The organism is Pedobacter immunditicola (assembly GCF_037482985.1).
In the GTDB taxonomy this organism is placed as follows: domain Bacteria; phylum Bacteroidota; class Bacteroidia; order Sphingobacteriales; family Sphingobacteriaceae; genus Pedobacter; species Pedobacter immunditicola.
The window spans coordinates 229,788-287,458 of record NZ_JBBHKC010000005.1 but is presented as its reverse complement, the minus strand read 5'-3'; the positions used below and the strand labels follow the sequence as shown (position 1 = coordinate 287,458).

47 protein-coding genes and 5 tRNA genes (2 of these 52 cut by a window edge) are annotated in these 57,671 nt (G+C 40.4%); 16 read left to right on the top strand and 36 right to left on the bottom strand.

Annotation, left to right across the window (positions count from 1 at the left end; all coding sequences use genetic code 11):
- Positions 1-2,030, bottom strand: the 5' portion of a protein-coding gene (gene dnaE / locus WG905_RS10720; RefSeq protein ID WP_339591710.1) for a DNA polymerase III subunit alpha. Its footprint begins 2,404 nt before the window's first position; the window shows 2,030 of its 4,434 coding nt (coding positions 1-2,030); its start codon is at positions 2,028-2,030; its stop codon lies off the left edge, out of view.
- Positions 2,031-2,079: 49 nt separating this feature from the next.
- Positions 2,080-2,562: a lipocalin family protein gene (locus WG905_RS10715; RefSeq protein WP_339591709.1), complete on the bottom strand. Its 483-nt coding sequence runs from the start codon at positions 2,560-2,562 to the stop codon at positions 2,080-2,082.
- 230 nt (positions 2,563-2,792) lie between these two features.
- Between WG905_RS10715 and mdh the strand changes: the two genes are divergently transcribed.
- Positions 2,793-3,731 (top strand): malate dehydrogenase, encoded by a 939-nt coding sequence (gene mdh / locus WG905_RS10710; RefSeq protein ID WP_339591708.1) that lies wholly within the window; start codon positions 2,793-2,795, stop codon positions 3,729-3,731.
- 3 nt (positions 3,732-3,734) lie between these two features.
- A complete protein-coding gene (locus tag WG905_RS10705; RefSeq protein ID WP_339591707.1) occupies positions 3,735-4,172 on the top strand; it encodes an aspartyl protease family protein in 438 nt (145 codons plus the stop codon).
- Between the two features lie 154 nt (positions 4,173-4,326).
- On the opposite strand, the gene gyrB is transcribed toward WG905_RS10705, so the two are convergent.
- The gene (gyrB, locus tag WG905_RS10700; RefSeq protein ID WP_339591706.1) at positions 4,327-6,285 is read right to left on the bottom strand and encodes a DNA topoisomerase (ATP-hydrolyzing) subunit B; all 1,959 of its coding nucleotides are present in this window, start codon (positions 6,283-6,285) and stop codon (positions 4,327-4,329) included.
- 349 nt (positions 6,286-6,634) lie between these two features.
- On the opposite strand from gyrB, the gene WG905_RS10695 reads away from it, so the two are divergent.
- Both WG905_RS10695 and WG905_RS10690 read left to right on the top strand, forming a co-directional pair.
- Positions 6,635-7,234: an OmpH/Skp family outer membrane protein gene (locus WG905_RS10695; protein ID WP_339591705.1), complete on the top strand. Its 600-nt coding sequence runs from the start codon at positions 6,635-6,637 to the stop codon at positions 7,232-7,234.
- Between the two features lie 78 nt (positions 7,235-7,312).
- Positions 7,313-7,798, top strand: a complete 486-nt coding sequence (locus WG905_RS10690) for a nucleoside deaminase (protein WP_339591704.1) — start codon at positions 7,313-7,315, stop codon at positions 7,796-7,798.
- A 20-nt stretch (positions 7,799-7,818) separates the two neighbouring features.
- Here WG905_RS10690 and WG905_RS10685 read toward each other — a convergent pair whose 3' ends face one another.
- Complete coding sequence (locus WG905_RS10685; RefSeq protein WP_339591703.1) at positions 7,819-8,214, bottom strand: RNA-binding S4 domain-containing protein; 396 nt, start codon at positions 8,212-8,214, stop codon at positions 7,819-7,821.
- A gap of 75 nt (positions 8,215-8,289) precedes the next feature.
- Between WG905_RS10685 and WG905_RS10680 the strand changes: the two genes are divergently transcribed.
- The 6 genes from WG905_RS10680 to miaA all read left to right on the top strand — a co-directional run bounded on the left by WG905_RS10680 (position 8,290) and on the right by miaA (position 13,903).
- The gene (locus WG905_RS10680) at positions 8,290-9,108 is read left to right on the top strand and encodes a 2,3,4,5-tetrahydropyridine-2,6-dicarboxylate N-succinyltransferase (protein ID WP_339591702.1); all 819 of its coding nucleotides are present in this window, start codon (positions 8,290-8,292) and stop codon (positions 9,106-9,108) included.
- Positions 9,108-10,241 carry a glycosyltransferase family 4 protein gene (locus WG905_RS10675; protein WP_339591701.1) on the top strand — a complete coding sequence of 378 codons (1,134 nt, stop codon included), beginning with the start codon at positions 9,108-9,110 and terminating at the stop codon, positions 10,239-10,241. The genes WG905_RS10680 and WG905_RS10675 overlap by 1 nt, the downstream gene beginning before the upstream one ends.
- On the top strand, positions 10,241-10,807 hold the full coding sequence (locus tag WG905_RS10670; RefSeq protein ID WP_339591836.1) for an L-threonylcarbamoyladenylate synthase: 567 nt from the start codon (positions 10,241-10,243) through the stop codon (positions 10,805-10,807). The genes WG905_RS10675 and WG905_RS10670 overlap by 1 nt, the downstream gene beginning before the upstream one ends.
- A 67-nt stretch (positions 10,808-10,874) precedes the next feature.
- Positions 10,875-12,278, top strand: coding sequence for a CCA tRNA nucleotidyltransferase (locus tag WG905_RS10665; RefSeq protein WP_339591700.1), 1,404 nt, complete (start codon positions 10,875-10,877; stop codon positions 12,276-12,278).
- A 56-nt stretch (positions 12,279-12,334) separates the two neighbouring features.
- Entirely contained in the window at positions 12,335-12,988 is a 654-nt protein-coding gene (locus WG905_RS10660) for an IS1096 element passenger TnpR family protein (RefSeq protein WP_339591699.1), read from the top strand.
- A gap of 6 nt (positions 12,989-12,994) precedes the next feature.
- Positions 12,995-13,903: a tRNA (adenosine(37)-N6)-dimethylallyltransferase MiaA gene (gene miaA / locus WG905_RS10655; RefSeq protein WP_339591698.1), complete on the top strand. Its 909-nt coding sequence runs from the start codon at positions 12,995-12,997 to the stop codon at positions 13,901-13,903.
- On the opposite strand, the gene WG905_RS10650 is transcribed toward miaA, so the two are convergent.
- The 19 genes from WG905_RS10650 to WG905_RS10560 all read right to left on the bottom strand — a co-directional run bounded on the left by WG905_RS10650 (position 13,900) and on the right by WG905_RS10560 (position 30,603).
- Positions 13,900-14,214, bottom strand: a complete 315-nt coding sequence (locus tag WG905_RS10650) for a DUF3467 domain-containing protein (RefSeq protein WP_339591697.1) — start codon at positions 14,212-14,214, stop codon at positions 13,900-13,902. The two genes, miaA and WG905_RS10650, sit on opposite strands and share 4 nt — an antisense overlap.
- Before the next feature lie 117 nt (positions 14,215-14,331).
- Positions 14,332-18,621, bottom strand: coding sequence for a DNA-directed RNA polymerase subunit beta' (gene rpoC / locus WG905_RS10645; protein ID WP_339591696.1), 4,290 nt, complete (start codon positions 18,619-18,621; stop codon positions 14,332-14,334).
- A gap of 75 nt (positions 18,622-18,696) precedes the next feature.
- Positions 18,697-22,500, bottom strand: a complete 3,804-nt coding sequence (rpoB, locus tag WG905_RS10640) for a DNA-directed RNA polymerase subunit beta (protein ID WP_339591695.1) — start codon at positions 22,498-22,500, stop codon at positions 18,697-18,699.
- A 156-nt stretch (positions 22,501-22,656) separates the two neighbouring features.
- Entirely contained in the window at positions 22,657-23,031 is a 375-nt protein-coding gene (rplL, locus tag WG905_RS10635; protein WP_339591694.1) for a 50S ribosomal protein L7/L12, read from the bottom strand.
- A 63-nt stretch (positions 23,032-23,094) separates the two neighbouring features.
- On the bottom strand, positions 23,095-23,622 hold the full coding sequence (gene rplJ / locus WG905_RS10630) for a 50S ribosomal protein L10 (RefSeq protein WP_339591693.1): 528 nt from the start codon (positions 23,620-23,622) through the stop codon (positions 23,095-23,097).
- Positions 23,619-24,323 carry a 50S ribosomal protein L1 gene (gene rplA, locus WG905_RS10625; protein WP_339591692.1) on the bottom strand — a complete coding sequence of 235 codons (705 nt, stop codon included), beginning with the start codon at positions 24,321-24,323 and terminating at the stop codon, positions 23,619-23,621. The genes rplJ and rplA overlap by 4 nt, the downstream gene beginning before the upstream one ends.
- A gap of 23 nt (positions 24,324-24,346) precedes the next feature.
- Positions 24,347-24,790: a 50S ribosomal protein L11 gene (rplK, locus tag WG905_RS10620; protein WP_339591691.1), complete on the bottom strand. Its 444-nt coding sequence runs from the start codon at positions 24,788-24,790 to the stop codon at positions 24,347-24,349.
- A gap of 67 nt (positions 24,791-24,857) precedes the next feature.
- On the bottom strand, positions 24,858-25,400 hold the full coding sequence (gene nusG, locus WG905_RS10615; protein ID WP_339591690.1) for a transcription termination/antitermination protein NusG: 543 nt from the start codon (positions 25,398-25,400) through the stop codon (positions 24,858-24,860).
- A gap of 7 nt (positions 25,401-25,407) precedes the next feature.
- Entirely contained in the window at positions 25,408-25,602 is a 195-nt protein-coding gene (secE, locus tag WG905_RS10610) for a preprotein translocase subunit SecE (RefSeq protein WP_339591689.1), read from the bottom strand.
- Positions 25,603-25,615: 13 nt separating this feature from the next.
- Positions 25,616-25,686: transfer RNA gene (locus WG905_RS10605), tRNA-Trp, on the bottom strand.
- A 96-nt stretch (positions 25,687-25,782) separates the two neighbouring features.
- A complete protein-coding gene (gene tuf / locus WG905_RS10600) occupies positions 25,783-26,970 on the bottom strand; it encodes an elongation factor Tu (RefSeq protein WP_339591688.1) in 1,188 nt (395 codons plus the stop codon).
- Between the two features lie 120 nt (positions 26,971-27,090).
- Positions 27,091-27,162, bottom strand: a tRNA-Thr gene (locus tag WG905_RS10595).
- A gap of 50 nt (positions 27,163-27,212) precedes the next feature.
- A tRNA-Gly gene (locus WG905_RS10590) sits at positions 27,213-27,285 on the bottom strand.
- An 8-nt stretch (positions 27,286-27,293) separates the two neighbouring features.
- Positions 27,294-27,379, bottom strand: a tRNA-Tyr gene (locus tag WG905_RS10585).
- A gap of 38 nt (positions 27,380-27,417) precedes the next feature.
- Positions 27,418-27,490, bottom strand: a tRNA-Thr gene (locus tag WG905_RS10580).
- Positions 27,491-27,665: 175 nt separating this feature from the next.
- Positions 27,666-28,013, bottom strand: a complete 348-nt coding sequence (gene hpf, locus WG905_RS10575; RefSeq protein ID WP_339591687.1) for a ribosome hibernation-promoting factor, HPF/YfiA family — start codon at positions 28,011-28,013, stop codon at positions 27,666-27,668.
- A 14-nt stretch (positions 28,014-28,027) separates the two neighbouring features.
- Positions 28,028-28,912, bottom strand: a complete 885-nt coding sequence (locus WG905_RS10570; protein ID WP_339591686.1) for a tyrosine-type recombinase/integrase — start codon at positions 28,910-28,912, stop codon at positions 28,028-28,030.
- Positions 28,913-29,049: 137 nt separating this feature from the next.
- The gene (gene rpsU / locus WG905_RS10565) at positions 29,050-29,244 is read right to left on the bottom strand and encodes a 30S ribosomal protein S21 (protein ID WP_339591685.1); all 195 of its coding nucleotides are present in this window, start codon (positions 29,242-29,244) and stop codon (positions 29,050-29,052) included.
- A gap of 186 nt (positions 29,245-29,430) precedes the next feature.
- On the bottom strand, positions 29,431-30,603 hold the full coding sequence (locus WG905_RS10560; RefSeq protein WP_339591684.1) for an acyl-CoA dehydrogenase: 1,173 nt from the start codon (positions 30,601-30,603) through the stop codon (positions 29,431-29,433).
- A gap of 222 nt (positions 30,604-30,825) precedes the next feature.
- On the opposite strand from WG905_RS10560, the gene WG905_RS10555 reads away from it, so the two are divergent.
- Positions 30,826-32,367 (top strand): SulP family inorganic anion transporter, encoded by a 1,542-nt coding sequence (locus tag WG905_RS10555; RefSeq protein WP_339591683.1) that lies wholly within the window; start codon positions 30,826-30,828, stop codon positions 32,365-32,367.
- On the opposite strand, the gene WG905_RS10550 is transcribed toward WG905_RS10555, so the two are convergent.
- The gene (locus WG905_RS10550) at positions 32,350-33,009 is read right to left on the bottom strand and encodes a serine O-acetyltransferase (protein WP_339591682.1); all 660 of its coding nucleotides are present in this window, start codon (positions 33,007-33,009) and stop codon (positions 32,350-32,352) included. The genes WG905_RS10555 and WG905_RS10550 overlap by 18 nt on opposite strands.
- Before the next feature lie 290 nt (positions 33,010-33,299).
- Here WG905_RS10550 and WG905_RS10545 point away from each other — a divergent pair, with 290 nt between their 5' ends.
- From WG905_RS10545 to WG905_RS10535, 3 genes are all read left to right on the top strand, one after another.
- Complete coding sequence (locus WG905_RS10545) at positions 33,300-35,441, top strand: PAS domain-containing protein (RefSeq protein WP_339591681.1); 2,142 nt, start codon at positions 33,300-33,302, stop codon at positions 35,439-35,441.
- Positions 35,442-35,584: 143 nt separating this feature from the next.
- Positions 35,585-38,710, top strand: a complete 3,126-nt coding sequence (locus WG905_RS10540) for a SusC/RagA family TonB-linked outer membrane protein (RefSeq protein ID WP_339591680.1) — start codon at positions 35,585-35,587, stop codon at positions 38,708-38,710.
- 20 nt (positions 38,711-38,730) lie between these two features.
- Entirely contained in the window at positions 38,731-40,167 is a 1,437-nt protein-coding gene (locus WG905_RS10535) for a SusD/RagB family nutrient-binding outer membrane lipoprotein (RefSeq protein ID WP_339591679.1), read from the top strand.
- A gap of 218 nt (positions 40,168-40,385) precedes the next feature.
- Here WG905_RS10535 and WG905_RS10530 read toward each other — a convergent pair whose 3' ends face one another.
- Complete coding sequence (locus WG905_RS10530; RefSeq protein WP_339591678.1) at positions 40,386-40,913, bottom strand: adenine phosphoribosyltransferase; 528 nt, start codon at positions 40,911-40,913, stop codon at positions 40,386-40,388.
- Positions 40,910-41,854: a ComEA family DNA-binding protein gene (locus WG905_RS10525; RefSeq protein WP_339591677.1), complete on the bottom strand. Its 945-nt coding sequence runs from the start codon at positions 41,852-41,854 to the stop codon at positions 40,910-40,912. Before WG905_RS10525 ends, WG905_RS10530 begins: the two co-directional genes overlap by 4 nt.
- Before the next feature lie 73 nt (positions 41,855-41,927).
- Between WG905_RS10525 and WG905_RS10520 the strand changes: the two genes are divergently transcribed.
- Positions 41,928-43,679 (top strand): bifunctional lysophospholipid acyltransferase family protein/GNAT family N-acetyltransferase, encoded by a 1,752-nt coding sequence (locus tag WG905_RS10520; protein ID WP_339591676.1) that lies wholly within the window; start codon positions 41,928-41,930, stop codon positions 43,677-43,679.
- Positions 43,680-43,950: 271 nt separating this feature from the next.
- Here the strand turns inward: WG905_RS10520 and WG905_RS10515 are convergent, their stop codons facing one another.
- Positions 43,951-45,231, bottom strand: a complete 1,281-nt coding sequence (locus WG905_RS10515; protein ID WP_339591675.1) for a C40 family peptidase — start codon at positions 45,229-45,231, stop codon at positions 43,951-43,953.
- A gap of 278 nt (positions 45,232-45,509) precedes the next feature.
- Here WG905_RS10515 and WG905_RS10510 point away from each other — a divergent pair, with 278 nt between their 5' ends.
- The gene (locus WG905_RS10510; protein WP_339591674.1) at positions 45,510-46,724 is read left to right on the top strand and encodes a hypothetical protein; all 1,215 of its coding nucleotides are present in this window, start codon (positions 45,510-45,512) and stop codon (positions 46,722-46,724) included.
- A gap of 40 nt (positions 46,725-46,764) precedes the next feature.
- On the opposite strand, the gene WG905_RS10505 is transcribed toward WG905_RS10510, so the two are convergent.
- The 9 genes from WG905_RS10505 to rpsT all read right to left on the bottom strand — a co-directional run.
- The gene (locus WG905_RS10505) at positions 46,765-48,162 is read right to left on the bottom strand and encodes a hypothetical protein (protein ID WP_339591673.1); all 1,398 of its coding nucleotides are present in this window, start codon (positions 48,160-48,162) and stop codon (positions 46,765-46,767) included.
- Between the two features lie 182 nt (positions 48,163-48,344).
- Complete coding sequence (locus WG905_RS10500; RefSeq protein WP_339591672.1) at positions 48,345-51,143, bottom strand: TonB-dependent receptor; 2,799 nt, start codon at positions 51,141-51,143, stop codon at positions 48,345-48,347.
- A gap of 113 nt (positions 51,144-51,256) precedes the next feature.
- The gene (locus tag WG905_RS10495) at positions 51,257-51,757 is read right to left on the bottom strand and encodes an Mpo1 family 2-hydroxy fatty acid dioxygenase (protein ID WP_339591671.1); all 501 of its coding nucleotides are present in this window, start codon (positions 51,755-51,757) and stop codon (positions 51,257-51,259) included.
- Between the two features lie 89 nt (positions 51,758-51,846).
- Complete coding sequence (gene rny / locus WG905_RS10490) at positions 51,847-53,409, bottom strand: ribonuclease Y (RefSeq protein WP_339591670.1); 1,563 nt, start codon at positions 53,407-53,409, stop codon at positions 51,847-51,849.
- Positions 53,410-53,582: 173 nt separating this feature from the next.
- The gene (locus WG905_RS10485) at positions 53,583-53,873 is read right to left on the bottom strand and encodes a cell division protein ZapA (RefSeq protein ID WP_339591669.1); all 291 of its coding nucleotides are present in this window, start codon (positions 53,871-53,873) and stop codon (positions 53,583-53,585) included.
- 32 nt (positions 53,874-53,905) lie between these two features.
- Positions 53,906-54,196, bottom strand: coding sequence for a hypothetical protein (locus WG905_RS10480; RefSeq protein WP_339591668.1), 291 nt, complete (start codon positions 54,194-54,196; stop codon positions 53,906-53,908).
- Between the two features lie 39 nt (positions 54,197-54,235).
- A complete protein-coding gene (gene pheT, locus WG905_RS10475) occupies positions 54,236-56,635 on the bottom strand; it encodes a phenylalanine--tRNA ligase subunit beta (protein WP_339591667.1) in 2,400 nt (799 codons plus the stop codon).
- Between the two features lie 37 nt (positions 56,636-56,672).
- The gene (radC, locus tag WG905_RS10470) at positions 56,673-57,371 is read right to left on the bottom strand and encodes a RadC family protein (protein ID WP_339591666.1); all 699 of its coding nucleotides are present in this window, start codon (positions 57,369-57,371) and stop codon (positions 56,673-56,675) included.
- A 60-nt stretch (positions 57,372-57,431) separates the two neighbouring features.
- On the bottom strand, positions 57,432-57,671 hold the 3' portion of the coding sequence (rpsT, locus tag WG905_RS10465; protein ID WP_339591665.1) for a 30S ribosomal protein S20. Its footprint extends 15 nt past the window's final position; only the last 240 of its 255 coding nucleotides appear in the window; its start codon lies beyond the right edge, outside the window; it ends in the stop codon at positions 57,432-57,434.

Sequence of the window (57,671 nt, the reverse complement as noted above, 5' to 3'; positions counted from 1 at the left end):
TCAAAAAGCAAATCGTACTTAATGGGGTCGATATTGGTAATCCACAGGCAATAAGCTACCGCCGAACCAGCGGCAGATCCCCTGCCCGGACCAACGGATACATCAAGTCTACGCGCTTCCGCAATGAAATCCTGCACAATCAGGAAGTAACCCGGGTAACCGGTTTTTTCAATGGTTTGCAACTCAAAATCCAGTCGCTCCGCAATTTCCGGGGTAATCTCACCGTAACGCTTACGGGCACCCACATAAGCAAGGTGACGCAGGTATTTATTTTCACCCCTTTTGCCACCGTCCGTTTCATCTTCAGGCACCAGGAATTCTTCAGGGATACCGAACTTAGGTAATAAAACTTCTCTGGCTAATTTATAGATCTCTATTTTATCGACTATTTCCTGAATATTGAGGATCGCTTCGGGCAAATCGGCAAAGAGCGTTTTCATCTCTTTACCAGATTTGAAATAATATTCCTGGTTAGGAAGTCCGTAGCGGAAACCGCGGCCACGACCAATTGGTGTCGCCTGTTTCTCTCCGTCTTTTACACATAATAAAATATCATGTGCGTTGGCGTCCTTTTTATTAATGTAATAGGTATTATTGGTAGCGACAATTTTTACCTCATGTTTTCTGGCGAGGGCAACTAAAGTTTTGTTAACAATATTTTCATCCTCCTGGTTGTGACGCATCACCTCCACATAAAAATCAGCACCGAACTTCTCTTTCCACCAAATCAAAGCTTCTTCAGCCTGGTTTTCACCAACGTTTAACAGCTTACTGGAAATCTCCCCATACAAGTTGCCAGAAAGGACAAGGATATCCTCCTTGTATTGCTCAATGACATTCCTGTCAATGCGGGGCACATAATAAAATCCTTTTGTGTAAGCAATGGAGGACATCTTCGCCAGGTTATGGTAACCGACCTTAGTTTTAGCAAGGAGCACCATCTGGAAGCCATTGTCTTTGCGGCTTTTATCAAGGTGGTTTTCACACACGAAAAACTCACAACCCACAATAGGTTTAATAATTACTTCTGTGGGTGTTTCTCCCTGTTCTATGGCTGCTTTATTTTTCGCTTCGACCGCTTTGTTATGGTTAAGAATCTGGCTTACGAAATGAAAGGCACCCATCATATTGGCGTGGTCAGTCATGGCCACTGCAGGCATTTTATCTGCAGCTGCAGCTTTAATCAGCGCAGGGATATTGATAGTCGATTGCAATACTGAAAACTGGGTATGGTTATGCAGGTGCACAAATGTGGCATCCGCCAGCTCCAGTGTATTTTCTTTGAGTGTTTGTTTAGATATTTCACCACCTTCAGCTTTTTTAAGTCTTGCTCTGATGACCTCAGAAGCTTGCTTCAGGTTAATGTGCTTCAGTCCTGTTTTTTGAAACAGACCGGGATTAAATTCTTTAAAGGCTTTGATGTACTCAGGGCCCCTGCGTAATTGTTCAGGCTTATAACCGTCGATTTTTAACAGCTGCAGGAAACACCTGGTAGTGGCCTCCACATCGGCCGTAGCATTGTGGGCCTCGTTAAAAGGCTCACCAAATAAATATTGGTGCAGTTCGGTAAGAGTAGGAAGTTTGAATCTTCCGCCACGGCCCCCTGGCAGTTTCAGCAATTCTGCAGTAATTTCTGTACAGGTATCTAACACAGGGATTTCGGCAAGTTTGTTTTCAACGCCGAGGCGATAGAACTCACAGCCCATAATATTGAGGTCGAAACCAAGGTTCTGGCCCACTACAAACTCCGCTTTAGCTAAAGCAATATTGAATTTAGCCAGGACCTCTTCCAATGCGATGCCCTGCTCCTGTGCCAGCTCCGTAGATATCCCATGAATACGTTCAGCATCATATGGGATGTTGAAACCATCCGGGCGTATGAGATAATCCTGATTTTCTATCAGCCTGCCATACTCATCATGGAGTTGCCATGCAATTTGAATACATCGCGGCCAGTTAGCGGTATCAGTAATGGGCGCATTATAATTGCCTGGTAAACCAGTAGTCTCGGTGTCAAAAATCAAATACATATCAGGCGTAAAATTACAGAATTTTTAGCACCCAAGAGAGGAGTATTTTTTAATGAACAGGGGTTTTGTCTTTATGCTGAGGCTTATGTTCCTGGGAAACCAACCTTGCGGTATCATAACCTTTTGCTTTACAACGACTAATAATCTCATCGAGCAAATCTTTAGGTAAGGCTGGTTTTCTTGCCATAATAAAAAGGGATTTATGTTCAGGGTGGCCCACTACCACATAGGAGTAATCTTCAGGGAGTTCGATGATCCAATAATCTACTTTGAAAGGCCATATATACTGTGCTTTATACTCCGCATTACCTGTGCCCCGCACGGTGAACAGTTTTGAGCGCATGTATTTTTGTTTGTCTTCACCAACAACTTTGTAAGTAGTAAATACGGCATAGTAGCCGTCAGGATGTATGACGTAAGTCATTGTAGTTTGCCTCCAGTGCGTATCCATAAAAGTGGGTATGGAAAACAGGGAATACCACTTTCCTGCAAAGGATAGCACATCTACTTTTTCTACAGGCATATTATCCATGATCGGTTTTGTTAATTTACTATGAAGCAAATGTAAATTCTTTATCATAAAACCCGTGAGCAAACATAAAGTTTTAAAAAGCATTTTTTATAAAGGCCGAATTTTATACCTTGTTCAAATATTGAAAGCATTCAATAAATTAACTGATTTTGAAATTATCATCGGCTTACAACCAGGAACAATGATGATAGCTGATGATAGCTTCCTTAACGTTTAAAATAAACATACCCATGAAAATAACTGTTGTAGGAGCTGGAGCTGTTGGCGCAACTTGCGCTGATAATATTGCCAGAAAAGAATTAGCACAGGAACTTGTATTATTAGACATCAAAGAAGGCTTTGCTGAAGGTAAAGCGATAGACATGATGCAAACAGCCGCACTTCTGGGCTTTGATACAAAGATTACCGGCGTAACCAATGACTACAGCAAAACTGCAGGATCAGCAGTTGCAGTTATTACATCAGGTTTGCCTCGTAAACCGGGAATGACAAGGGAAGAACTTATCGGGATTAATGCGGGGATTGTTAAAGGTGTGGCCGAGAATATTTTGAAGTACTCTCCGGAGGCTATTATCATCGTGATCAGCAACCCTATGGATACCATGACTTACCTTGCACTGAAATCGCTGGGTATACCTAAAAACAGGATTATCGGCATGGGTGGTACGCTGGACAGTGCACGTTTCAAGTATTACTTAAGTGTTGCTTTAAATTGTAGCGCCAGCGACCTGCAGGGTTTTGTGATCGGCGGCCATGGCGATACCACCATGATCCCGTTAACGCGTTATGCTACTTACCAAAGTTTGCCGGTAACTTCCCTTTTGGATGAAGCTACCTTAAATAAAGTTGCTGCCGACACCATGGTGGGCGGTGCCACACTGACCGGCTTGATTGGAACTTCTGCCTGGTATGCTCCAGGTGCTGCAGGTGCTGCTTTAGTGGAAAGCATAGTCCGCGATGAAAAGAAATTATTCACTTGCTGCGTTGCGCTGGAAGGTGAATACGGACAAACGGACATTTGTTTGGGCGTACCCGTTATTGTGGGCAAAAATGGATGGGAATCTATAATTGATTATGAATTAAGTGATACCGAAGAAGCCGCATTTAACAAAAGTGCTGAAGCGGTTAGAAATATGAATAACGTATTGAGCGAGATGAAACTAATCTAAAACATGAGAACGATTACTGTTCCATTAAGGCTCATCAATTTACAGGACGACGGTTTCCACCTTTTGGTGGAAATTGTTGTTTTTGGAGAAACTCATCTTGCTGTTGTGGATACCGGGGCCTCGAGAACAGTATTTGACAATGCTATTCTGGATAAACACCTTACGGAGTTGGTCATTCATGAAGATCCGCATGAAGAAGAACACCAGGCAACAACTTTATTCAGCACTTCTAAAACAGTGCTGGCTACTTTCCCATTACTGAAGTTAGGAAAGCTGATCATCAGGGAATATACTGCCGTAGGGCTGGACCTTCAAAGTGTTAACCAAACCTATGAACATTTAGGGCATCCGGTAATTGCTGCGATTCTAGGCGGGGATATCCTCTTACAATACCATGCGGTGATCAATTATAAAACACTTACGCTGAAGCTTTATAAATAGGAATCAACCTGGTTGTTTCCTTACCGGTTATAACGGCATTTTATGTTGCTGCTTAAACCTTGAAGATGAGCTAAATCAATAACCATAAAAAAGCCGGATCATTTTGTCAATGATCCGGCTTTTTTGTTAAGAGAAAATAACTCAGGAATTTTGATTAAGCATCAATCTTAGCATATTTAGCATTTCTTTCAATGAATTCACGTCTTGGAGCCACCTCATCACCCATTAACATGGAGAAAGTGTGATCGCATTCCGCCGCATTATCAATAGTTGCCTGTAATAAAGTACGGTTTGCCGGATTTAAGGTAGTATCCCATAATTGCTCAGCGTTCATCTCACCCAGACCTTTGTAACGTTGAATGTGAACACTCTCTTCTTTACCGGCACCTTTTAATCGTTGAACTGCCTGATCGCGTTGCTGGTCATTCCAGCAATACTCCTGCTCTTTACCTTTTTTAACGAGGTATAAAGGCGGCGCAGCGATGTAAACATAACCTGCTTCAATTAAAGCTTTCATGTAACGGAAAAAGAAAGTTAAGATTAACGTGGTAATGTGTGAACCATCAATATCCGCATCCGTCATGATCACGATTTTATGGTAACGGAGTTTGGTAATGTTTAAGGCTTTATCATCTTCTGGAGTACCAATACTCACACCAAGTGCAGTAAACATATTCTTGATCTCGTCATTTTCGTAGATCTTATGTTCCATGGCTTTTTCCACGTTCAGGATCTTACCTTTTAAAGGAAGGATAGCCTGAAAATTACGATCACGGCCTTGTTTTGCCGTTCCACCCGCCGAATCTCCCTCGACAAGGTAAATTTCACATTTCTCAGGATCAGTATCAGAACAATCCGCAAGTTTTCCCGGAAGTCCTGAACCGCCCATAACGCTTTTGCGTTGGACCATTTCCCTTGCCTTACGGGCAGCGGCACGAGCGGTGGCAGCAAGAACAACTTTATTGATGATGATCTTGGCTTCTCTCGGATTTTCTTCGAGGTAATTGTTCAAAGCCTCGCCAACGGCAATATCAACTGCCCCCATCACTTCAGAGTTACCTAATTTAGTTTTAGTCTGACCTTCAAATTGTGGTTCCTGTACTTTAACGGAAATCACAGCGGTAAGGCCTTCACGGAAATCATCACCGGTAATTTCTATCTTCAAGTTTTTTAACAAACCAGATTTATCAGCATAAGCCTTTAAAGTCCGGGTTAAACCCCTTCTGAAACCAGCAATGTGAGTACCACCTTCATAAGTATTAATGTTATTCACATAGGAATGCACATTTTCCGAATAACTGTCGTTGTATTGCAAGGCCAGTTCTACAGGAATGCCATTTTTAATTCCTTCCACATAGATAGGCTCCTCGATTAACGAAGGGCGGTTACCATCCAGAAACTGAACGAATTCTTTTAAACCACCTTCAGAATAGAAAAGTTCTGTTTTATAGTCTCCGTTATCATCTTCATCACGCTCGTCGCTCAAGGTAAGCTTGATCCCTTTATTCAGGTAAGCAAGCTCTCTTAACCTTGCGGCTAAAGTATCATAACGGTATTCAGTTGTTTGTGTAAAGATGGTATCATCGGGAGTAAAGGTAACTATGGTACCCCTTTTGTCGGTGTCGCCTATACATTTTACTTCATATAAAGGCTTCCCGATATTATATTCCTGCACCCAGATTTTACCGTCACGGTGAACTTCAGCCTTAAGGTGTGTAGAAAGTGCGTTAACACAACTCACCCCCACCCCGTGTAAACCACCGGAAACCTTGTAAGTATCCTTGTCAAATTTACCACCGGCATGTAAAACAGTCATTACAATTTCCAGTGCTGATTTTTGTTCTTTAGTATTGATTCCTGTTGGAATACCACGACCATTATCCTCCACGCGGATGGAGTTGTCTTTTAAAATATAAACCTGAATTGTATCTGCGTGTCCAGCTAATGCCTCATCGATCGAGTTATCGACTACCTCATAAACCAAGTGGTGTAACCCTCTGGCTCCTGTATCTCCTATATACATTGAAGGGCGCTTCCGCACCGCTTCTAATCCTTCTAACACCTGTATATTATCTGCCGAATAATTTGACTTTAAATCGTGTTCTTCGCTCATATATGTTCTTAAAAAATTAAACACAAAAATAACCATTTAAGCGCAAAAAACGGCACGTGTGGATAACTATTTGACTTAAATACAGCATAAAGCCATGTAAAAATCACTCTTTTTTAGGATACTAAATTTGAAATTTTATATTTGCTAAAATTTACCATGTTAGAACTCCTTATTCAGCTATAATACCAGCGGGCTAAAAAGAAAATTAAATAATAATAGCTAATGTTAGCTTGGTCACTATAAAAAACAAATTCAAAAATAATGAAACCGTCATAAGCTTACAGCTTACAAGCAACCATGAAAAAGCTTATGATAGCTTCATCACCATTAAAAAACAAATTCAAAAATAATGAAAATCACGTCACTTAAATTAAGCGGTATCGCTACTGCAGTTGCTATAGTATCTGTTATGGCATCCTGCCAGAATAACGATAAAGCAACAACCACCACAACAAAAACTGAAACAGCTGCCGTATCCGCTAAAGAACAGATTGTGTATGTAAATTCTGACTCTTTACTAACTAAATACCAGTATTTCAAAGACCTTCAAGCTAAAATGGATGCCAAAGCGAAATCTGCACAGGCGGATATGGGTTCTAAAACACAAGCATTCCAAAGAGAGGTAACTGAATATCAGCAACAGCAAAACACCATGTCTGCTGACCAGAGAGCCACTACAGAACAAAGGTTAGCACGTAAGCAGCAGGAATTGCAAGCTTACCAACAAAATGCTGGTTCAGCTTTACAACGTGATCAGGCTACGGAGCAGGAGAAACTTTATGACAAAGTTGCTGATTACTTAAAAGCATATGCCAAGAAAAAAGGATTTAAAATGGTACTTACCTATTCAAAAGGCAATAGCGCCATATTATTTGCTGATGAATCATTAGATATTACCAGCGAAGTTATTACTGGCTTAAACCAGGATTATAAACCAGAAAAGAAATAAGTAAAAAACTTAAATTTATGCTATCTTAATGCTCCGTATATCGGGGCATTTTTTTTTTGCCCTTCATTCAGCATGCATATGGAAAACAAAAGCGCTTTACACGAGAAATTCATGCGTATCGCTATTGAATTATCAAAAAAAAATGTCCTGGAAAGCTTAGGTGGCCCCTTTGGGGCAGTGGTGGTTAAAAACAACGAAATAATTGCTCAAAGTGCCAATATGGTGCTGACAACAAATGACCCTACGGCGCATGCTGAAGTTTGTGCCATCAGATTTGCCTGTGCTAAATTGAACACACCTGATTTAACGGGCTGTGTAATTTATACAAGTTGTGAACCTTGCCCCATGTGCCTGAGCGCAATTTACTGGTCGCGAATTACCACCATTTACTACGCCAATACTAAGACAGATGCCAGCGCCATAGGTTTCGACGACCAGTTCATTTATGAGGAGCTAGAGAAGCCTAAAGCGGCCCGTAGCCTCCCTGTAATTCAGCTGATGAGGGATGAAGCTCAGCAGGCTTTCAAATTGTGGTCGCAAACTGCAATGAAATCAAACTGCTAACTGTTCTTTCAGCGCTAAGGTTACGTTTCAAAAAAATTATCTGTTAAATCATCAATCTCCCGCCTGTCACGTTTCGTTGGTCGACCTGCCCCCCGGTCTCTGGTAAGTACCGGCGCATGGAACACTGATTTAAAAGCATGGGTTTCTTCCAGGGGGGTGATGTCCTTATATTTGGTGACTGCGATTTTCGACTCCACCCTATTGTATAAAAGCTCAACTACCTCTATTACCTTTTTTTCAATACCCTTCGACACCTGGTAAACATCACCAGGCTTCACAATTGCGGAAGCTTTTATATTCTGGCCATTAAATTTAACACGACCAGCCTTGCAGGCTTCAGTAGCCAGCGTTCTGGTTTTAAAAAGCCGAATAGCCCACAAATATTTATCTATCCTTAATTTTTCCTGTTCTGCCATAAAAAATCAAAAATACGGAAGAAAACATCGCTCAATACATAAATTTCGTTTATTTTGTCAAAAATTAGAATAATCATGATAGCAGAATTGAAAAAGTTGGTTGAAGCCGCTTGGGAAGACAGAAGTTTGTTGGAATACTCACAATATTATGAAGCCATTGAAACGGTAATTATGCAGCTAGATAAAGGAGAGATCCGTGTTGCAGAACCGATTTTAAATACCTGGGCTATTAATGAATGGGTTAAAAAAGCGGTGATCCTCTATTTTCCGATCAGGCAAATGAAGGAAATTGAGGTTGGTCCCTTCGTTTACCATGATAAAATGAAGTTAAAAACCGATTACAAAGAGAAGGGTGTACGTGTTGTACCTAATGCTGTTGCAAGGTATGGTTCATTTTTAGCCAGGGGGGTTATTTTAATGCCGTCATATGTAAATATTGGTGCTTATGTTGATGAAGGTACCATGGTAGACACCTGGGCTACTGTGGGCTCCTGTGCGCAAATTGGAAAAAATGTGCATTTAAGTGGTGGTGTTGGTATTGGTGGAGTACTAGAACCTATTCAGGCTTCCCCTGTAATTATTGAAGATAATTGTTTTATTGGGTCAAGGGCAATTGTAGTTGAAGGTGTGCGTGTGGAACGCGAAGCGGTTTTAGGTGCTAATGTTGTATTAACTGCTTCTACTAAAATTTTTGATGTTACCGGCAGCACGCCAATTGAGTACAAAAGTATTATACCTGCACGCTCTGTAGTCATCCCCGGAAGCTACACTAAAAAATTCCCGGCAGGTGATTTTCAGGTGCCTTGTGCATTGATCATCGGACAACGTAAAGAATCAACAGATAAAAAAACATCCCTGAATGATGCATTGAGGGAAAATAATGTTGCTGTATAATGAACATTGGTTTTGATGGAAAGAGAGCGGCTAATAACCTAACTGGATTGGGTAATTATAGCCGCTCTTTGCTTGCGCAGTTGGCCAGGCTTTTCCATCAGAACCAATACTTTGTTTATACCCCTAAAATTAGCAAGAAACCGCAGATCACTGCTTTTTTTGATTCCCATAAACTTCAGCTCCGGCTGCCATCTCCAAATACCCTGAAATTTATGTGGCGGAGTTTCGGCATCAGGAAACAATTACTGCAGGATAAGATTGAGCTTTTTCATGGTTTAAGTCAGGAGATTCCTGTAGGCTTGCGTGCAGAAAATATTAAATCGGTAGTCACCATTCACGACTTAATTTATTTGCGCTATCCGCAGTATTACAAACCGATAGACCGTTACATTTACCATAAAAAAAGTGAATTCGCTTGTAAAAACAGCGACCGTATTGTGGCCATCAGTGAGCGGACTAAAAAAGACATCATGGAGTTTTATGGAATACCTGAAAAACGAATAGAAGTGATCTATCAAAGCTGTGATGACTCTTTTAAGATACTTCATACTCCGGAATCAAAAAAACAGGTCAAGGAATATTACGGTTTACCAGATAAGTACATCTTAAACGTGGGCACTATTGAGCCTAGAAAAAACCTGCTGCTGATCATTGAAGCTTTGCAAACCATCGACAGCAATTATAAATTAGTCATTGTAGGCAAACATCGTCCTTATGTGGAGAAGGTGAAAGCAGCCATAGCGCGTTTGAAGCTGGAAGACCGCATCATCTTTCTCGAGGGGGTCCCTTTTGAGGATTTGCCTTTGATTTATCAAATGGCAACTGTGTTTATTTACCCTTCCTTTTATGAAGGTTTTGGGATTCCGGTTATTGAGGCCCTATTTTCAAAAATCCCTGTTGTTGCAGCAACCGGGTCATGCCTGGAAGAAGCAGGGGGGCCAGACAGCATTTATGTTTCACCAACAGATGCCAATGCCCTGTCATTGCAGGTTAACAAGTTATTGTCAAATAAAGATTTGCAGCAAAAAATGCAGGAAAGTGGTTTGCAGTTTGTGCAGCAGTTTGATAATGAAATACTGGCAAAACAGATGATGGATTGTTATATGAATACATTAAATGGTAAATTTGAATGATGTTAAAAACAGAAATAGATAGTGCCATTAACGTACTCAAAAACGGTGGTGTGATTCTTTATCCTACTGATACCGTATGGGGCTTGGGCTGTGATGCTACAAATGAAGCTGCAGTGGATAAAATAAATGCCATAAAGGGCCGTACAGCGGATAAAAGCTTCATCATCTTGCTGGATGCAGATTCAAAACTGCAAAGTTATGTTAATGAAATCCCTGATGTGGCTTATGAGCTGATTGAATACGCTGAAAACCCTTTGACCATCATTTTTTCGGGCGCAAAGAACCTTGCTAAAAATGTAATCAATGCCGACGGCAGTGTTGGTGTAAGAATTGTAAAACATGACTTCTGTCAACAGTTGTTACAAAAGTTCCGCAAACCGATAACCTCCACATCTGCAAATATTTCTGGAGAACCTACTCCAGCTATTTTTGACGAGATAGATGATAAAATTAAGGATGCCGTTGATTATGTCGTAAATTGGGAACAGGAATTAACCACCCCTAAAAAGTCATCTACGCTAATGAAATTAGGTCCCAGTGGTCAATTTTCCTTCATTAGAAGGTAACTTTTACTACTTTTGCAGAAATACACCATCAAGGCCTGAATTGGATCGCAATAGGTGGATAACAATTATGAAAAAACACTTAGAACATCCGGTTTTCAATGCGCTTGCTGATATTGCCAGTCAAAATAATATCGAAGCATATATAATCGGCGGTTATGTACGTGATATTTTTCTGCAACGCCCCTCTAAAGATATCGATATAGTAGTTCTGGGCAATGGAATAGAATTTGCTGAGTTAGCTGGAAAGAAGTTGAAAACAAAAGTAGCTGTCTTTAAAAACTTCGGCACGGCAATGTTAAAATATCAGGATCTTGAAATTGAATTTGTTGGAGCCCGAAAAGAATCTTACAGATCGGATTCCAGGAAACCTATCGTAGAAAATGGCAGCATTGAAGATGACCAGCTCAGGAGGGATTTCACCATTAATGCCCTGGCCATTTCCTTAAACCAAGCAAATTATGGTGCACTGATAGATCCCTTTAACGGGCTGGCTGATCTGGAACAACAATTGATCAAAACACCGCTAAATCCGGAGATTACTTTCTCTGATGATCCCTTGCGAATGTTGCGTGCCATTCGTTTTGCAACGCAACTTAATTTCAACATTGATGAAGCGGCCATCGCAGCTATAAAAAAACAAAAGGAACGTGTCAGCATTCTTTCAAAAGAACGCATCACCGATGAGCTGAATAAAATTATCTTATCACCTGTACCTTCCATAGGTTTCAAATATTTATTTGATACCGGCCTGCTCAAACTTATTTTTCCACAAATGGCTCATCTTTACGGCGTGGAAGTCATTAATGGAAAAGGGCATAAAGATAATTTTTACCATACCCTGCAGGTTTTAGATAACATATCTTTGTATACAGCTGATTTATGGCTGCGCTGGGCAGCGATTTTGCATGACATTGCCAAACCTGCCACCAAACGTTTTGAAGAAGGTCATGGCTGGACTTTTCATGGCCATGAGGATAAAGGTGCAAGGATGGTGCCCCAGATATTTGCACAGCTGAAACTACCCTTAAACGATAAGATGAAATTTGTGCAAAAACTAGTGCAATTACATTTGAGGCCCATTGTATTGGCTCAGGAAGTGGTGACAGATTCGGCAGTGAGAAGATTGTTATTTGACGCCGGTGATGACATTGAAAGTTTAATGCTATTATGCAATGCAGACGTCACCACTAAAAATGAATATAAGGTAAAAAAATACCGTAATAATTTTGAACTTGTAAAGCAGAAGCTTAAAGACGTTGAAGAGCGTGATAAAGTGAGAAACTGGCAGCCGCCTGTTACAGGTAATGATATAATGAATATGTTTGGACTTACTGCGGGTAAAGAAGTAGGTTTACTCAAGAACGCCATCAGGGAGGCAATCCTCGAAGGTGAAATCACCAACTCCTACGAGGAAGCGGTACAATTTATGCTTAAGAAAGCAAAAGAATATGGGCTAAGCCCTGTTCAATAGTGACATATCACATAATGTTGTTTAGTTGTTAATTATTATAAGAAATAAAGGCTCAGATGGCAATTTATAGATTTAGAGTAAGTTTTGAAGATTATGATGAAGTTGTTAGGGAAATCGATATCAAGTCTACACAAAGATTTGAGGATTTACACAAAGCAATTCATCGCTCTACCGGATATGATCCAGAGAAGTCCTCTTCTTTTTACGTAAGTACTGATCACTGGATCAAGGGGGAAGAAATTGCCTACCTTCCAAACCAGCGTAAAATCGACAGAGGTGTAAGCTTAATGGAAAATGTAAAGTTGAGCAGTCTGATTGAAGACCCTCACCAAAAATTCTATTACATCTACAACTTCGACCGGCCATTTGACTTCCATGTGGAGCTGATCAAGATCATTCTAGAAACTGACCCGAATATCCAGTACCCCTACGTGGTGAAGAGCATCGGAGAAGCGCCTAAAATCTTTGACAAGAACAATCCTGAAGCGCTTGCGGCCGCTGCGGCACCTGTTGTTAGCGAGTTTGACTTTCTTAATGAGCTTGACGTTGTTCCTGAAGACACCGAAGAACTAGAGGCTATGGGTGGCACTGGCATCAACGAAAAGGAACAGTCTGATGACGAGGAAGAGAATCACGATGAAGATGTATTTACTGACGACGATGATTTTGAGGACGAAGGATACGGCGGTGGCAAGGAAGATGATTACTAATACCTAATGAAGGGGCAGCGTAAAAATCTTATTGTTGTCGTTGGGCCAACAGCGATTGGCAAAACCACATTGGCCATTAAACTGGCTAATCACTTTTCCACGGAAATTATTTCTGCAGATTCCAGGCAATTCTTCCGGGAGATGGAAATTGGTACGGCCAAGCCATCAACAGCTGAGTTGGCCGCTGCCCCACACCACTTTATTAATTCACATAGCATCAACACCTTTTTCAGTACGGGTGATTTTGAAATAGAGGCCTTAAAGCTAACCGAGGAACTCTTTAAAAGTCATGATCAGCTGGTGATGGTCGGAGGATCCGGACTATACATCAATGCGGTTTGTAATGGCATGGATGAACTTCCAGAAACAGACTTAAACATCAGGGAGCAGCTCAAACAGCGCTATGCAGCACTGGGCTTGGAGGATATCAAACATCAGCTTGCAATTGTGGATCCTGAATTATTTGCAAAAGTAGATCAGGGTAATCCTCAACGCATGATTAGAGGATTGGAATTTTTCCTTTCTACGGGTACAAAGCTCTCAGCTTATCAAACCAACAGCAAAAAAGAGAGGCCATTTAACATGGTTAAAATAGGTTTGAATACCGATCGTGCCCAGTTATATCAGCAAATAAATCATCGGGTAGATCAAATGATGGAAGCAGGCTTACTTGAAGAAGTCAGGCAACTCCTTCCCTATAAGCACCTGAATGCATTAAACACGGTAGGCTATACGGAGCTCTTTAATTACCTGGAGGGAAAAGTTTCCCTGGAGGAGGCCGTTAGCGCCATCAAACAAAATACCCGTCGTTTTGCCAAAAGGCAGTTAACCTGGTTCCGTAAAGATCCTGAAACCATGTGGTTCGGGCCCGAGGATTATCCTGCAATCCTCGCATACATCCAGGCTCAAATTTAAGCCTGAGCGGTTGGGCCACCAAACTGCATCGGAATATCAGGGGCATCCTCTTGTATTTTAATACGTCCATTAATAGCTTCATATTTTTCAATATTATCCAATAATGCAATGGCTACGCGTTTAGCATGCTCAGGAGTTAATATGATCCTGGATTTTACCTTCGCTTTGGGCACACCCGGCATTACCCTGATATAGTCAATTACAAATTCCGTATTAGAATGAGTGATGATCGCTAAATTTGAAAATATACCTTCTGCAATCTCCTCCGATAGCTCAATTTGCATTTGATTCTCGTTGTTTTTTTCTTCCATAATAACAAAACTAACCTTTTAATTCAAAGTTTATTAATTTATTTACCCCCCAAAATAATGCCATAAAAAAAGTCCCTCAGCTGAACGCTGAGGGACTTACTAAATCTTATTATAAAACTAAGCTTCTACTTCTTCTTCTTGTTTAGAAGCAAGTAATTTATCGTATTCTTCCTGAGAACCAACAATTATCTTCTCATAGCCACGTACACCAGTACCTGAAGGAATCAGGTGACCAACGATTACGTTTTCTTTCAATCCAAGCATGCTATCACGTTTACCAGCAATAGCTGCTTCGTTAAGCACTTTTGTAGTCTCCTGGAAGGAAGCTGCAGAGATAAATGATTTGGTTCCTAATGAAGCACGTGTGATACCCTGAAGAACAGAGCTCGCTGTTGCAGGTCTTGCATCACGGACTTCAATCTGTTTCAAATCTTTACGTTTTAACTGAGAATTTTCATCCCTTAATTTACGCAATGAAATAATCTGACCTGGTTTAACATTATTGGAATCACCTGCTTCAACCACAACTTTTTTGTCGTAGATCTCATCATTCTCCACCATAAAGTCCCAACGGTCAACAGAGTTATTTTCTAAGAAAATAGTATCACCCGGATCTTCAATATGAACTTTCTGCATCATTTGATGCACAATCACCTCAAAGTGTTTATCATTGATTTTCACACCTTGTAGACGGTAAACTTCCTGAACACCATTAACCAGGTACTCCTGAACTGCAGCAGGACCTTTAATTTTAAGGATATCAGCAGGAGAGATAGAACCATCAGATAATGGCATACCAGCTTTTACAAAGTCATTATCCTGAACAAGGATGTGTTTAGACAATGGAACCAGGTATTTCTTAACTTCACCTTCTTTAGATTCAATAGTGATTTCACGGTTACCACGTTTAACACCACCTAAAGCAACAACACCATCAATTTCTGTTACTACAGCAGGGTTCGATGGGTTACGAGCCTCAAATAATTCAGTTACACGAGGCAAACCACCGGTGATATCCCTTGTTTTACCAGTTGTACGAGGAATCTTAACAAGGATCTGACCGGTTTTCACAGCGTCGCCTTCATCAACAGCGATGTGAGCACCAACAGGAATATTATAAGCCCTGATTAATTCACCTTTTTTATCAACAACCCTAACAGAAGGATTTTTAGTTTTATCACGTGTATCAATAATTACTTTCTCACGGTGACCAGTTTGATCATCAGACTCTTCACGGAAAGTTACACCTTCAACGATAGCATCAAATTCAATTTTACCCGCAAACTCCGAAATAATAACGGCGTTATATGGATCCCACGAACAAATCCTGTCTCCTTTGGAGATTTTCGCTCCATCTTCAACATATAAGAATGATCCGTAAGGGATGTTGTTGGTCATGATGATTTTACCCGTATTAGGCTCAACAATTTTGAATTCACCTGAACGTCCTAAAACAATCTGATTAGCAACTTCATCATTGACATTTTCTACAGTACGGATATTTTCAAATTCAATGACACCATCAAACTTCGCCAGAATCTGAGATTCAGCAGCAATGTTCGAAGCGGTACCACCCACGTGGAAAGTACGTAACGTTAACTGTGTACCCGGCTCTCCGATTGACTGTGCAGCGATAACACCAACAGCCTCACCTTTCTGAACACGTTTACCAGAAGCTAAGTTTCTTCCGTAACAAAGGGCACAAACACCCCTCTTATTTTCGCAGGTTAATACGGAACGGATTTCAACACCTTCAATTGGAGATTGTTCAATTGCTTTAGCAACCTCTTCATCAATATCATCACCGGCACCGACCAATAATTTACCATCAAGTGGGTTATACACATCATGAAGAGAAATACGACCTAAAATTCTGTCATATAATGGTTCAACAATGTCTTCGTTATCTTTAAGGGCAGTAGTGTACATACCTCTTAAAGTTCCACAATCAGGCGAGTTAACAATCATATCCTGTGCAACGTCATGTAAACGACGAGTCAGGTAACCCGCATCAGCAGTTTTTAACGCTGTATCCGCCAAACCTTTACGAGCACCGTGAGTAGAGATAAAGTACTCTAATACCGATAAACCTTCTTTAAAGTTTGAAAGAATCGGGTTTTCGATAATCTCACCACCGGAACCAGATTTTTGAGGCTTCGCCATCAAACCACGCATACCGCAAAGCTGACGAATCTGCTCTTTAGAACCACGTGCTCCAGAATCAAGCATCATGTATACTGAGTTGAAACCCTGGTTATCGCTCGATAACTGTGTCATTACATAAGAAGTAAGACGGTTATTGATACGAGTCCAAATATCAATGATCTGATTGTAACGCTCATTGTTAGTAATGAATCCCATGTTATAGTTATTCCTTACTTCTTCAACTTCATTAGTTGCTTGTTCCAATAGCGCTTGTTTTTCAACTGGAATATTAACATCCTGCAAGTTGAAAGATAAACCACCTTTAAAGGCCGTTTGGAAACCTAGTTCTTTGATATCATCAAGGAAACGGGCTGCACGTGCCATTCCGGTAACTTTAACAACATGACCAATAATATCTCTAAGAGATTTTTTAGTCAGCAGTTCGTTGATAAAACCAACTTCTTCAGGTACCATTTGATTAAAGAGTACACGTCCAACAGTCGTATCAACTATTTTACTAACAATATTTCCATCTTCTTCTTTTACATTTACCCTAACTTTGATAAATGCGTGAAGATCTATACTTTTCTCATTGTAAGCAATGATTACCTCTTCAGGCGAATAGAAAATAAAATCCTGTCCTTTTACAATTCTGCTCTCATCAGTTCTACGGCCTTTAGTAATATAATAAAGACCCAAAACCATATCCTGTGAAGGTACTGTAATAGGTGTACCATTCGCCGGGTTAAGAATATTGTGCGCAGCTAACATCAGAATCTGGGCTTCCAAAATTGCAGCATTACCTAAAGGTAAGTGGACTGCCATCTGGTCACCATCAAAATCCGCGTTAAATGCAGTACAAACAAGGGGGTGTAATTGTATGGCTTTACCTTCAATTAATTTAGGTTGGAAAGCCTGGATACCTAATCTGTGCAACGTAGGCGCACGATTCAGTAATACCGGGTGTCCTTTAAGCACATTTTCAAGGATGTCCCAAACCAAAGGGTCTTTTCTATCTACAATTTTCTTAGCAGATTTCACAGTTTTTACGATACCCCTTTCAATCATCTTACGAATGATGAACGGTTTAAACAATTCTGCAGCCATATCCTTTGGTAAACCACATTCATGTAATTTAAGGCTAGGACCTACAACAATTACCGAACGAGCAGAATAATCCACACGTTTACCTAATAAGTTCTGACGGAAACGACCTTGTTTACCTTTCAGGATATCTGAAAGAGATTTAAGGGCACGGTTACCTTCAGTTTTAACAGCGTTAACTTTACGGGAGTTATCAAATAGCGAATCTACCGCTTCCTGTAACATCCTTTTCTCGTTACGCAAAATTACTTCCGGTGCTTTGATCTCGATCAAACGCTTCAAACGGTTGTTACGGATAATTACACGACGGTAAAGATCATTTAAATCTGAAGTAGCAAAACGACCACCCTCTAAAGGAACCAACGGACGCAATTCAGGTGGAATAACAGGAACAATCTTAATGATCATCCACTCAGGGTTATTCTCGATACGAGTTCTTGAACCACGGAAAGCCTCAACCACCTGCAGGCGTTTTAAAGCTTCGTTTTTACGTTGTTGAGAGGTTTCGTTTGCTGCCTGGTGACGTAAGTTGTAAGATAAAGTATCTAAATCAATACGTTTTAATAGATCTTCTAAAGCTTCAGCACCCATTTTGGCGATGAATTTATTAGGATCTTTATCATCAAGGTATTGGTTCTCTTTAGGTAATTTATCAAGAATATCAAGATATTCCTCTTCTGTTAAGAAATCCATATACTGGATACCTTCTTCACCCATCGTACCGGCCTGAATAACTACATAACGTTCGTAGTAAATAATCAGATCCAGTCTTTTTGTAGGTAAACCTAATAAGTAACCGATTTTATTTGGCAGGGAGCGGAAGTACCAGATATGCGCAACAGGAACCACCAAATTGATGTGCCCCATACGCTCTCTACGTACTTTTTTTTCTGTAACTTCAACACCACAACGGTCACAAACAATACCTTTATAACGGATACGTTTATATTTACCGCAATGACATTCGTAATCTTTAACCGGGCCAAATATCCGTTCACAAAACAAACCATCGCGTTCAGGTTTGTATGTACGGTAATTGATGGTTTCAGGTTTCAACACTTCTCCACTAGAGCGTTCCAGAATTGCCTCTGGCGATGCCAAACTAATGGTAATCGAAGTGAAGTTGCTTTTTAATTTATTATCCTTTTTGTAAGACATATCTTTTTATTTGTAAGTCTTAAGTCGAAAAGATGCGTCATGTAAACCATGACGCATCTTTATAACCTAAAACAATTAGTCTAACGTAATATCTAAACCTAATCCGCGCAGCTCATGTACCAGTACATTAAATGACTCCGGTACGCCAGGTGAAGGAAGGTTTTCACCTTTTACAATAGCTTCATAAGTTTTCGCTCTTCCGATAACATCATCGGATTTAACAGTTAAGATTTCCTGAAGGATATTGGCAGCACCAAATGCCTCCAATGCCCAAACCTCCATCTCACCAAAACGCTGACCACCGAACTGAGCCTTACCACCTAATGGTTGTTGTGTAATTAAAGAGTATGGTCCGATTGAACGGGCATGCATCTTATCATCAACCATGTGGCCTAATTTCAACATGTAGATAATACCAACAGTAGTCGGCTGATCAAATCTCTCACCAGTTAAACCATTTTTCAAATAGGTTCTTCCTGAAGCAGGCAGGCCAGCTTTAGCGATCCATTCTTCCACTTCATCATGCTTGGCGCCATCAAAAATCGGAGTTGCAAATTTAACACCCAATTCCTGTCCAGCCCATGCTAATACAGTTTCATAGATCTGACCAAGGTTCATACGTGAAGGTACACCAAGAGGGTTCAACACAATATCAACAGGCGTTCCGTCATCCAAGAAAGGCATATCTTCATCACGTACAATACGGGCAACAATACCTTTATTACCGTGACGACCAGCCATTTTATCCCCTACTTTAAGTTTACGTTTTTTAGCAACATAAACCTTTGCCATCTGTACAATTCCAGAAGGCAACTCATCACCCACACTAATTGCGAATTTATCACGTTTGTAAGCACCAAGTTCTTCGTTTACACGAATACCATAATTGTGCAACAACATTTTGATCTGATCATTCTTATCCTCATCAGTCGTCCATTTGTATGGATTAATGTGAGCATATTCCAATTCAACTAAGCTTTTTTGTGTGAATTTTGCACCTTTAGGGAACAAAAGTTCTTTGTAAACGTTGAAAACACCCTGAGAAGTTTTACCATTTACAATCTGGAACAATTTATCTACCAATTCATTTTTAAGGTTTTCAATTGCTATATTATATCTCTTGTCTAATTTCTCAATCGCAGCTTTTTCTTCTGCTTTTGTAGTTTTCTTAGCTCTTGAGAATAATTTAGTATCAATAACAACCCCTTTAATAGATGGTGGAGTTTTCAACGAAGCATCTTTCACATCTCCGGCTTTATCACCAAAGATGGCACGAAGAAGTTTCTCTTCTGGTGATGGATCAGATTCTCCTTTAGGAGTGATCTTACCAATCAGAATATCACCTTCTTTAACTTCAGCACCTACACGGATAATACCATTATCATCTAAATCTTTAGTAGCTTCTTCAGAAACGTTAGGGATATCAGAGGTTAACTCTTCCTCACCACGTTTCGTATCACGCACTTCCAATTCAAATTCTTCAATGTGTAAAGAAGTAAAGATATCATCTCTAACAATACGTTCGTTAATTACGATCGCATCCTCAAAGTTATATCCCTGCCAAGGCATGAAAGCAACCTTTAAGTTTCTTCCTAATGCCAATTCACCATTTTCAGTAGCATAACCCTCACAAAGCACTTGTCCTTTAGTAACTTTTTCACCTTTCTTAACGATAGGTTTAAGGTTGATACAAGTATTCTGGTTGGTTTTTTTGAATTTTATTAATCTATAAGTTTTGCTGTCACCTTCAAATGAAACTAAACGATCTGCATCATTTCTTTCATATTTAATGGTGATTTCATTAGCATCAACATATTCTACAACACCATTACCTTCCGCATTAATCAGCGTTCTGGAGTCACGTGCAACACGACCTTCCAGTCCTGTACCAACAATTGGTGCTTCAGGACGTAATAACGGAACAGCCTGGCGTTGCATGTTTGAACCCATCAAGGCACGGTTAGCATCATCATGCTCTAAGAAAGGAATTAATGAAGCTGCAATCGAAGTAATCTGGTTCGGTGCAACATCCATCAAGTCTAATTTCTCAGGCTCAATAACCGGGAAGTCACCTTCGTAACGCGCTTTAACACGTTGCGTGGTAAAGTTACCCTGATCATCATAAGCTGCATTAGCCTGTGCGATGGTTTTACCATCTTCATCTTCCGCAGAAAGATAAATAACAGGTTCGTCTACTGCAACCACACCGTCAACAACTTTCTTGTATGGCGTTTCAATAAAACCTAAATTATTAATCTTAGCATGAACACAAAGAGAGGAAATCAAACCAATGTTTGGTCCCTCAGGTGTTTCAATCGTACACAAGCGGCCATAGTGAGTGTAGTGAACATCACGCACCTCAAAACCAGCGCGCTCACGTGAAAGACCACCTGGGCCTAAGGCTGACAAACGACGTTTGTGGGTAATCTCTGCCAATGGATTCGTTTGATCCATAAACTGAGATAACTGGTTAGTACCAAAGAAGGAATTAATAACCGACGATAAAGTACGGGCATTAATTAAATCAGTTGGCGTAAACACCTCATTATCACGAATGTTCATCCGCTCACGGATTGTACGGGCCATACGAGCTAAACCAACACCAAATTGAGCGTATAATTGCTCACCTACCGTACGTACACGACGATTAGACAAGTGGTCAATATCATCCACCTCTTCTTTAGAGTTGATCAGTTTGATCAGGTATTTAACGATAGCAATAATATCAGCCTTAGTTAAAACCTTCACATGGTCTGGCGTATCCATTTTCAACTTACGGTTGATGCGGTAACGACCAACATCACCCAAGTCATAACGTTTATCCGAGAAGAACAAACGCTCAATGATACCCCTTGCAGTTTCCTCATCAGGTGGTTCTGCGTTACGCAAAGCACGATAGATGTTTTCAACAGCCTCTTTTTCGGAGTTAGAAGTATCCTTTTGTAAAGTATTATATATAATAGTATAATCAGCCTGACTGGCGCCATCCTCTTTAGATAAGATGATGGTTTTAACACCAGCGTCAATGATCATATCAACATGCTCATCTTCTAAAACAGTGTCCCTGTCTAAGATAACTTCGTTACGATCTATGGAAACTACCTCACCGGTATCTTCATCCACAAAATCTTCAACCCATTTTCTTAAAACCCTTGCGGCAAGTTTACGTCCGATATATTTCTTCAAGCCAGATTTGCTAACCTTCACCTCATCAGCAAGGTCAAACAACTCCAGAATGTCTTTATCAGAGTCGTAACCGATAGCACGCAATAAGGTGGTCACCGGAAACTTCTTCTTCCGATCGATGTAAGCATACATGACGTTATTTACGTCAGTAGCAAACTCAATCCAGGATCCTTTGAAAGGAATTACACGGGCAGAATATAGCTTGGTACCATTAGTGTGACGGCTTTGGCCGAAGAACACTCCTGGAGACCTGTGTAATTGAGAAACAATAACACGCTCTGCACCGTTAATCACGAATGTACCCTTAGGAGTCATATAAGGAATGGTTCCTAAATACACATCCTGAATAATGGTTTCAAAATCCTCGTGTTCAGCATCATTACAAGAAAGTTTAAGCTTTGCTTTTAATGGAACACTATAAGTTAACCCACGGTCAATACACTCCGGTATATCATAACGCGGTGGATCAATAAAATAATCAAGGAATTCCAAAACAAAAATGTTCCTGGAATCGGTGATTGGAAAATTCTCAGCAAACACTTTAAACAACCCCTCTGTGTGACGGTTATCTGAAGTAGTCTCGATCTGAAAAAATTCCCTGAATGATTGCAACTGCACATCTAGAAAATCAGGATAATCTATTATGTGCTTACTACGTGCAAAATTTACTCTTTGGTCGACTTTATTTGCCAATGGACTAAAGTTAAATTACTTTAAGAATAAACTATTTGTTTGGTTTGCCGTTAACATCATTTCATCAGCCAAACTAAATGAAATGTTTTTAAACAGGTATAGACTCCGACTATTAACAGTCGGAGTCTATGATAAAGTTATATTAAAATTAAGCGATTACTTAATTTCAACTACTGCTCCAGCTTCTTCTAATTGTTTTTTCAAACCTTCAGCTTCGTCTTTAGTAACACCAGTTTTTAATTCTTTTGGAGCACCATCAACTAATTCTTTAGCTTCTTTCAAGCCTAGGCCAGTTAGGTCTTTTACCAATTTAACTACTGCTAATTTAGCACCACCAGCTTCTTTTAATATTACATCAAAAGTAGTTTTTTCTTCAGCTGCAGGAGCAGCATCACCAGCAGGACCTGCAACAGCAACTGCAGCAGCAGCTGGTTCAATACCATACTCGTCTTTCAAGATTTGAGCTAATTCGTTAACTTCTTTAACTGTTAAGTTTACCAATTGCTCAGCAAACGCTTTTAAATCTGCCATTTTTATAGATTTTAAAATTTTACGTAAAATAATTTATTTCAATATGAACTTATAAGGCGTTCCTTAACCTTCTCTTTCTTGAAGAGTTTTAACAATTCCTGCAATTTTACCACCGCTAGACTTAAGTGCTGAGATAACGTTTTTGGCTGGCGACTGTAATAAGCCAATGATATCACCAATAAGCTCTTCTCTCGATTTAATGCTTACCAATGCATCTAAATGCTGATCACCAACGTAAACCGCTGACTCAATATATGCACCTTTTAGTTGAGGCTTATCAACACCTTTACCTTTTCTTAAGGATTTGATCAGCTTAGCTGGTCCGTTACCTGTAGTAGAAAATAATAATGCTGACTGACCTTTTAGCGCTGCAAAGATCTCTGATGCGTCGCCATCTAAACCTTCGATCGCTTTTCTGATCAAAGTATTTTTAGCTACCTGCATTTCAATCCCGCTTTCGAAACATTTGCGACGGATAATATTCACTTTCTCAACAGACAAGCTTGAAGTATCTGCAATATAAAAATTGCCATACTGTTGCATTTTCTCCTGAAGAGCTACGACTAGTTCGTGTTTTTCTTCTCTGTTCATATTTTTGCCCCCGCTACTGACTTAGTTTCGATCGCTATTCCAGGACTCATTGTTGAAGAAACATGAATGCTCTTAAAATAAGTTCCTTTTGCAGCAGATGGTTTCAATTTTGAAATTACCTGAATTACTTCAAGCGCATTCTCATAAATTTTCTCTGCTGGGAATGATACTTTTCCTACTGAAGCGTGAATGATACCACTTTTGTCAACTTTAAAATCTATTTTCCCGCCTTTCACATCAGTTACTGCTTTACCAACTTCGTTAGTTACAGTACCTGATTTAGGGTTTGGCATAAGGTTACGTGGACCTAAAACGCGGCCCAGTTTACCTACTTTTGCCATACAAGCAGGAGTAGTGATAATAATGTCAACATCAGTCCATCCACCTTCAATTTTGGCTACATATTCGTCTAAACCTACGAAATCTGCACCTGCTGCTTTAGCCTCTTCTTCCTTGTCAGGATTACAAAGTACTAAAACGCGTACAGTTTTACCTGTGCCGTGTGGTAAAGTTGCGATACCACGCACCATTTGATTGGCTTTACGTGGATCTACTCCTAAAGCGATGTCGATATCAACCGAAGCATCAAATTTAGTGGTAGTAATCTCTTTTACCAAAGCAGCTGCATCCAATAAAGAATACGTTTTACCGGCTTCTAGTTTAGCATGTGCCTTTTTTTGATTTTTTGTTAATTTAGCCACTGTTGTAAACTGTTTTTTGTTAATTAATTTGTCCAGGGTGCGTCACCACTTACGGTGATTCCCATACTGCGTGCTGTACCGGCAACCATACTCATTGCCGCTTCGATAGAGAAAGCATTTAAGTCAGTCATCTTATCTTCAGCAATCGACTTAACTTCATCCCAAGTCACCGAACCAACTTTCTTACGGTTGGGCTCAGCAGAACCACTCTTTAATTTAGTAGCATCTTTTAACTGGATAGCTACAGGAGGAGTTTTGATGATAAATTCGAAAGACTTGTCAGCATAGACAGTAATTACAACTGGTAATACTTTACCGGGCTTATCTTGGGTACGAGCGTTGAATTGCTTGCAAAACTCCATAATGTTCACCCCTTTAGCACCCAATGCAGGTCCTACCGGAGGTGATGGATTTGCGGCTCCACCTTTGATTTGTAATTTAACAAGCGCACTGACTTCTTTTGCCATTTTTTGTTTTGTTAATTGTAATACTCAATGTTAAATTTGGAAGCATGTAACATTTAAGATCTTTATTCTATTCTTTTTCTACTTGCATATAGTTTAGTTCCAGAGGACTCTTACGACCAAAGATCTTCACCATAACTTTCAATTTCTTTTTCTCTTCGTTTACTTCTTCGATCACGCCGGTAAAACCATTAAATGGTCCATCCATCACTTTAACGTTTTCGCCAACATAGTAAGCAATATTCATGGTTTCACCTTGCTGGCTCATCTCATCAACTTTACCTAAAATGCGGTTAACCTCTGCCTGACGCATAGGTACCGGATTACCACCTTTATCTCCCAGAAAACCGATCACACTATTAATACCTTTAATAATGTGTTCTAATTCTCCGTCAAGCTGTGCTTCTATTAAAACATAACCAGGATAGAAGTTACGTTCTTTAGCAATTTTCTTGCCATCTTTCATCTGGTAGTATTTCTCCATTGGGATCAATACCTGAGGAACAAGATGTGAAAAACCTAAACGACTAATTTCAGAATCGATATACTGTTTAACCTTCTTCTCTTTCCCGCTAACAGCCCTAACTACATACCACTTTAACTGATCGTCCATTTAGCTATTATATAAGTGATTTATAAAAAGTATCTAATACAAAAGTTGATCCCTTATCCATTGCAAAAATGATTATTGCAATGATTAATGAAGCTACTAGAACCAACACCGCAGAATTTAACAAATCTGCCCATGCAGGCCAGGTAACCTTTTGGGTCATTTCTTCATATGATTCTTTAAAAAATTGAACTACCTTAGCCATATCTTAGTATTTGCACGGGAACAAGGATTCGAACCCTGATCAAAGGTTTTGGAGACCTCTATTCTACCGTTGAACTATTCCCGTTAGTATTTAAAAGACTTAGTACTTAGAAGTGTAGCTTTATTCAGCCGTTTCTAAGTACTAAGCTTTATATTATATTTTGTACAAAGGTACTAAATATTATTTTAAAATTTCAGTTACCTGACCAGCACCTACGGTTCTACCACCTTCACGGATAGCGAAACGAAGACCTTTTTCCATTGCGATTGCGTTGATCAATTTAACAGTGATCGTAACGTTATCACCTGGCATAACCATTTCAGTTCCTTCAGCTAGTGAAATCTCACCAGTAACATCTGTGGTACGGAAATAGAATTGAGGACGGTATTTATTAAAGAATGGAGTGTGACGTCCACCTTCTGCTTTCGACAATACATAGATCTCAGCTTTGAAATCAGTGTGAGGCGTTACAGAACCTGGTTTACAGATAACCATACCACGACGGATATCAGTTTTCTCAATACCACGTAACAATAGACCTACGTTATCACCAGCTTCACCATAATCAAGGATCTTACGGAACATCTCAACACCTGTAACAGTTGATTTAAGATTTTCAGCACCCATACCCAGGATCTCAACAGGATCTCCAGAGTTGATTACACCACGCTCAATACGACCAGTTGCAACAGTACCACGACCAGTGATCGAGAATACATCTTCAACAGGCATTAAGAATGGAAGTTCAGTTAAACGTGGAGGAATTGGGATATAGTTATCTACAGCATCCATTAATTCCATGATTTTTCCAACCCATTTCGGATCACCGTTCAAACCACCTAAAGCAGAACCTTGAATAACAGGAATGTCATCACCAGGGAATTCATAGAATGATAATAATTCACGAATCTCCATCTCTACTAATTCAAGTAATTCAGGATCATCAACCATATCCACTTTATTCATGAATACAACTAATGAAGGAACACCAACCTGACGAGCCAATAGAATGTGCTCACGAGTTTGTGGCATTGGACCATCTGTAGCAGCTACAACGATGATAGCTCCATCCATTTGTGCAGCACCAGTAACCATGTTTTTCACATAATCCGCGTGACCTGGACAGTCAACGTGAGCATAGTGACGGTTAGCTGTTGAATACTCAACGTGTGATGTATTAATAGTGATACCTCTTTCTTTTTCCTCAGGAGCCGAGTCAATAGAATCAAATGAACGCGCCTCAGATAAACCTGCATCAGATAACACTTTAGTGATAGCTGCTGTTAAGGTTGTTTTACCGTGGTCAACGTGACCGATTGTGCCGATGTTTAAGTGCGGCTTACTGCGGTCAAACTTTTCTTTTGCCATGTTTTTATACTTATTAGTAGGTTAACTTTTTATTTTTATTTGTTGTTTTGATATTATTCAATACAAAAAACCTTGTTCCCTCTGTTATCATTACAGACTTCACAAAGTTCTTAATTTATGAGCCAAAGATGGGACTTGAACCCACGACCTCTTCCTTACCAAGGAAGTGCTCTACCGCTGAGCTACTTCGGCTAATCTCAGCTTGCAATCCATTTTAGCCGACTGCCCGACTTTTTTTTCAGAGCGGAAGACGAGGTTCGAACTCGCGACCTATAGCTTGGAAGGCTATCGCTCTACCAACTGAGCTACTTCCGCTTCTTTAATGGTGGGGGGAGAAGGATTCGAACCTTCGAAGTCTTGCGACAACAGAGTTACAGTCTGTCCCATTTGGCCACTCTGGTATCCCCCCATTTCTTTCCACTGCCAACGTTATCGCTGAGTAAAAAGAGCCTCCTATCGGGATCGAACCAATGACCTACTGATTACAAGTCAGTTGCTCTACCAGCTGAGCTAAGGAGGCTTATTTAAAATTTAAACTTTCACAGAACATTTCCCTCTGGTTAAATGCTTAATGCCTCTTCCGATTCGGGAATGCAAATCTACAAGAATATCTGTTCTATCCAAAATTATTTGAAAAAAAAATTGACGGTTTTCAGGCCGTCAATTCATTCTTTAAAAAACCATGAAATATATGTCTAATAATCAGACACTTCGTTGGAACTTAAAATTTCTTTATGTTCACTTAATTTTGTTCTGGTCTTATCTTTATGTTTGGTTATTTGCTTTCTCAAGGATTCTATTGCCAAATCCGTCGCCTCTTCAAATGTCTTACACTGCTCTTTTGCAAACAATGTCATACCAGGCACTATTAATTTTATCTCACTGATCTTATTAGCCTCGTCATCTACATTCTCCAGCTTTAAGTATACTTCTCCACTGATGATCTGATCGAAGAACTGGTCCAGTTTATCTACTTTCTTTTGTATAAACTCTAATAATTTCTTGTCTGCATTGAAATGGATCGATTGAACTGTAATTTTCATGTTGTCCTCCTTTTTTATGCCTTTGGATGGGCCTGTTTATAAATTGTTTTTAATCTTTCTATGGAATTGTGGGTGTAAACTTCCGTAGAAGCCAGACTGGCGTGACCAAGCAACTCTTTAATTGCATTTAAGTCTGCACCCCGGTTGAGTAAGCTCGTCGCATAAGAATGCCTTAAAACATGCGGACTCCGTTTCTCCTGTGTGGATATGTACGTCAAATAACTTTTCACCGTACTGTAAATAAATGTACGTGTAGCATTGTTGCCTGTATTGTTAACGATTAAGGCCTCACTTTTGTTGTCGAAATTTTGTAAAGATTTCAAATGAATAAATTCCTTTAACATTAAATTCAAAGGATTAGGCAAAGGAATAATTCTTTGCTTCCCACCTTTACCCATCACCTTTACCGTACCTTCATAGAAGTTTACATCACTATCTTTAAGTGCCATTAATTCCGCCATGCGCATTCCTGTTCCAAATAACACTTCCAGGAGCACCTTGTCACGCTGTGAAGCAAAGCTACCATTAAAAAGCAGCTCAGAATCCAGTAATTGATCCAGCTTCTGGTCATCGATAAATACAGGTAAGGGTTTGGCGGCTTTCGGACTTTTGATTTGTGCCAAAGGGTTTGAAGCAATGAGCCCCTGCCGCTGGTTATATTTATAAAAACTTCTCAGCGAGGACATTTTTCTCCCTACAGAATTCGCACCGATATCATTGCTCATTAAAAAAACAATATAATCCCTGATCTGCACATATTTTGCCTCGAGCAACTCCAATTCATAAGTTGACTTCAGGTAGTCGTTAAACTGGCGCAGGTCATTTTGATACGATATAATTGTATGAGGAGAATAACGTTTTTCGTGAGATAAGTAAGATAAAAATGTTTCTATAACCATGTGTAGTGCTAATGGTAAAACTTATAAAGTGAATATACAAAAAGATACTTTACAAACTCAATTTATAAAAATATTATGACACAAAAAAAGCGCTGACAAATTAACGTCAGCGCTTCTATGTTAGAAACTAAAAGAGATTAAACCGCTCCTTCAAGTTGCATGTTCTGTTTGTAAATAGCGTGTTTCACTAATGTACGACGAGTAATAGATTTTTTCTCGTATGCTTGTCGGCTACGAAGTTCTCTTAAAACTCCTGTTTTTTCGAATTTCTTCTTGAAACGCTTAAGCGCCTTATCAAGTGATTCGCCGTCTTTAATATTAATAATAATCATAACGTTAAAATACCTCCTCTCGTTGTTTTTAGGATTGCAAAGGTAGTACAAATATTTTAATTATCAATCAGATAGTACTAAAATACGACGAGAAAGAAAAAACCGAAAAAAACATTTGAGTTTTCCGGTTTTTCTATTTTTATATTTGGTTAGAATATGCTATTTTATGTATTTGAAAAATCCAAGTTATGTATTTAATACTTCTCTTGCAATAACTATCTTCTGAATTTCTGAAGTTCCTTCTCCAATCGTACATAACTTGCTGTCACGATAATATTTTTCAACCGGAAAATCTTTTGTATAACCGTAACCGCCAAAGATTTGAACGGCTTCCGTAGCCGCACGCACACAAACCTCTGAAGCAAAATATTTCGCCATAGCAGATTCTTTTGTCATCTTAAGCCCCCTGTTCTTTTTATCCGCAGCCTGCCTGATCAATAAATCGGCCGCTTCAATTTCAGTGGCCATATCAGCAAGCTTAAAACTAATGCCCTGGAAACTAGAAATAGGCTGACCAAACTGCTGGCGTTCCTTCGAATAGGCAAGGGCTGCTTCGTAAGCACCTTTGGCAATTCCCAAAGCCAAAGCTGCAATAGAGATCCTTCCCCCATCCAAGACTTTCATTGCCTGCTTAAAGCCTTCGCCTTCCACACCCAGCAGATTTTCTTTCGGCACCCTGCAATTATCAAATATCATTTCTGTCGTTTCAGAAGCGCGCATACCCAGCTTATTTTCTTTCTTGCCTGCAAAGAAACCTGGCGTGCCACGCTCCACAACAATGGCCGAAATTCCATTAGAATGTCCAGTTTTCCCTGTACGCACCATCACCACGGCAATATCACCAGATTTACCATGGGTGATCCAGTTCTTTGCCCCATTAATTACATATTCATCTCCCTCCAGCTTTGCGGTAGTCATCATTCTTAAAGCATCAGACCCCGTGTTGGCTTCCGTTAACCCCCAGGCACCAATCCATTCGGCAGATGCTAGTTTAGGCAGCCATTTTTGTTTTTGCGCTTCATTGCCAAAAGTGAGGATATGACCGGTACATAAAGAATTATGTGCTGCAACTGAAAGACCGATGGAGCCACATACCTTAGCCACCTCCACAATCACATCCACATATTCCTGGTAGCCGAAACCAGAACCCCCATATTCTTCAGGCACAAGCACACCCATTAAGCCAAGTTCACCAAGCTTTTTAAATACCTCTACGGGGAAATATTGAGATTCATCCCATTCCATAACATGGGGTCGAATATTTTTCTCCGCAAAATCTTTAACCATACTCCTGATCATCAATTGATTTTCAGAAACATTAAAACTATATCCAACAGAATTTTCCAGCGTTTCGTGCATTTTATTTCATGTATTTGAACAAGTATAATCATTAAATTTACACATTTATACGAAGAATATTCTTTCAAAATCAGAACAAAATAGTATTCAGTTCAATAACCTTAAGCGCTTAATTCAGAGCGGGGAAACAAGGAAAAAAAATCTTTAAAAAAAACATCAACATTTTTATTAATTGCGTCATCAGCGGCGAAATCCCTAAGAATTTATTTAATTTGTAATTATATGTTCCTATCCAAGCCCTTTTTTGATTTTTCGCAAAAAATAAATTACAAAACTGAAATTCTGGCGGGCTTAACAGTGGCAATGACCATGATGCCTGAGTCGTTATCTTTCGCCATCCTGGCGGGCTTTCCTCCCCTTGCAGGTTTATATGCCGCATTTATTATGGGACTTGTTACAGCTATTTTTGGTGGAAGGCCGGGACTGATATCAGGAGGTGCGGGCGCAACGGTCATCGTGCTCATTGCTTTGATGAATTCCCATGGAATTGAATACGTTTTTGCGGCCATTGCCCTCGCCGGTGTATTACAGATTTCAGTAGGATTGTTTAAACTGGGGAAATTCATCCGTCTGGTGCCGCAGCCGGTCATGTATGGATTTGTCAACGGATTAGCCGTTATCATTTTCGTCGCACAACTGGAACAATTTAAAACCGTCGTCAATGGGCAGACCACATGGCTTGCAGGAGAAACCTTATATATTATGGCTGGCCTGGTGGCTTTAACCATTGCCATCATTGTATTTTTGCCCAGGTTCACCAAAGCGGTCCCTCCCTCGCTGGCTGCAATTGTAGTCGTCTACCTGATCGTTTTAGGATTTGGCATTGAAACAAAAACAGTAAGTGACATTGCATCGGTAAGTGGCGGCTTCCCTCCTTTTCATATCCCGGACATCAACTGGACGCTGGAAACCTTAAAGATTATATTTCCTTATGCACTAATCATGGCTTCCGTAGGTTTAACAGAAGGATTGCTGACCTTAAACCTGGTGGATGAAATTACAGCCAGCAAGGGAAACAGCAACAGGGAGTGCCTGGCGCAGGGAAGCGCCAATATACTCAATGGCTTTTTCTTTGGTATGGGTGGATGCCCTATGATTGCTCAAACCCTAGTCAATTTGTCGGCTGGTGCAAGAGCCAGACTGTCAGCTATCGTTGCTTCTTTGACCATTTTAATGATTATTCTTTTTGGTGCACCAGTTATTGGCCTTGTGCCCATGGCAGCCTTAACCGGCGTGATGATCATGGTAGCTATAGGCACTTTTGAATGGGCCAGTTTTAGGATCTTCAACAAAATGCCCAAACAAGATGTGTTTGTAGGCATCCTGGTAGCCCTCATTACAATAGTACTGCATAACCTTGCCCTGGCAGTGCTGATAGGCGTGATCATTTCTGCCCTGGTATTTGCCTGGGAAAGCGCCAAACGCATAAGGGCGAAAAAATATGTAGATGAAAAAGGCACCAAGCATTATGAAATCTATGGCCCTTTGTTTTTCGGTTCAGTTGCTGCCTTTCATGAAAAATTTGATGTGGCCAATGATCCCGATGATGTGATCATTGACTTCAAAGACTGCAAAGTAACAGACATGTCTGCCATTGACGCCCTGAACAAGCTCACCGAACGTTATAAAAAAGCCGGAAAGAAACTTCATCTGCAACATTTAAGCAATGACTGCCGAACCTTACTTAAAAACGCTGCTGAGGTGATTGATGTTAATATTGTAGAAGACCCGGTGTATTATGTGGCCTCAAACAATGCTCATTGATTCAAGGTGTTTAATAATTCGTTTAATATTAATCTCTTTTAAAGCCCTTGCCGGTATCCCTCCCAAAAGCATATTTTCTGCTGTAAAAGTTTTGCCCACACAAGCATTTGCTGCAATAGCGGTATTGCTTGCTATAGAAATTTTCCCATAGATCTTTGCACCCGGCCCAATGTAAACGTTATTGCCTATATGTGGAGCGCCAAACACCCCCCCGGATTCACCTATATTTGTACACGCATGGATCCTGCAATTAGCGCCTATCTTTGAATTTCCATTGACGACGATGGTACCATAATGAACGATGGCTAAACCAGGTCCAAAAACATTCTCCGGAATGGTAAAACCCAATTTAAGCGAAAGCTTCAAAAATTTGATCTTAAGCAGGTAATAGTTAACCTTTAACAATGGATTTTTACGTTTAGTATTTTTGTAATATTCCATTTTTCTTAACAAACGCTGGAACCTCCAGATATAGTCGGGATAGATCATATCCTTTATCCTGCATTTCAAAGTCATTTTGTTTCTACCCAAAGCTATCCTGTCTGCTTCCAGGAAATTCAGGTAATCAGTCTTGTTTGATATCACTTTATATTCCACCGTCTTTTTTAGTGGTATTTCGTACGCTAGCATTTCTAATTCCATAAGCCCATATCTTTATGGTAAATTTAAATAAACTATTAGTAATTATTCTAACCAAAATTCAACGATTTAGATTTATTTGTACACATTATTAAAAATAATATCGCCGCAGCACATTAAATTATATTTCAGAATAATTGCCTGATTACTCAAAAGACTAGCTTGCGAAGCATGGCCTGCTTAATTTAAATTAGGAAATAAGAAAAACCTTTATAACTTTATTTTACAGTCACTGTTGGAACAAAAATTGTTAAAAATAGATAAACAGGACTTGCACATCTCCAAATTACCACATGTTGACTACAGAACAGATCAAATCCGTATTTAATTCGTCTCCAACAAGCAGTCTGGTCATGCATGCGGATGCGCCACACTTTACGATTGTTTATGCAAACGAGGCTTTTTTACGGGCTGCCAATTCCAGGCTGGAAGATATAACTGGTAAAAGGTTTTTTGAAGTGTTTCCTGCAAACCCCGCAGAAGATAAATTACAAAATAGACCAGATGTGGCTGGTTCCTTTGATTATGCTATACTGAACAAAGAGGCACACAAAATTTCCCTGTACCGTTACGATATTAAAAGTAAAGATTCAGCTAAGTTCGAACAACGTTTCTGGAATACCGATGTCTACCCCATATTAAACGAACAGCAGGAGGTGATGTACCTGGTGTTTAATCCGCTTGATATTACTGAAAAAGTTGCCATCAAGAAAGAACATTACAGTTTCGCCAATAAGGTGCTTCATAAAAAGAAGATTTCACATCCTTTGTTTAATGATTACCCAGATGCGGTTTTCACAGTAGACCTTGAGGGAACGTTTATCAGTTTTAATAAGGTACTTCCTGAACTGGCAGAGTGTACACCGGAATTTTTACTACAATCCAGATTTGTGTCTTTTATCGCACCGGAAGACATGGACATGGTTTTAGAAAAATTTAAGCTGTCCATTAGTGGTGAGGTGAAAAATTACGACACCCAAGTGATCACCGCTGCAGGCAACCGTCGTATACTTAACATCACCTCTGTTCCTATCCTCGTTAAAGGAGAGATTGTCGGGATTTATATCATCGCCAAGGACCTTACAGCCGTAAAGGAAGCTGAAATAAAATTACTGGAATACAATCAGCGCATTTCAAATATTCTGGAAAGTATTACTGATGGGGTCTATTCCGTAGATAACAACTGGATGATAACCTCCTGGAACAAAGAAGCGGAACGGATCATCGGTATCCGACGCGAAGAAATACTTGGAAAAAACCTATGGGAAATGTTTCCTTTAGCCGTACCGCTTAAGTTCTATAAAGAGAACCATAAAGCAATGTCGGGGAAAATTACCGTTCGCTATAAAGAATATTATGCCCCGCTTTCGATCTGGTTAGAACTCACTGCCTACCCTACTAATGAGGGCCTGTCCATCTATTTCCAGGATGTGACCGAAAATGTAAAAACACAGAGAGAACTTCAGGAAGCCAAAGAAAAATACCAGTTATTGTTTGATTTAAACCCCCTGCCAAATTGGGTGTATGACAATGAAACCTTAAAGTTCCTGGATGTGAACAAGGCAGCCATTGAAAATTATGGTTATAGCAGGGAAGAATTTTTATCAATGACGCTGAGAGAGATCAGGCCCGCAGAAGATGTTGGGAAATTTGAAGAAATGCTTCAAGAGAGGCTTAATGAGTCTTCCTTATACCGCACGACTGCCAGGCACCTTAAAAAATCAGGTGAACTTATTTATGTAGACATTTCGGTTAACACCATTCTTTTTGGCAGCAAAAAAGCCGGTCTTGTTGTTGCCGTGGATGTGACCGAGCGCCTGGAAGCAGAAAGTGCAACTAAGATAAGTAATGAGCGCTTTAACATTGTGACCAAAGCGACCAGCGATGTGATTTATGACTGGAATACCGTTAATGATTCATTAACCTGGAATGATGGCATCAAGTCAATTTTTGGTTACGAGGAAGATAGCCTTCATACCGTTGATGCCTGGTTAAACGTAATTCATCCAGATGATCGGGATGACGTATCGTTCAGCATTAACCAACATATCGGCAATAGAATCCCACGCATCAATATAGAGTATCGATTCCGTACGGCCGATGGCACTTATAAATTTGTGCTGGACCGCGGCTATTTAATGTATGACGACACTGGGGAACCGGTCAGAATGATTGGTGCTATACAGGACATTACAGAAAGAAATGATTACATCCGGGAAATTGAAGCAAAAAACCAAAAATTAAGTGACATCACCTGGACACAATGCCATGTAGTGCGGGCACCCCTATCCAGGATTTTAGGCCTCGCCGAGCTCCTGACCTATGATGAACAGGACTTGTCAAAAATGGAACTCTTGTCGCACCTCACCCACTCTGCCATTCAACTGGACAACATCGTCAAAGACATCATCAAGAAGACAGAAACATTAAAGTAAATAATAATCTATAAGATTACTAGATTATCCCTAGCTTTGCCAATGAACAGGCCGAGCTTTTTATCAAAATAGAAAAAAGAGGGATCCCCCTTGTAGCGGTCTGATGATTTGGAACTAATTAATATTAATTAAGCCAGGTTTTCATGAAAAACATTTACAAATATGTTATAGGGTTATCTCTATCCCTTTTCATCCTGCAGCCTATTGCAGCACAGACCGTAAACATCTCCGGCGTGGTCACCGAGAAATCCACCGGACTCAGCCTTCCCGGCGTAAGCATTTACATCAAGGGCACCAGCACAGGTACACAAACAGATAACGATGGCAAGTTCAGCATCAATGCCAAACCCGGCGATATGCTCAGTGTGGCTTTTATTGGATTTTCTACGCAGGAAATTCCGGTAACAGCAGCAACAAAAAACTTAACGATCCAGCTGGAAGAGGCTTCCAACGCCCTCAATGAGGTGGTAGTTACCGCCTTAAACATCAACAAGGAAAAGAAATCTCTGGGTTATGCCGTACAAGAGTTAAAAGGTGAAGACCTCAGCCAGGCCAAAGAAGGCAATCTGGTGAATGCTTTGTCAGGAAAAGTGGCCGGTGTGAATGTGACCAACAGCCAGGGAGACATGGGCTCTTCCAGGATCATCATCCGCGGAGAGACTTCCATCTCCGGCAATAACCAGCCTTTGTTTGTGATCGATGGCGTACCTGTAGACAATACCCAAAATTTAGGTACCGGAGGTTCCAGGGATTTTGCCAATACCATTGCCGATATCAACTCAGAAGATATCGAATCCATGAGTGTATTAAAAGGCCCCAATGCTGCTGCGCTTTATGGCTCCAGGGCCGCGGCAGGCGTTGTTTTAATTACAACAAAAAAAGGGAAAGGCGCCACAGGGCTAGGTATTACGGTGACTTCCAATACCTCATTTTCAAATTTACTGACCTTGCCTGACTATCAGAATTCTTTCGGCCAGGGCGCCAATGGCGAATTCAGCTACGTGGACGGTAAAGGTGGCGGCATCAATGATGGTGTGGATGAGAGTTGGGGACCAAGGTTAGATGGTCGTTTGATACCGCAGTTTAATTCAAATGGTGTGCCGGTGCCTTTTGTGGCCTACCCGGATAATGTACGCGATTTCTTCAATACCGGCCGCAGCCTTAATAATGGGATTGCGATCGCAGGCTCAGGAGAAAAACATGACCTGCGTTTATCTTATAACAACTTTGATCAGACAGGCGTGATACCCAATTCCTCACAATCGAAAAACACCTTCCTGCTCAATGGTACTTATAGAATAACCCCTGCATTGACCGTTAATGCCATGGCCAATTATGTGAACAGCAGTGCCGATAACCTTCCAGGTGCTGGTGGTAGAAGAGCAACCAGCACCATGCTTCAATTTACATGGTTTGGGAGACAGGTAGATGTAAACCAGCTAAAAACCTATCAAGATGCAGAAGGGAACAACATCAACTGGAATAACAGTTATTATAGCAATCCCTATTTTGTGGCTTACGAAAATACGGTAGGCCAGGTGCGCAACCGCCTGATTGGAAATGTAGAATTGAACTATAAAATCATAGAAGGCTTATCCGCAAACTTCAGAACAGGAAATGATTATTATACGGACCGCAGAAAAATCAGGGTAGCCTATGGCACCAACGGTACACCCTTTGGCTCTTACGAAGAGGATGCTTATACCTTTAATGAAAATAATACCGAAGCCCGACTGGATTTTACCAAACAATTCAATGAGGATTTTAACTTTGATATCCTGTTAGGCGGTAACATCAGGACCAGCACTTTAGAAAACAATAACCAAAAGGCAAACAGACTGGCTGTTAGTGGCTTATATACCTTAAGCAATTCTCAGGATCCTTTGATTTCTTCCAATTTTTATAATAAACAAAAAGTATACAGTGTATTCAGCTCGGCACAAATAGGATTCAGGCGTTACGCTTATTTAAACCTGACCGCCAGAAATGACTGGTCATCTACTTTACCCGCTGCTAACCGCTCCTATTTTTATCCTTCTGTAAACGCGAGTTTCATTCTCAGCGAAGCCTTCGACCTGCAAAGCGAGGTATTGACCTATGCGAAAGTTCGTGGGGGGTGGTCTAAAGTAGGTAAAGATGCCACACCCTACCAGCTGCTGAACACCTATGATTTTACAGCGCCATTCGACAATAACCCGCAACAGAGCTTAAACTCCACAGAACTGAATCCAGATCTTAAGCCAGAAACAACCAAGTCGACCGAAGTGGGTGTAGAACTGGGTTTCTTTGATAACCGTATCCGCCTTGATTTCGGACTATACAATACCAACAGTATCAACCAGATCCTTGGCCTTGATGTGAGTGCGGCAACAGGTTTCAGCAGGAAGCTGGTCAATGGGGGAACCATTAATAACAAGGGGCTTGAAACCATGTTGAGCTTTACGCCGGTTAAAACTGCAGATTTTACCTGGGACATTGATGTAAACTATTCAAGAAACCGCAGCGAAGTGAAATCACTTTACCAGGATGTGCAAAGTTATGTATTGGGAACTTCTGGTACGGTACAGGTTTTAGCAACTGTGGGAGAACCCTATGGTAGCCTCTTTGGAACGGCCTTTGAAAGGAATGCTGCCGGAGACATTATCGTGGAAGCAGATGGAACCCCTGCAATTAGTCCGACAAAAAAAATCCTTGGAAAGTATACGCCAGACTGGCTAGGTGGCATCACCAATAGTTTCAGGTATAAAGACTTCAACTTAAGTGTATTGGTTGATGCACATGTGGGCGGACAAATATTCTCAGGCACCAACAATACAGGAACTTATACAGGGGTATTGGCCACAACCCTACCCGGTCGTGGTGCAGAAAATGGGGGCATCACTTATACCGCAGCCAATGGCGACACCCGGGACGATGGGATAATTTTCGATGGCGTTTTGGCCGATGGCACACCCAACACCACCATTTTACCGGCAGAATCTTACTATAAAGCCATCACCAATGCCGATGAGGCTTTTGTTTACAGTGCAACCTATGTTAAACTCAGGGAGGTCAGGCTGGGCTATAACCTGCCGGCACAATGGATCAAAACGCTAGGCATGCAAAGTGCCACGGTATCCCTGGTAGGCCGAAACCTGCTCATCATTCATAAAGATGTGCCCAATATAGATCCGGAAACCGCCTTTAATACCGGCAACGGACAAGGTCTGGAAGACCTGAGCCTTCCGAGTGTACGTAATATCGGTTTCAACCTGAACTTCAGATTTTAATCCCCATGAACAACTCTATCATGATGAAAACGACCTACATCACTTTATTGATTTCAGGCTTCCTGCTGCTCAGCATCACGTCCTGCAAAAAGTCATTGGATGAAACCAATATCAATCCCAATGCTTCGGAAACACCACAACCGGAATTCCTGTTAACAGCCGCGATTAAGAACAGCGCAGATACTTATTGGGGAACCGCCAATAACATGAATTCCAGCTTACTTTTTATACAGCACTGGGCAGCCATACAATATACAGATGCCGACAGGTATATTCTGACGAATACCAGTTTCCAGGATTTATGGACCATTGGTTATAGCAAAGGTGTGGTTAACCTGAACCAGCTGATCAAAATTGCTGATGCCGAAGGCAACACCAATTATAAAGGTGTAGCCTTGGTATTGCGTTCATGGATATTTTGCCTGGAAACAGATGCCTATGGCGACATTCCCTATTCGCAGGCCGGAGATATTGAAAACTATATATCGCCGAAGTATGATAGCCAGAGAGAAGTTTACCTTGGTTTGTTGAATGACCTTTCGGCGGCACAGGCTGCACTTGACCCTGCAGGGGCGGCTATTCAGGGTGATATCATCTACGGAAATTCCATCGCCTCCTGGAAAAAATTCGCCAATTCATTACGCCTCAGAATTGCCCTGCGCATTGCAGACCGCGAACCTGAACTGAGCAGAACAGTGATTTCAACGATACAGACAGAAGGTGCAGGCTATATCAGTTCAAATACAGAAAACGCGCAACTGGTTTACAAAACATCGCCAAATGAAAACCCGGTCAGCCGGATTTTCGAAACCCGTGATGACCACCGGGTCAGTAACACAATTGTAGATAGGCTAAGTGCTTTAAACGACCCCAGGCTGGCCATATATGCAGATAAAGCAGCAGCTACACAACTGTATACCGGTGTACCCAATGGCTTACTCACAGGCGATGCCGCCAATCTGGGCTTAGCCAGAACCTCAAAACCTGGCGCCTATTTCAGGTTGCCGCAGGCCCCTGCCGTGATCATGACCTATGCAGAAGTATTGTTTGGCCGTGCGGAAGCGGCAGCCAGGGGATTTACCACGGAGAATGCAGCAGATTTATACAGGCAGGCAGTAGAAGCTTCCTTGCTGCAATATGGCATAGCTGCTACCGATATAGCAAACTATTTATCGAGCACGGCGGTACAGTATGATGCCCTGAACTATAAAAAATCTATAGGGGATCAAAAATGGATCGCCTTGTTTGGCCAGGGCCTGGAAGCTTTTGCAGAATGGAGAAGGTTAGATTACCCTGAACTGCGTCCGGCGGTAGCCGGTGCCCTGAACGGCCAGTTGCCCAAGCGGTTTATCTACCCTGGCACTGAACAGTCGCTGAATCCTGAAGGTTACCAGGCAGCGGTAGCGAACCAGGGTCCGGATTTGCTGACCACAAAACTGTGGTTTGATGTGAATTAGTGAGCGCTGACAGTGAAACAAGATTTTATTAAGCGTAGGTACAGCGTTGGCGGGGTATTGACAGGGCGTTGGTAGGGCTATTGGCCCTAAGTAGGCCCTGGCAAGGCCCTAGCAACCCCCTGCCAACGCCCTAATAACCATTAATTTTCAGTTGGGTGATTGTATTATCATACCGGACTGCGGTATGATTGCTTATGCAAAGCTAAAGGACGATTTATTTAATAAGAAGCGAGGGAAAAAGTTTGCGGGGTATATGCTGCGAGCCTGTCTTTGCCATTTAAAAAATCTAAAGCAATGATAAAAGAGCAGCCAGCCACTTCGCCCTGAAGCTGGGAAATTAATTTAGCTGCAGCAACCACGGTGCCCCCTGTAGCCAAAAGATCATCATGGATCAACACTTTCTGTCCGGGTTGCAAAGCATCCTCATGCATCTCCAGAACAGCACTGTCGTATTCGAGGGTATAATGCTGCTGTATTTTTTTAAAAGGAAGTTTTCCGGATTTGCGGATGGGGATAAAAGGCACTTTCAAAGCCTGAGCAAGCAACATCCCAAACAGGAAACCACGGCTTTCAATACCTGCCACAACATCTATTTCGATGCCCTTCAGCTGTTCGGCAAGCGCGGCAGTAATGTCATTACATAGTTGTGCATCTTTAAGTATAGGGGTGATGTCTTTGAAAATAATCCCTGGTTTGGGAAAATCAATAACATCTCTGACAGTCATTTTAATCTTAGCTTCAATCATGGTGCATATGAAATATAAGGCTCCAGTTGCTCCAGCAATTCAGGAGTTAAAATGGCAACCTTTTTTAAGTCTGCAAAATTACCATAATTTCCGTGTTGTACCCTATATTGTATCATCGCATTTACCTGTTTGTACCTGAGATAAGGATGGTTTTTAAAATCTTCGATGCTGGCCGTGTTAATGTTGATCTTTTTCACAGCAGTAGCATCGACTTTTACCTGGTCCTTAATTTCGCTGAATTTTAGTGAATCCAGCCCGTAAACTTCCATCAACTGTTCCTTTTTATGAAAACCGCCTATGCGTTCGCGGTACTTTATAATTCTCCGGGCAAATGCAGGACCAATTCCCCTTATTTGATCAAGCGCTGTACTGTCGGCGCCGTTAATCTCTATCATGACGGCTGCTGCAGGTTTATAAGAAGGCGCATGATAAACCCTTTCTACTGAAGGCTGCTGCACCGTTTTGATCGCTATATAAGGTTTTAGCTGCGCATAGGCGGCAGGAGAAACAACAAACATTTTTTGTAGGTCTTCTGGCTTACGGAAGGTGCCGCCTTTACCGATATAATTGATGATCACCTTCGCCTGTTTTTCAGAAAAGCCTAAAGCCTGCCAACCCTCCTGTTCTGTGGTATTAGGGTCGAAGGGAAACAAGCGCGGAGCTGCCCGTTTAACAAAGGTTTTGCTGCTTTTGTTGTTATTATACGGTGCAGAACCTGTAGTTGCAGCATCATAGTGAGCATATGAATTCTTTTGCGCTGACAGTACTTTTTCAAGTTCCACAATGGCCTTTCTGGCTTCCCTTTCGTCAGGCTTAAAGGGCATCATCCATCGGTAAACTAAGGGAGCAAGTAAAACACCAATAATCAAAAAAACCAGGACCAATAAGCCGTTAAATTCTCTTTTAGAGAGATCGAAGTAGTCCTTCAGCCTTTTTATCATAGCGATAAGGTACTAACCATTATTAAGAATATAAAGCTTATTTTTGCTGGCATTTGAAATATATATCACATAAATGGAAATCATAACCACTGCTGAATTTGCAAAGGCTACCAAAATTGATAAGTTAGGCGTACCCGGTCTGGCAGCCTTGTTAATGGAAGTGATGAAGTTGAACGACATCAATAAAGTATTCTCTCAGAATAAACATTTCAACGGATTGGAATTCGTTGACAAGATATTGGAAACCATTGGGGTAAGCATCGATTTTGATGAGGATGACCTTAAAAACATCCCAAAAACCGGTGGCTTCATCGCCATTGCTAATCACCCTTATGGTGGTGTTGAAGGATTGGCCCTGGTAAAGCTGCTCTGTACCGTTAGGCCTGAGGCCAAAGTGATGGTTAATTTCATCCTGAAAAAGATCCCTAATCTCGAAGAATTCTTTGTAGCGGTGAACCCTTTCGAGAATGTACAGCACAGTTCGAGTATCAGCGGACTGAAAGCAACCTTTGACCTGTTGCAAAAGGGAATTCCGATAGGAATTTTTCCTGCAGGGGAAGTATCAACCTTCAGTCTGGATAAACAGGAAATTACCGATCGTTTATGGCATCCTGTGGTTGGAAAGCTGGTTGCCAAAGCGAAAGTACCGGTGGTACCTATCTATTTCCATGGCAATAACGGCGTTCTATTTAATATCTTGAGTTTTATACACCCTACGCTAAGAACTGCAAAGTTACCATCAGAATTTTTAAATAAGCAGGGACTTAAAATCAAAGTAAGAATAGGCAGGCCAATTCATATTGAAGATATCTCTTATAAAAAGGATACCAATAAGCTGCTCGATTTTTTACGTGCCCGCACTTATGCCCTGGGCACTGGCCTGGAACAGGAAAAGAAACTCTTTAACCCGATTTCACTTTTTAAGATCAAGAAAAAACCTGAACCAGTTATACAAGAAACAGCACGTGAGAAAATCGTGACGGAGGTGGCCACATTGGGAACCTTTAAAGTCTGGACAGAGAAACAATATGAGGTATACATCTGCCCTACCAGCAGTATCCCCAATATTTTAAGAGAGATTGGCAGGCTTCGCGAAATAACTTTCAGGGAGGTTGGTGAAGGCACCAATAAAAAGATTGACCTTGATAATTACGACATCTATTACAGTCACCTTTTTATCTGGGATAAGGATTTGCAAAACATTGTAGGTGCTTACCGTATTGGTAAGGGTGATGAGATTTTAGATACCATGGGCAGGCGTGGTTTTTACTTATCAGAACTTTTCAAAATTAAAGAGCCTTTTTATCCTATTCTTCGAACCGGGATAGAATTGGGACGTTCATGGATCCGCAAGGAATACCAGCAAAAACCATTGCCTTTATTCTTGTTGTGGAAAGGGATATTAAAATACCTTTTGGACAATCCGCAATACCGTTATATGTTCGGTCCGGTAAGTATCAGTAATAACTTTTCGAAGTTCTCCAAATCGTTGATTGTAGATTATATCACTAAAAATCATTTTGATTACGAGCTGGCGAGTTATGTGAAGCCAAAGAATAAGTTTAAAGCAGATTTAACGCCTATTGACACAGATCTGCTGGTGGAGAGCAGTGAAACGTTGAAAGGCCTGGACAGCCTGATCTCAGACATTGAAAATTCGCATATCAAGATTCCGGTTTTGCTCAGACAGTACCTGAATTTAAATGCAAAAATCATTTGTTTTAATATCGATCCTAAGTTCTCCGACTGCCTGGATGGTTTCCTGGTTGTGGACACTCAAAATATTCCGGCGGAAATGCTGGAGAAGGTTGGAAAAAACCTTTAACAATAAAAAAGCCCGGACATCCATCAGGGCTTTTTTACTTATTCAACTAAACCTAAACTTGTAAATACTAACCAAATATTTTACACTACAAATGTAAGGCAGCCATGTTAAGCTGAGGTTAAGTGTGAATGATATGTCTATTAATTCGTAAAAGAAATAATTAATAATATATGCATTAGCAAATTTCCTTGCGGGCAATTTCGCTGAATTTTAATAATGCAACGGACTTGCTGTTTAAGCGCAGGATTCATTTATTATTATTAGGCGGCTTTTATTTTTGAGCGCCAGGCTTGTTCACTTTGGCATTGTACAGCTTATGCTGGTCGATACGGGTGATTTCTGGTGTACCAATGCCATTTAACATCCTGCGGGCACTGACTAGGTTACGAGCATGCACCCCGTCATAATCTACAGCTGCAGGATCAAGGCTATTAATGCGGACCATGCCTGCCGACTGGATAAATTGTCCGTTGCTCATATAAATGCCCACATGGGTAATCCTTGGATTGGGTTGCTTTCCTTTAGCCGCGGCAAAGAACAGCAAGTCACCGGGCTGCAGGTTTTTCAAACTCCTGGCCAAGCTCACCGTATCCGATTCATAGATATCCACAGCTTCTCCAACCAAAACCTGTTGTGAGGCATCCCTCGGAAGGATGATCCCATTTAAGAAAAAACTGGTTTTTGTGAACCCACTGCAATCCACTCCTTTTACGGAAGTACCACCCCAAAGGTAGGGCACACCCATTAAAGTCTTCGCCGTATTTAAGATGGCAGTCGCATCAGGATTTGGCCTGGAGATCCAGCGATCAAATTCAACGGCATCCTTCACTGGAATAAAAGCAATACGCTGATCAGGATAGGCAATTTTATAAAAACCTTTTTCCTTACCGAGAACCTTAAAAATATCACCTTTAACCAGATCTGAAACCCTTAAGGAACTGACATCCGGTGCAGAATAGGAATAACCATAATCGGCATGATAAACCAGCTTGTTTGCCTTTTTCCAATGGTCAAACTGCGCGGCATCCATCACAGCGATGGCATCATCATCTACCCAGGAAATATATTGATCTGGCGACCTTACTAAATAGTAGCCGCGTTCCATTTTCAAAAGCTCTACCGGTGTACCCATCAGCATTTGCGTCACTAACTCTGCAGAATGACCGGGTACTTTTCTGTTATTGGCCACAGATAAACTGACAACGCCATAAATTTGGGTTCCCAATTCTGTTACAGGCAACAGCTTTGACTGAACCTTGACCTGAAGGCCTGCAGTTTGAAAGGCTTTCTGTAACGTTTCAGCAGCAGCAGCAGTAGATGTTGATTCTAACTCACCTTCCTGTTGACTACCTTCTTTAAGTTGAAACTTAAATACAACTGTCCTTTTATCTGGCGCAATGGATTTCCCAACCTCATCCGCAATACGATTGATTTTTTGCAATACCAGGCTATCCTGTTGTTGCAGCATCAGGCTACCCGGTAATACAGCAGCTTGTGCAGCATAGGCCATAAAAATTAAACAACAGCAGATAAAGGTCTTTTTCAAATACATGGTCAGTAGTGGAGGTTATAATCGTAAATATGGATTGCTAAATTAATTTTAATTTCAACCATTGCAAAGAAAGCGCTAAAATACATTGTTTACACTTGATCAGCGCGGCCTTTATCATTTGATCGCGTCCATTATTACCCCTCATTTTAATCTTGTTTTGGCTTACGCTATACCATTAACAAGAAGATATATAGAAAACACTAGAAAACAAACCATACGTCTTTTTACATTAATTTAATGTATATTTAAGATGAAGTTTATGTTAATAAATCAGTCGAATGATGTTGCGTTTGCTCAGGATATATGGAACAATATTTTTGTTATTCGCCATAGAATGCGCGTACGGGCAAAATACGGGTTTCAAAATCAGCTTTGAGTTTTACAACCATACTTTTAACCTGGATATTGATTCCTCTGTAGTTGTTCCAGCATTTACCAGTCTATCGGAACAACAGATTAAAGCCGGCTATGATAAGGCGAACATAGGCCAGTATGCAGCGATCACAGATTCTTTAACTGCTTTTAAAGATAAAAACAAACTCAACGACTGGCTATATTACCAACTGGTACGAAAAACTGCAGAGCAGATCAGTCCTAAAAAGGAAAACTACGAAAGATATACTTTTTATAAATGGTTCCTGATGGTCAAATCGGGCTTCGATGCCCGGCTGACCATTGCCGATGGCAGGATTATTTTCTATGTTTATAACAATGAAGACATCTCGGACATCCCCTACCTGATCTTTGAAAACAAAAAGTTCATGTGCCTGAATCATCATGATTATGCATATGCTGATTTAAATAAGGTGCCACCTTATGGCATGATCGGAATCAAGGAGGCTAAAAAATCATTTTCCTATAAGGTGACCCGGATGCCTGATTTTAAACCTGAGGATTATGCAGAGAAAATGATCACGTTTGAGTACCGTCAGAAAACCTATCATTTCAATATTAAACTCAACTCCGATGTTGAGGGGCTCTTCAACAATTACCCGATCGTAGATTTCGAAAGTTACTTTAACATCCCCCTGAGTAAAGAGACTTACAGTTCCCTTATTCCCGTGCTGAAAAAGAATGTAAGTGGCATGAAGCAGAAAAAGGGCATCGATTATTTAATGCGCTTTACCCGTTATGCGTTTTTATATGAGGATGATGCGGCTAACTTTGGCAAGGAAAAACGCTTATCGCCGGAGGAGACCTTGTTTGCCAAATACAGCGATTGCGACGACCGGGCTGCGCTGTTCTTTTACCTGGTAAAGGAAATCTATGACCTGCCGATGATTGCCCTCCTTTACCCTACGCATATTACCATAGCAGTAGAGTTCGACAAACCGATAGGACAACCGATTGTATATAAGGGCAAGATCTATTCTGTTTGTGAGCCTACCCCACAGGCAGAGAATTTAGGGGTTGGTCAGCTGGCTTCGAAATACAAGCATGTGAAATACGAGGTAGTATATGCTTATCAGCCAAAAAAGGGGCCATCTGATTAGATGGCCCCTCAAAAGAAGAAATTATGTTATTTGTTATTATTTAAAAAGTTGCACCGGTAGCTGCAGCTGATCCTGCTTTTAAAGTAAAGTTAGGCGTTGCAGTTAAAGTGAATGGAGAAGTTAATAATGCAGCTGCTGCTGTTTCATTAATAGTCTCATTTTTATTAGTTGTTAAATAGGTTTTCAACAAATCAACACTAGCAAATGAAGGGTTAGGTGTTCCTGAAGCAATAACATCTTTATTTGCAACGAAAGATTGATAAATGTTGTTTTTGATTAAAGAGCTTTTGTCTGTCAATGCATCACCAGTTTCTTTATCACGGATATCAATTCCATAAGGAGAATTAATGAAGATAGAGTTGGCTAGAACCATTTTAGAACCTTTTCTCCATAGGTTACCATTTTCATGTTTTGTACCTTTTGCTTCTCCCGGACCAATAATAGTCATGTTAGAGATCACAGGCTGAGTTCTAGGGCCTACAGTGTAATCACTACCAGAGTTATCAGATTCGATGCCGTTAGACTGTCCAGCACCATCCGACAATGCAGGATCACGTTGAGCAACTGCAAATTGAATTTTTCCTGAGTAACCCAGATCAAAGTCAAAAACATCATCAACGTTAGCAATAGAAACTAAGTGTTTAGCATTTACAGTACCACCAAACCACTCGTATGAATCATCACCGCAATAAGAAACCTGTACATAGTCAACAGTAGTTCCGCTACCTACAGAACCAAAAGTAATACCATTAATTTCGTTACCTGGTTGGAAAGCGATACCTGGGAACTCTACACGTACATATTTTAAAATACCTGAATTATCAGTTGCATTGGTACCACCATGATTTCCAAAAGGTGCAGTTAAACCACCCTCAATTAAACCAGTTCCACCGGGAATATTGTTAGGCGCTTTACCCAAAAGAATTAAACCTCCCCAATCACCAGGGGCTCTGTCACCAGCAGCTTTATTTGATGTGAATACAATTGGCTTAGCTGCTGTACCTTCAGCATTTAATTTAGCACCACGGGTTACTACTAAAGTACCTTTTGAAAGCTGGTCACCTCTTAATACAGTTCCTGCTGGAACAGTTAAAGTCACACCGTCAGCGATGTAAACAAATCCTTTAATCAAGTATACTTTTGAAGCATCTAATGTTCTGTTTGCTGAAATAGTACCTTCTAAAGTTTCAGTAGTTGCACCATAAACTGCGGTCTTAGGAGCGAAGTTTGTCCATCCCGTTGTCCAGTCCGTGTTTCCGAAAGCACCTCTATAAGCTACTTTTTCGAAATAAGCATCAGCTAAAGAAGCGTTTGATTCTTCTCCAATTGGTGGTACTACCGGATCAATAATTGGATCATCATTTTTTGAACAGCTGCTTAGCACTGTCGTCCCTGCCAAAATTGCGGCTATCAGGCTTAAATTAAATTTTCTTTTCATCAGAATATATTTGTTTTTATTTATGAATATGAAGCTTGTCCAACCTTAAATAGGAGCGTTAACCATATTTTAGATCAAGCATTTTCTTCTAATTATTTAATATAAAAGTACTTGAGTATTATTACCTTAATGTTAAACATGAATTAAGGAATTCCTTAATTCATGTTAACTTAATATGAAGACTATTTAAAGCTATATGAGAAGCCTATAGAGATTGTTGAACCAAAACGGTCGGCAATGTTGATGTTATCAGTTTGCTCATTAAATCCGGCATCAGGATCTGCACCTTTAGGTTTTTGGTAAAATATAGCCCTGTCATTTAAGATATCACCATAATTTAATTTTACTTCTGCCCTTGATTTAGCGAACTTCTTAGAAAGCTGAAGATCAACTACGTTTCTGGAATTTTCATAAATATCAGGATCCTGCACGTTACCAACTGCCCAGATACGTTTACCAATTCTATTGTACAATAAACTTATTCCTGTAGAGTTCTCATCCTTCGAATTGTACGTTAGTCCGGCATTAATCAAGTAAGGCGACTGTCCTTGTAACGGACGTTTTCCAGTTTTGTTAACTGTAGTGGGAACATCAACTTCTGATTTCATATAAGAAGCATTGGTACTGAAAGTAAAATTGGTCAGTTCTTCAGCAATGAAATTCAAAGGTCTTCTGAATTCCATTTCCACACCATATAAAGTAGCAGATTTTGAATTCATGTAACCGAAAGTTCTTCCTGAGGTACCCAACTGTAAACTTTGCTCGATTGGGTTCTCAAAATCTTTATAAAAGGCAGATACCGAAAACACCTGGCCTGAAGAAGGATAAATGGCAAAACCCAAGTCAACATTCGTTGTTTTTGATTGTTTCAGGTTAGGATTACCAACAACGGAAACGTTTTTGTTAAAATCATAGAAGCTGAATGGAGCAATTTCCCTGAATTCCGGTCTTCCCACAGTTTGAGAACCTGATAAACGGATACTTGCTTTTTCTGTAAGGTTATAAATTAAGTTTGCAGATGGCAACACATTGGTGTAAGTGGTATCTACAACAATTGGTGAAAAGTTATTATCTGCACTAGTTAATTGTTGATTGTAAGATTCTAACCTTGCACCGATACCTAATCTCAATTTCTCAGTCAGGTAACCATCAAACATCACATAACCTGCGTTTAAGAAAGAATTGGCATCATACTGGTCACCACCGTTGGTGATTTCGTTCAATACAAATCCATTTTCCCTAATATTAGCCGGATTAAAAATCTGATGTTGAGGCAAGGATGTTAATGAATTATCAAAATCACCATTCTTTATAAATCCTAATACACGGGCTCCAAAATCACGTTCTCTATATTGGCCAAAGTAACCAAACTTAATTTTATTGTTATCCTGGAACCATTTAAGAGGAATGGTGATATCAAATGCACCGCCATATAAATTTTCATTTAATTCAGAGGAGAAGTTACCAGCCAAACGCGGATCTGCCTGACCAGATGAAGGGATGCTTGCAAGGTTAAAAGCACCTGCACCATCTGCCTGGTATTCCATTCTTTTAAATCCTGGTTCTTTCCTTACGGTATTGGCATAATTTAAGTTCCAGTCTAATTTAATTTTGCTGTCGGCATCTAAGATATGATTACCACTCAGTTGATTGGTAAGCAAAGTTCTTTGTAAAAGATAATCAGCTGTTCTATAAAATCTGGATTCTGATTCATCGATACCTTCACGTTCTGTAAATTGATTTTCTAACACCTTGTTATAAATATTCTTCAAGGCTATTTTATTGGTTCCCCATGAGTAAGCAAAATTTGCAAGGGCACCGATATTTGTGTTATAGCTATAAATATTATCGCTAAATTGTTCACCTAAAGCTTGACCTGTATATGCTTTCTGGTCACTTGTTTTTAATCTTTCATCATAACGGTAAGAAAGAGATAACACGGTACCAAACTGGCTGTCGTCTTTAAAACGTTTCGTTGTTCCATAGTTTCCTTGAAAGTTCGGACCCAAAACAGATTGAATTTTATTGTATCCCCAGTTATTGGCAAAGGTCTTCGATAAGGTAACCCTTTCTGCGACTGGTGAATTCAAATAATTAGTTCTGGAAGGAAAAGCAGCAGGTATTTCTCTGTTCTTGTTGTATGAACCTAACATCCCTTTTCCTCTGCTGCCACTTTTAAGGAAATCTTTGAAAGTAGATTGCGTATTATAGGATGTACCTAGAGAAAAATTCAAAAATGGATAATCAGGAAAGTCTTTGGTAGTTACCTGTACCACACCTCCGGAAAAATCTCCTGGAATATCAGCTGATGCAGTTTTGTTAACCACAATTGCATCAATCATATTTGAAGGTAAGATATCAAAAGAAAAAGCTTTTTTATCTACCTCTGTGTTTGGTAAAACCGCATTATTCAACATCGCTGAATTATAACGATCAGATAAGCCCCTGACAACAATAAATTTGTTATCCTGGATACTTGCACCACTCACCCGTTTCAACACTTCGGAAGTATTTTTATCCGGACTTCTTTTGATAAGCTCAGCAGATATACCACTTGAAATATTTAAACTGGTCTTTTGATTTGCATATAAAGTGTTTACTGATTCTTTATTTGCTTTAGCAGTGATGACCACTTCACTAAGGTTTTGGGAATTTGCTTCTTCCATCACTACATTCATTGTAGTAGCTACGTTGCTTTTAACTTCTACTTCAGTAATGTTTTTAGTAGAATACCCAACATAAGATGCCTGGATAGTATATTTACCTGGAGCCAGACCTGAAATGATGTACCGACCTTCCACATCTGTCGATGCACCGGTGGTTGTGTTAGCTATTTTAACAGTTACTCCAATTAATGTTTCACCGGATTTCTTATCGGAAACTGTTCCGGAAATCTTTCCTGTGTTTTGCGCGAATACTGATGCGCTGATAATTACACAAATGATGGTAATTATTGCTTTAAGTCTTATTTGTAATTTCAATTTGCCCTTTCAATTAGTTAGGACAAAAGTATTACGGCCAGGTTACCTGGTTGTTAGCTTAGGATTAACTTTCGTTTACTATAATGTTAAGCCAATGTTAAATGCCCTCTAACTCAGTAACGCACACCTATTTTCTTGCATATAAAATGGATTAACCAAATGGGACCAATTAACAAAAACTTAACATCATCTAAAAATGATGGTTTTTTGCCTTCGATTTTATGTCCGATAAATTGACCTATCCAGGCAAGGACGAAGATCACCGCACAAACCACCCATAAAGCTGGTCCGCCGCTGGCTTCTACTTTCTCCAGTTGAACGATAAAAAAGCTCATCACAAAAACGCTGAGCAACATAAAATAGGACATGACCGGCGAAAGCCTATAATAATAATAGATGGAAAAGGCAATGAGGAAAGAGGCCCAGTTTACAAAACCATTATACTTACCTAAAAATTCAAGGTGCGGGAAGGGGATCGCCCAAACTAACCCTAAAATACTAAATACGATTAAAGGCACACAGATCCAGTGGATCAGTTTATTAGTAGGATCCTGGTGACTTTCAGCGTATTTATCAAAAAGGATATCTAACTCGCTTTTAGGTATTGCTTTCATATTTTAAGGTATTAACTGTAAAAATAAAAAAAGCGATAGACATTCTATCGCTTTTAAATTAATAATGACAACCGGTTAACCAGATAGGTCTATTTTGCAAAAGATACTGAACGGGTTTCTCTAATTACCGTCACTTTAATCTGACCAGGGTAGGTCATTTCAGTTTGTATGCGGTTAGAAATATCTGCAGCAAGTAATTCTGCCTGCTGATCAGTTACCCTTTCACTTTCCACAACAACCCTTAATTCTCTACCAGCTTGTATGGCGAATGTTTTCTCCACACCCGGGTAAGATAAAGCAAGTTCTTCCAGTTCTTTTAAACGTTTGATATAGCTTTCTACTACTTCACGTCTTGCTCCCGGACGAGCACCAGATATGGCATCACAAGCTTGTACAATCGGTGAGATCATTGATGTCATTTCAATTTCATCATGGTGAGCACCAATGGCATTGCAAATTTCTGGATGTTCTTTATACTTTTCTGCAAGTTGCATTCCTAGGATAGCGTGAGGTAATTCTGGGTTATCATCAGGCACTTTACCTATATCATGCAGTAGACCTGCTCTCTTTGCCATTTTAGCATTTAAGCCAAGTTCTGCTGCCATAGTAGCACAGAAATTAGCCACCTCACGGGAGTGATGCAATAAGTTTTGTCCGTAAGAAGAACGGTAACGCATACGCCCCACCATCCTGATCAGCTCAGGGTGCAGACCATGGATACCGAGGTCAATAACGGTACGTTCACCAATTTCGACAATCTCCTCTTCGATTTGTTTTTTAGTTTTAGCAACCACCTCTTCAATACGTGCAGGGTGAATACGGCCATCTGTTACCAAACGGTGAAGGGCCAGACGCGCAATCTCTCTTCTAACCGGATCAAATCCTGATAAGATGATGGCTTCAGGGGTATCATCAACAATGATTTCGATACCTGTTGCGGCCTCCAGTGCACGGATATTTCTACCCTCTCTGCCAATTACACGGCCTTTAATCTCATCACTTTCAATATGGAAGATGGAAACTGTGTTTTCGATAGCGGCCTCAACTGCTGTACGCTGAATGGTTTGAATAACAACCTTCTTCGCTTCCTTGGTTGCGGTAAGCTTAGCTTCGTCCACAATATCCTTCACCTGGATCATTGCTTGGGAACGAGCTTCCTCTTTCATGTTTTCCACTAACTGGTTTTTAGCTTCTTCAGCACTTAAGCCAGCAATAGCTTCCAGTTGTTTCACATGCTGCGTTTTTAACAAGTCGACATCTTCTTGTTTTTTAATCGCAATTTCAGTTTGTTTCTCGAGGTGTTTCTTTTGATTATCTAACTCCTGCTCTTTGCGGTTTACATTTTCCATGCGCTGGCTCAGGCTTTGCTCCTTTTGCTTAACGGCATTTTCACGCTGGTTGATTTGGTTATTCTTAGTCGTTACTTCCTGCTCATGTTCTGCCTTTAAATGCAGGAACTTCTCTTTGGCTTCCAGTAGTCTGTCCTTTTTTAAGATGTCCGCACTAATTTCTGCATCTTTAAGAATCTTTTTAACTTTTGTCTGAGCTGCTACTTCCTGTTTTCTAAGGAGCGTGCGCAGCAGGTATCTTCCTATGACTATACCGATAGCCAGGCCGGCAAGTACATATCCTATTATTCCTACTATTTCCATTTCTATTTTAATAAAAAAAACCGTAATTAAATATTAAGCTCGTGTGTTGTTCTCAAATACATGCATATAGAAAGAAGAACCCCTTCTATTAGAAAGCATCGTAAAAAACCCCAATGAAACTTAAGATTTAACCACGGTTAAATACTTTTTTATGCTATAAAGAACGTTCCTATTTATTTTGAAAAAAAATCGTTTAATAAACTATCTAATTCGTCCACTTTATCAGCAACGGCAGTGTCCTGATCCTGGACTTTATTCTCCACCCTCAATACGGCCGTTGCATAGTGCAAGACTGCCATGGAGAGTAAATCCTGTTTATCTCTTACCGCATAATTCTCCTGGTAATCTTTTATGCGTTCGTTAATAATTTTGGCTGCCCGCCTTACAATTTCTTCCTCCTCAGTACTCACCTTTAAAGGGTAGATACGGTCAGAAATAGTTATTTTTATCGAGATTTCTCCCATTTTTTAGCTTTGTTTCAGTTTTTTGGTATTCCTTACTTTTTAAGCAACACAACACACTTATCAATCTCGCGCACAAAATCGTTAATTTTTTGCTTTATATCAAGCGTCTTTTCACTTGTCCCCTCAATACTTTTCGCTAGCTTAAGAACCCGGAGCTTTTCTTCCAGTTCAACATTCTTAGTTTTAGCGGCATCGAGGTTAGTCTTTATAAATTGATTTTCAAGCTTTAATAACTCATTTTCTTCTTGTAAAGCACTACACAACTCAATTAAACGAGTTGTTTTTTGTAATACCGAATTTAATTGATCTGAAACCGAAGTCATGTTATTAAACTTTATTATAATTCAAAATCCCTATAAATATTATTTTCTGATCTCTGCTTTCGCTGTTTGCGCTAAGTTATATATAATCTTTTGCATAACCGCATCAATTTGCTTGTCGGTTAACGTTTGCTCTTCGTCCTGAAGTGTAAAGTGAAGTGCATAGGACTTTTTCCCGGCAGGTAATTTATCTCCCATGTACACGTCAAATACCTGTACATTCTTGATCAGGCGTTTTTCGGTTTTAAAGGCAATCGTCTTGAGGTCATCAAAGGTTACCCCTAAGTCAACCAGCATCGACAGATCTCTTCTTACTGAAGGGTATTTAGGAACTTCTTTATTGACGATCTTATTCTTTTTGACCATATTCAATAATAAGGCCCAATCGAAATCTGCATAAAATACGTCTTTGTTCACATCGGCTTTCTTTTTATCAGTCTGGGTAACCGCTCCAAAACTAACGATTGTCTGACTACCCCTGTAATACCTAATGCCATAGGCGAAATCATCGCCCGCTATTTCTTCTACCTGGTAATTATTGACACCCAATCTGCCCAATACAGCATCAACAGCAGCTTTAATGTTATAGAAGCTTACTGCATTACTTTTCTGTGCCCAATGTTCAGCATGGTTAGATCCTGATAAAATCAATAATAAACGCGGACGTTCCACGTATTTCTCATTAATCAGGTGGTAAGTATTCCCAAACTCATAAAATTTGATGTCCGGGTTCTTGCGATTCTGGTTATAAGCCACACTTTCCAAGGCTGGCATTAACAAGCCCTGGCGCATGACGTTTAAATCGGAGCTTAATGGATTCAGGATTTTCACAGCTTCCTCCGGGTTATTGGAATAAGCGGCTTTGGTCAATGAATTACACCAGATCTCAATAAATCCGTTGGCCGTAAGCATATCAGCAATCACATGTTGTGTCAATTCTTTATCGGGTTTCTCGGAATAAGACAATGAAGCATTGATTTTGCTTGGGATGGCAATGTTGTTGTAACCGTAAATCCTTAATACTTCTTCGGTAATATCACATTCCCTGGTTACATCCACCCGGTAAGCTGGAACTGCTAAAGTTAGCTGATCCTGATCTTCATGGGCGACTTTTATACCCAGTGCAACGATAATTTCCTTAATCTCTTCATGGGGAATTGATGCGCCAATCAGTCGATTAATGCCTGCAGAAGAAACTTCTACTTCAAAAGGTGGAAGCGGCGATGGGTAGAGATCAGAAATAGATGAAGAGATTACTCCGCCAGCCAATTCTTTAATCAGCAATGCTGCTCTTTTGAGGGCATAAACGGTAATTTCAGGATCGGTACCTCTCTCGTAACGAAAAGAAGCATCGGTTTTTAAGCCAAATCTTTTGGCGGTTTTACGAATGGACACCGCATTGAAATAAGCGCTTTCCAGGAAAATATTGGTGGTAGTTTCCGTCACGCCAGAATCTTTACCTCCATAAACGCCGGCAATGGTCATCGGTCGATCAGCATCACAGATCATTAAATCATCTGCAGCCAATTTACGTTCCACACCATCAAGGGTTGTAAATGGAGTTCCATCAGCACACTTTTTCACCAACACTTTCCTTCCACTGATCCGGTCGGCATCAAAGGCATGTAAAGGCTGACCAAGATCATGCAATACATAATTAGTGATGTCTACAATATTATTGATCGGACGGATACCGATTACTTTCAATTTATCTTGTAACCACTCAGGAGATGCGGTAACAGTAACTCCACTGATGGTCAGGCTGCTGTAACGCGGACAAGCAACACTGTCTTCCACCTGTACCTCTATAATTAAGCTTTCAGCTTCTGTCTGGAAAGCAGCAACATCAGGCATATTAATTTGTGCACGGAAATAAGCGGCTAAATCCCTTGCCACACCAAGATGAGAAGCAGCATCAGCACGGTTCGGGGTAAGGCCAATTTCATAAAGGTAATCATCCTCCATTTTGAAATGATCTTTTGCAGCGATACCGATTACGGTATCTTCAGGCAACTCCATAATCCCATTATGAGATGTCCCTAAGCCGATCTCATCTTCTGCACAGATCATCCCTTCAGACACTTCCCCTCTTATTTTTGATTTATTAATTTTGAAAGGCTCACCATCATTAGGGTGTACGGTAGTACCAACAGTAGCCACGACAACTTTCTGCCCCTGGGCCACATTTGATGCACCACAAACAATTTGTATGATCTCTGGTCCTGCCACATCAACAGTCGTTACTTTTAAACGGTCTGCATTGGGATGAGGCACACAGCTCAGTACTTTACCAATCACCAGACCTTCAAGGCCACCAGCTACAGGCTGAACTTTTTCAAGGCTTTCTACTTCTAAACCTATGTTGGTTAAAATGAGCGAAAGTTCCTGCGGTGTTTTATCTGTTTGAATAAATTGTTTGAGCCAGTTATAAGAGATCTTCATGTTTTGTTATCAGAGTAAAACGCAAAGATATAAAATCTCAAAGTAATCCTTCATCCGCAAAACTAAAGAATAATCTATCGGCAATAATTAAATGATCTAAAACTGGCAGATCCATCATTTTCCCTGCTTCCACCAGTCGTTTGGTCACTTTAAGATCTTCATTGCTGGGTTTAGCATTCCCAGACGGATGGTTATGCGCCAGAATAATGGAAGCGGCATTGAACTCCAGCGCCGTTTTAAAGATAATCTTAGGATCTACAACCGTCCCGGACTGTCCGCCTTTGCTGATCATTAACTTTGCTTTCACAAAATTGGCTCTGTTTAATATCAATATCCAGAATTCTTCATGAGGAAGATCGGTCATGATGGGCGCCAGGATATCGTAGGCATCCCTTGCACCAGAAATCTTTAAAACTTTAGTAACGGGGGTGTCCTTTCTTCTTCTGCCCAATTCAAGGGCAGCCACAATAGCGATGGCTTTGGCCTCCCCTATTCCTTTAAATTTCGAAAGTTCAACGATGGTTGTTTTTCCAAGGGCATCCAGGTCATTGGCGGTGGAGGCCAGAATCCGTTTACTGAGATCAACCGCCGATTCCTGCCGGTTTCCAGATCCAATGAGAATGGCAATTAATTCAGCATCCGTTAAGTGCCTTCTTCCATGAAGGAGGAGCTTCTCCCTCGGACGGTCGGCTTCCGCCCACAGTTTTATCCCTAATTTCTGTTCATATGACTCCATAGAAACAAAAAAAACGGGATAGGCAAGGCCTATCCCGTTTATAATATTGTGAAGCTATAATTAATTCAAGCTATTAACAAACTTTGTTAATTTCGATTTATTGTTAGCTGCTTTATTTTTGTGAATAATATTTTTCTTAGCTAAACGATCCAACATGGAAACCACCTTAGGTAATAACTCTAGTCCTGCTTTTTTATCTTCAGCACCACGTAATCTTTTGATAAAAGTACGTGTAGTTTTTGCTTGATATCTATTACGTAGACGTTTAGTTGCGTTTGTTCTAATTCTTTTTAAAGAAGA

What these genes read in the sequence shown, in the direction of transcription:
- nusG (WP_339591690.1), bottom strand. Translation starts at nt 25,400, where the DNA reads ATGGACGATCAGTTAAAGTGGTATGTAGTTAGGGCTGTTAGCGGGAAA.
- WG905_RS10650 (WP_339591697.1), bottom strand. Translation starts at nt 14,214, where the DNA reads ATGGAAGAAAAAAACAACGAGAATCAAATGCAAATTGAGCTATCGGAG.
- gyrB (WP_339591706.1), bottom strand. Translation starts at nt 6,285, where the DNA reads ATGAGCGAAGAACACGATTTAAAGTCAAATTATTCGGCAGATAATATA.
- pheT (WP_339591667.1), bottom strand. Translation starts at nt 56,635, where the DNA reads ATGAAGATCTCTTATAACTGGCTCAAACAATTTATTCAAACAGATAAA.
- miaA (WP_339591698.1), top strand. Translation starts at nt 12,995, where the DNA reads ATGAAGGGGCAGCGTAAAAATCTTATTGTTGTCGTTGGGCCAACAGCG.
- hpf (WP_339591687.1), bottom strand. Translation starts at nt 28,013, where the DNA reads ATGAAAATTACAGTTCAATCGATCCATTTCAATGCAGACAAGAAATTA.
- WG905_RS10520 (WP_339591676.1), top strand. Translation starts at nt 41,928, where the DNA reads ATGGAAATCATAACCACTGCTGAATTTGCAAAGGCTACCAAAATTGAT.
- WG905_RS10545 (WP_339591681.1), top strand. Translation starts at nt 33,300, where the DNA reads ATGTTGACTACAGAACAGATCAAATCCGTATTTAATTCGTCTCCAACA.
- WG905_RS10665 (WP_339591700.1), top strand. Translation starts at nt 10,875, where the DNA reads ATGAAAAAACACTTAGAACATCCGGTTTTCAATGCGCTTGCTGATATT.
- mdh (WP_339591708.1), top strand. Translation starts at nt 2,793, where the DNA reads ATGAAAATAACTGTTGTAGGAGCTGGAGCTGTTGGCGCAACTTGCGCT.
- WG905_RS10480 (WP_339591668.1), bottom strand. Translation starts at nt 54,196, where the DNA reads ATGACTTCGGTTTCAGATCAATTAAATTCGGTATTACAAAAAACAACT.
- radC (WP_339591666.1), bottom strand. Translation starts at nt 57,371, where the DNA reads ATGGAGTCATATGAACAGAAATTAGGGATAAAACTGTGGGCGGAAGCC.
- WG905_RS10560 (WP_339591684.1), bottom strand. Translation starts at nt 30,603, where the DNA reads ATGCACGAAACGCTGGAAAATTCTGTTGGATATAGTTTTAATGTTTCT.
- rplL (WP_339591694.1), bottom strand. Translation starts at nt 23,031, where the DNA reads ATGGCAGATTTAAAAGCGTTTGCTGAGCAATTGGTAAACTTAACAGTT.
- WG905_RS10715 (WP_339591709.1), bottom strand. Translation starts at nt 2,562, where the DNA reads ATGGATAATATGCCTGTAGAAAAAGTAGATGTGCTATCCTTTGCAGGA.
- WG905_RS10675 (WP_339591701.1), top strand. Translation starts at nt 9,108, where the DNA reads ATGAACATTGGTTTTGATGGAAAGAGAGCGGCTAATAACCTAACTGGA.
- WG905_RS10540 (WP_339591680.1), top strand. Translation starts at nt 35,585, where the DNA reads ATGAAAAACATTTACAAATATGTTATAGGGTTATCTCTATCCCTTTTC.
- WG905_RS10680 (WP_339591702.1), top strand. Translation starts at nt 8,290, where the DNA reads ATGATAGCAGAATTGAAAAAGTTGGTTGAAGCCGCTTGGGAAGACAGA.
- WG905_RS10510 (WP_339591674.1), top strand. Translation starts at nt 45,510, where the DNA reads ATGATGTTGCGTTTGCTCAGGATATATGGAACAATATTTTTGTTATTC.
- WG905_RS10685 (WP_339591703.1), bottom strand. Translation starts at nt 8,214, where the DNA reads ATGGCAGAACAGGAAAAATTAAGGATAGATAAATATTTGTGGGCTATT.
- WG905_RS10515 (WP_339591675.1), bottom strand. Translation starts at nt 45,231, where the DNA reads ATGTATTTGAAAAAGACCTTTATCTGCTGTTGTTTAATTTTTATGGCC.
- WG905_RS10695 (WP_339591705.1), top strand. Translation starts at nt 6,635, where the DNA reads ATGAAAATCACGTCACTTAAATTAAGCGGTATCGCTACTGCAGTTGCT.
- WG905_RS10530 (WP_339591678.1), bottom strand. Translation starts at nt 40,913, where the DNA reads ATGATTGAAGCTAAGATTAAAATGACTGTCAGAGATGTTATTGATTTT.
- WG905_RS10555 (WP_339591683.1), top strand. Translation starts at nt 30,826, where the DNA reads ATGTTCCTATCCAAGCCCTTTTTTGATTTTTCGCAAAAAATAAATTAC.
- WG905_RS10535 (WP_339591679.1), top strand. Translation starts at nt 38,731, where the DNA reads ATGATGAAAACGACCTACATCACTTTATTGATTTCAGGCTTCCTGCTG.
- WG905_RS10670 (WP_339591836.1), top strand. Translation starts at nt 10,241, where the DNA reads ATGTTAAAAACAGAAATAGATAGTGCCATTAACGTACTCAAAAACGGT.
- WG905_RS10505 (WP_339591673.1), bottom strand. Translation starts at nt 48,162, where the DNA reads ATGAAAAGAAAATTTAATTTAAGCCTGATAGCCGCAATTTTGGCAGGG.
- rny (WP_339591670.1), bottom strand. Translation starts at nt 53,409, where the DNA reads ATGGAAATAGTAGGAATAATAGGATATGTACTTGCCGGCCTGGCTATC.
- WG905_RS10570 (WP_339591686.1), bottom strand. Translation starts at nt 28,912, where the DNA reads ATGGTTATAGAAACATTTTTATCTTACTTATCTCACGAAAAACGTTAT.
- WG905_RS10660 (WP_339591699.1), top strand. Translation starts at nt 12,335, where the DNA reads ATGGCAATTTATAGATTTAGAGTAAGTTTTGAAGATTATGATGAAGTT.
- rpoC (WP_339591696.1), bottom strand. Translation starts at nt 18,621, where the DNA reads ATGTCTTACAAAAAGGATAATAAATTAAAAAGCAACTTCACTTCGATT.
- secE (WP_339591689.1), bottom strand. Translation starts at nt 25,602, where the DNA reads ATGGCTAAGGTAGTTCAATTTTTTAAAGAATCATATGAAGAAATGACC.
- rpsU (WP_339591685.1), bottom strand. Translation starts at nt 29,244, where the DNA reads ATGATTATTATTAATATTAAAGACGGCGAATCACTTGATAAGGCGCTT.
- rplJ (WP_339591693.1), bottom strand. Translation starts at nt 23,622, where the DNA reads ATGAACAGAGAAGAAAAACACGAACTAGTCGTAGCTCTTCAGGAGAAA.
- WG905_RS10550 (WP_339591682.1), bottom strand. Translation starts at nt 33,009, where the DNA reads ATGGAATTAGAAATGCTAGCGTACGAAATACCACTAAAAAAGACGGTG.
- rplK (WP_339591691.1), bottom strand. Translation starts at nt 24,790, where the DNA reads ATGGCAAAAGAAGTCAGTGCGCTTGTTAAATTACAAATCAAAGGTGGA.
- WG905_RS10485 (WP_339591669.1), bottom strand. Translation starts at nt 53,873, where the DNA reads ATGGGAGAAATCTCGATAAAAATAACTATTTCTGACCGTATCTACCCT.
- WG905_RS10705 (WP_339591707.1), top strand. Translation starts at nt 3,735, where the DNA reads ATGAGAACGATTACTGTTCCATTAAGGCTCATCAATTTACAGGACGAC.
- WG905_RS10690 (WP_339591704.1), top strand. Translation starts at nt 7,313, where the DNA reads ATGGAAAACAAAAGCGCTTTACACGAGAAATTCATGCGTATCGCTATT.
- WG905_RS10495 (WP_339591671.1), bottom strand. Translation starts at nt 51,757, where the DNA reads ATGAAAGCAATACCTAAAAGCGAGTTAGATATCCTTTTTGATAAATAC.
- tuf (WP_339591688.1), bottom strand. Translation starts at nt 26,970, where the DNA reads ATGGCAAAAGAAAAGTTTGACCGCAGTAAGCCGCACTTAAACATCGGC.
- WG905_RS10525 (WP_339591677.1), bottom strand. Translation starts at nt 41,854, where the DNA reads ATGATAAAAAGGCTGAAGGACTACTTCGATCTCTCTAAAAGAGAATTT.